Source organism: Variovorax sp. YR750 (genome assembly GCF_900109805.1).
Taxonomy (GTDB): domain Bacteria; phylum Pseudomonadota; class Gammaproteobacteria; order Burkholderiales; family Burkholderiaceae_C; genus Variovorax; species Variovorax gossypii.
In genome coordinates, this window is the sequence record NZ_FOBJ01000001.1 from 1 (window position 1) to 55,204 (window position 55,204).

Here is a 55,204-nt window from a genome sequence, read left to right on the forward strand (position 1 = left end):
TACATCGACTACCGCAACCTGCGCCCGAAGTTCGTCGAGACCTTCCTGGCCAAGCTGGTCAACTGGGACTTCGTTGCCAAGAACTTCGGCTGATCCCGAACTCGCCCAACAAAAAAGCCGACCATGGGTCGGCTTTTTTGTTGGCTATGGACAGCAAATGATCAGCGCTTGCCGGCTGCGAACAGCTCGCCGCCGAGCTTGGCACCCTTCTTGATGTTCTTCTTGGCGAACCAGCCCTGGTTCATTTCGAGCACGTAGCGCACAGGCTCCTGCGAGCAATGCGTGCTCTCGGTCATGGGCTGCATGTCGGCCAGGTTGACGATACGGCCGTCGTCGGCAACGAAGGCGGCGGTCAGCGGCAGAATCGTGTTGCGCATCCAGAAGCACTGTGTTGCCGGTTGCTCGAACACGAAGATCATGCCTTCGGCCTGGGGCATTTCCTTGCGGAACATCAGGCCGATTTCACGTTGAAGAGGGGTTTGCGCGACCTGCGCGTCGATCTTGTACAGGCCGACCGACAGTTGCGTGCGCGGCAGGTCGGTCTGGGGTTGCTGCTGGGCATGTGCCGGCATCATGAACGATGCGGATGCGAGAAGCAGGGAGAGCAGGGCGGCTAGACGCTTGATGAGCATCGGACGACTCTTTCAGGGCGGGGCCAGGGCCCGGCCTGGATTAAAAATGCCAATAAAAATGCCCGCTGATGCGGGCATTGCCGGTGAGCGGGGAAGCTTACACCTTCTTGGCAGCGGCCGTGTGGGCCTTGGCAACGTGGCGAACCTTGTGCTTCTTGGCCGCGGCGTGCTTCTTGGCGGGAGCGTGCTTGGCGGCAGCCTTGGCTGCGGGTGCCGGAGCAGCCGTGGTGGGTTCGGCTTGTTGAGCGAAAGCGCCGACGGCGAAGAGACCGGCGACCAGGGCTGCGAGCAGCTTGTTCATGAACATATCCTTTGAAATTCGTTGATCTGGATTGGCCTTCTTGCGGAAGGTAGACATTCAACGAAGGCCGTTTTCCGCGGTTGACAGGACAAAGCTGCTTTCAGGCGAAAAAAAAGCGCTCCGAAGAGCGCTTCTTTTTTGCAGGCAGGCCGAATTACTTCGGGGTGCCGCCTTGGGTCGACTTGCGCTTGACGCTGCCGTCCTTGTTGCGACGACGCTGGTCGCGGGTTTCAGCACGCTTCTCGCCAGAGGCAGCAGCCTTGTCGGCACCGATGGCGCCGCCTTCGGGGGTCTTGGCTTCGTCGCCAGCCGGGCCCTTGACCTGGCCAGCGGGCTTGGCGGCCTTCTTGGTTTCGGCGCGCTGCTGCGACTTGCTGTTGGTGGCGTTGCCTTGCTCGGGCGTCGTACCTGCCGGGTTTTGGGCGTAGGCGCCAGCGGCGAACAGGCCAGCGATCATGACTGCGAGAATTTTGCTCATTGATGATTCCTCTATCGAGAATTGGTTGGAAACGCCTCCCGGCGAGCAGAAGGTCAGCCACTAACGAGGCCATTGGCCCGTCGGTTGACAAACGCTTGCTGATGGGTTGCGTCTAAAATGTACAGCGATTTGTTCGCCGGCTGTACAGCGGAATACGCGCCGTGTCTGAATTCGCTGACAGTTGTCAAAAGTACGTCAATCCCGGAGCCGTCCTCTCTCATGACCAGTTATCAGCACATCAAAGTCCCGACCGAAGGCCAGAAGATCACGGTCAACGCCGACAACTCCCTCAATGTGCCTGACCAACCGATCATTCCTTTCATCGAGGGCGATGGAACCGGCCTGGACATCACGCCGGTGATGCTGAAGGTGGTGGACGCCGCCGTGGCGAAGGCCTACGGTGGCAAGAAGAAGATCCATTGGATGGAGGTCTATGCCGGCGAGAAGTCGACCAAGGTCTATGGCCCCGACGTCTGGCTTCCCGAGGAAACGCTGCACGCCGTGCGCGACTACGTGATTTCCATCAAGGGTCCGCTGACCACGCCCGTCGGCGGCGGCATCCGTTCGCTGAACGTCGCGCTGCGCCAGGAACTCGACCTCTACGTCTGCCTGCGCCCCATCCAGTATTTCGAGGGCGTTCCGAGCCCGGTGCGCGAACCGCACAAGACGAACATGGTGATCTTCCGCGAGAACTCGGAAGACATCTACGCCGGCATCGAGTTCGAAGCCGAGAGCGAAAAGGCCAGGAAGCTCATCAAGTTCCTGCAGGACGAAATGGGCGTCAAGAAGATCCGCTTCCCCAACACTTCGGGCATCGGCGTCAAGCCCGTGTCGAGGGAAGGCACCGAGCGCCTCGTTCGCAAGGCGCTGCAATACGCGATCGACAACGACAAGCCCAGCGTCACCCTGGTGCACAAGGGCAACATCATGAAGTTCACCGAAGGTGGCTTCCGTGACTGGGGCTACGGCCTCGCTGCCAAGGAGTTCGGCGCCGAGCTGATCGACGGCGGCCCGTGGATGAAGTTCAAGAATCCGAAGACGGGCAAGGAAATCACCGTCAAGGACAGCATCGCCGATGCATTCCTGCAGCAGATCCTGCTGCGCCCCGCCGAATACAGCGTGATCGCCACGCTCAACCTCAACGGCGACTACGTGTCCGACGCGCTCGCCGCGCAGGTGGGCGGCATCGGCATCGCCCCGGGCGCGAACCTGAGCGATACCGTCGCCATGTTCGAGGCCACCCACGGCACGGCCCCCAAGTACGCCGGCAAGGACTACGTGAATCCTGGTTCCGAGATCCTCTCGGCCGAAATGATGCTGCGCCACATGGGCTGGAAGGAAGCCGCCGACCTGATCATCAGCTCGATGGAAAAGTCGATCGCCAGCAAAAAGGTCACCTACGACTTCGCGCGCCTCATGGACGGCGCGACGCAGGTGAGCTGCTCGGGCTTCGGCCAGGTGATGATCGACAACATGTAATTGCCGTGCATTCCGACGTCCCCGGGGCGTCGCGGCAATCGAAGGAGCCCTTGAACTTCCGGAAGGAATTCAAGGGTTTTTTATTGGTTTTTCATCCGGCGGCCAGCTGAAGTTTTTGCCTAAAACTCCTTGCCGCGGCCCTTCATCGAAATGCTGTCGCAAGCGCCGCAATCCCCTTGAATTGTCGGATATGCGCCACCAAGTTTTTCCGGGTCGGCACAGCGCTTGCACGCTCTATAGAATCATTTTCATGGCAACGAGAATTCCCAAAACTCCCACCACCCCGCCGGCGCAGAAACCGGCCGGGGACGACGGAGATTCGGTCGTCCTGGAGCGCCGGCCGCAGAAAACTGCGCCGCCCCAGATGTACCAGGTGGTGATGCTGAACGACGACTACACGCCCATGGAGTTCGTGATCGTCGTGCTGCAGGAATATTTCAACAAGGATCGCGAGACCGCCACCCAGATCATGCTCAAGATCCACCTCGATGGCCGGGGCGTCTGTGGGGTTTATTCCCGCGACATGGCCGCCACCAAGGTCAACCAGGTCATGGAAGCCGCGCAGCAGGCCGGGCATCCGCTCCAATGCGTGAGCGAACCTGTTGCATGAACCAGTTGAATTGCGCAAGCTCCAACCCATCTGAGAACTTATTTACAGCAAGGCAAAAGGAAATCACATGATTGCCCAGGAACTGGAAGTCAGCTTGCACATGGCCTTCGTCGAGGCCCGGCAGCAACGCCACGAGTTCATCACCGTGGAACATCTGCTGCTCGCTTTGCTGGACAACCCGAGCGCCGCGGAAGTTCTGCGCGCCTGCTCGGCCAACGTCGACGACCTGCGGGCGTCGCTCACCAACTTCATCAAGGACAACACGCCCCAGGTGGCGGGTACCGACGATGTAGACACCCAGCCCACCCTGGGTTTCCAGCGCGTGATCCAGCGCGCCATCATGCATGTGCAGTCCACCGGCAACGGCAAGAAGGAAGTCACCGGCGCCAACGTGCTGGTCGCGATCTTCGGCGAGAAGGACTCGCACGCCGTGTACTACCTGCACCAGCAGGGTGTCACGCGCCTCGACGTGGTGAACTTCATCGCCCACGGCATCAAGAAGAGCGATCCGCCTGAAGCCGTCAAGGGCAGTGGCGAAGCTCCCTCGGGCGAAGGCGAAGAGGGTGGCGGCGAACGCAACGAGAAGGCTTCGCCGCTCGAGCAGTTCACGCAGAACCTCAACCAGATGGCCAAGGACGGCAAGATCGATCCGCTGATCGGCCGCGAGTACGAGGTCGAGCGCGTCATCCAGATCCTGTGCCGCCGGCGCAAGAACAACCCGCTGCTGGTCGGCGAGGCCGGCGTGGGCAAGACCGCCATCGCCGAGGGCCTCGCATGGCGCATCACGCAGGGTGACGTGCCGGAGATCCTGGCCGAGTCGAACGTGTTCTCGCTCGACATGGGCGCGCTGCTGGCCGGCACCAAGTACCGCGGCGATTTCGAACAGCGCCTGAAGGGCGTGCTGAAGTCGCTGAAGGACAAGCCGAACGCCATCCTCTTCATCGACGAGATCCACACCCTGATCGGTGCGGGTGCTGCCTCGGGCGGCACGCTCGATGCGTCGAACCTGCTCAAGCCGGCGCTCTCGAGCGGCCAGCTCAAGTGCATCGGCGCGACCACCTTCACCGAGTACCGCGGCATCTTCGAGAAAGACGCGGCCCTGTCGCGCCGTTTCCAGAAGGTCGACGTGGTCGAGCCGTCGGTGCAGGAAACCGTCGACATCCTGAAGGGCCTGAAGTCGCGCTTCGAGGAACACCATGGCGTGAAGTACGCCGTGGCGGCCCTGCAGGCCGCGGCCGAGCTCAGCGCCAAGTACATCAATGACCGTCACCTGCCCGACAAGGCGATCGACGTCATCGACGAAGCCGGCGCCGCCCAGCGCATCCTGCCGCCGAGCAAGCGCAAGAAGACCATCAGCAAGACCGAAGTCGAGGAAATCGTCGCGAAGATCGCGCGCATTCCCCCGGCCAACGTCAGCAACGACGACCGCAGCAAGCTGCAGACCATCGAGCGCGACCTCAAGAGCGTTGTGTTCGGCCAGGACAAGGCACTCGAAGTGCTCGCCTCGGCGGTCAAGATGGCTCGCTCGGGTCTCGGCAAGGGCGACAAGCCGATCGGCTCGTTCCTGTTCTCCGGCCCCACCGGCGTGGGCAAGACCGAAGCGGCGAAGCAGCTCGCCTACATCATGGGCATCGAGCTGATCCGCTTCGACATGTCGGAATACATGGAGCGCCATGCGGTGAGCCGCCTGATCGGCGCGCCTCCGGGCTACGTCGGTTTCGACCAGGGCGGCCTGCTGACCGAAGCCGTCACGAAGAAGCCGCACGCGGTGCTGCTGCTCGACGAAATCGAGAAGGCGCACCCGGACATCTTCAACGTGCTGCTGCAGGTCATGGACCATGGCACGCTGACGGACAACAACGGACGCAAGGCCGACTTCCGCAACGTCATCATCATCATGACGACGAACGCGGGCGCCGAGACCATGAACAAGGCGACCATCGGCTTCACCAACCCGCGTCAGGCGGGCGACGAAATGGGCGACATCAAGCGTCTGTTCTCGCCTGAATTCCGCAACCGGCTGGACGCCATCGTCAACTTCAAGGCGCTCGACGAACAGGTCATCCTGCGCGTTGTCGACAAGTTCCTGCTGCAGCTGGAAACCCAGCTCAGCGAGAAGAAGGTGGAAGTCACCTTCAGCGACAAGCTGCGCAAGCACCTGGCGAAGAAGGGCTTCGATCCGCTGATGGGCGCACGCCCGATGCAGCGCCTGATCCAGGACACGATCCGTCGTGCACTGGCCGACGAACTGCTGTTCGGACGCCTTACCGACGGTGGCCGCCTCGAAGTCGACCTCGACGACAAGGACGAAGTGCTGCTCGACATCCAGCCGCTTCCGAAGAAGGAGGGCAAGTCCAAGCCCGAAGCAGAGGAAGCAGCAGCAGGGTGATACCTTGCGGTTCCTGAAATGAAGCCAAAGGCCGGTAGCATCGCTACCGGCCTTTTTCTTTGGGCCCGCCCATATCGAATCACCGTCACAGCCGCCCCAGCCGCCTCCCGCCTTGATCCTCCCCGAACTCAGCCACGAATGGAAAACCGGCCTCTCCCTCGCATGGAGCGGCTACATCGCGGTGTTGTCGGTGTGGATAGTGATGCAGAAGCGCGCGCCAGTGTCGACGATGAGCTGGATCCTATCGCTGGCGCTGCTGCCGTTCGCGGGCTTCGTCGTCTATTACTTCCTCGGGCCGCAGCGCCTGAAGAAACAGCGCCTCAAGCGGCTTCGCAGCCGTGCCGGCGCTTCGGCCCAGGCCGACGTGGCACGGCTGCGCGACGCAGCGCAGAACGCGCCACCGGCGCTGCAGCAGATGGCCAAGCTGGGCACCGCGACCTGCGGGCTGCCGGTGTCGAGCGCCGTCGACGTCGAGCTGCTCTCGGGCGGCGCACGCACCTTCGATGCGATCTTCGAAGCGGTGCGCGCCGCACGAAACCACATCCACCTCGAGTACTACATCTTCGAGCCCGACAGGATCGGCACCGCGCTGCGCGACCTGCTGATCGAACGCGCCAAGGAGGGCGTGAAGGTACGCCTGCTGATCGACGCACTCGGCTCCAAGCGCATCGGCCGCAAGTTCATGGCGCCCATGCTGGAGGCGGGCGTCGAGGTGGCGCTGTTCCACGACACCAAGATCGGCCGCCGCCTGCGCCCCGTGACCAACTACCGCACCCACCGCAAGATCGTGGTGTGCGACGGCCGCGTCGGCTTCACGGGCGGCGTGAACATCACCGATGAGGAAGACAAGCGCACCAACCCCGACGCCTACCACGACGTGCACCTGCGCATCGAAGGCAGCGCGGTGCGCTGGCTGCAGACCACCTTTCTCGAAGACTGGGCCTATGCCACCGGCGAGAACCTGCGCGGCCTGGACGATGCCCTGAACGCCATGCTGCCCCAGCTGGAGGCGGGAGACATCCCCGTGCAGATCGTCACCAGCGGCCCCGACAGCCCCATGGAAGCCATCCACCGCATGCACGTCGAGGCGATCCATTCGGCCACGCATCGCGCATGGCTCACCACGCCGTACTTCGTGCCCGGCGAGCCGGCGCTCATGGCATTGACGAGCGCCGCGCTGCGCGGCGTCGACGTGCGCCTGCTGGTGCCACGCCGCAGCGACTCGGCCATCGTGAGCGCCGCCGCGCGTTCGTACTTCGACGAGCTGATCGCCGCCGGCGTGAAGGTGTGGGAGTACAAGGCCCGCATGCTCCATTCCAAGACCTTGGTGGTGGACGACCATTGCGCGATGATCGGCACGGCCAATTTCGACAACCGCAGCTTCCGCCTCAACTTCGAGGTCTGCGCGGTGGTCTATGGTCCGGAACTGTCCCGGCCGCTCGCGACGCAGTTCGAGACCGACCTGCACAGCTCCGGCGCGGTGCGCGCCAACCGGCGCCAGGGCTTCTGGCGCCGCCTCGGCGACGCCATCGCCCGCCTGTTTTCACCCTTGCTCTGAATGAACCACACCTTTCTCTGGCACGACTACGAAACCTTCGGCGCGGTGCCGCGCCGCGATCGTCCCTCGCAGTTCGCGGCCATCCGCACCGACGCCGAGCTCAACGAGGTCGGCGAGCCGCTGATGATCTACTGCAAGCCCGCGCCGGACTACCTGCCCAGCCCCGAGGCCTGCCTCATCACCGGCATCACGCCGCAGGTGTGCCTGGAGCGCGGCATTCCCGAGCACGAATTCGCCGCGCAGATCGAGCGCGCCTTCTCGCAGCCCGGCACCATCGGCGTGGGCTACAACACCATTCGCTTCGACGACGAGGTCACGCGCTTCCTGTTCTGGCGCAACCTGATCGATCCGTACGCGCGCGAATGGCAGAACGACTGCGGCCGCTGGGACCTGCTCGACGTGGTCCGCCTCACGTATGCGCTGCGCCCGGACGGCATCGAGTGGCCGAAGAAGGAAGACGGCAAGCCCAGCTTCAAGCTCGAAGACCTGGCGCGCGCCAACGGCCTGCTGCACGAGTCGGCGCACGATGCGCTGTCTGACGTGCGCGCCACCATCGCGCTGGCTCGCCTCATCCGCAGCAAGCAGCCCAAGCTGTTCGACTTCGCCTTCGGCCTGCACAAGAAGGACCGCGTCGCCACCGAACTGGGCCTGCCCGCGACGCGCGAGACCGCGAAGCCCTTCCTGCATGTCTCGGGCATGTTCCCGGTCGAGCGCGGCTGCCTGGCCGTGATGTGGCCGCTGGCGAGCCACCCCACCAACAAGAACGAGCTGCTGGCCTGGGACCTGGCCCATGACCCCAGCGAGCTGCGCGACATCGACGTCGAGACGCTGCGCCTGCGCCTCTTCACCCGCACGGCCGACCTGCCCGAGGGCGTGGTGCGCCTGCCGATCAAGGGTGTGCATCTCAACAAGTCGCCGATGGTCGTCGGCAACCTGCGCACGCTCGCAGCGCCCATGGCCGAGCGCTGGGGCGTCGACCTCGACACGGCGATGCGCCACGCGGCCATCGCGCGCGACCTGCCCGACATGAGTGCCATCTGGTCGCAGGTCTATGCCCGGCCCAAGGAGGCCACGCCTGACGTCGACGAAGACCTGTACGGCGGCTTCGTCGGCAATGCCGACCGGCGCCGGCTGAACCAGCTGCGCGGCCTGTCGCCCGAGGAGCTGGCAAAGGACCGCACCGGTTTCGACGATGGCCGGCTCGACGAAATCCTCTTCCGCTACCGCGCCCGCAACTGGCCTGAACTGCTCAGCGAGGACGAGGTCGAGCGCTGGGAGGCACTGCGCGTGGCAAAGCTCTTCAAGGGCGAGGGCGGGGCGCGCACCATCGAGATGCTGTTCAGCGAAGTCGATGCGCTCTCGGAGAACGCCGACGAGCGCGGGGAAGAGATCCTCGGCGCGCTCTACGAATACGCCGAGGCCATCGCGCCCGAGGCCTGATCGACAGACCGGACCGTGCAGCCATGAGCCTGAGCATCAACGCCGAACTCTCGAAGGGGCTCGAAAGCTACGGGCTCTACCTGTCTGACGGCTGCCTGCTGCCGACGCCGCTGCGCTTCGAGACGCCGGCGCGCGTCTGGCATGCGGCGCAGTTGCACGGCCGCTGTTCCATTGGCGCGTACTCGAGCATCTCGCCCGGCGCGCTGCTGGTCGACGTGAGCATGGGCCGCTATTGCTCCATCGGCGATGGCGTGCAGACCCTGTCGGACCATCCCGCCGACTGGTTCACGACGCACATGCTGGCCTACGCGCCCAACTTTCCCGAGCCGTACCGGCACCAGTCGGTAGGGCAGTTCCCGTCGCATTCGCCGGTGACCATCGGCAACGACGTGTGGATCGGCTCGCGGGTCAGTCTCAAGAGCGGCATCACCATCGGAGACGGCGCGGTGATCGGCGCCGGCGCGATCGTGACGCGCGACGTGGCGCCTTTCACCGTGGTGGGCGGCGTGCCGGCGCGCGTCATCCGCCAGCGCTTTCCCGACGCGCTCGTCGAACGCATCCGCGCCTGCCCCTGGTGGGACTGGGACCTGCGCACGCTGGCGCTCGACTGGCAGCGTCCGGAGGCGGCCCAGTCGATGCTCGAAGAAGCCGTTGCCGCGGGCAGCCTGTCGCGCTGGAACCCCGGCTGGCGCCTGCTCGACCGCGGCGAGCCGCCCGCCGAAGGCCAGCCGGCACCGCTCGTTTTTCTGCCGGGTTGAAGACGGCGCATGGAGGTAGCTCGCATGAAGACAGCAGGCATTCCATCTCTTGCTCGCGCTGCATTGGTGGCGGCCCTGGCGTCCGTCGCGCTGGCCGGATGCGGCTCCTTGCCGTCGTCGCCCGGCGGTGCGAAGGCCTGCGGCAGCGGCTTCGAAACCTTCGAGCGCGACACGCTGTATTTCGGCCGTGCCATTCCCTCGGGCGGCCAGGTGTCGGACGCCGAGTGGACGGCTTTCCTGGACGCCACCGTGACGCCGGCCTTTCCGCAGGGCCTGACGGTGATCGATGCCGCCGGCCAGTGGCGCGGCGTATCGGGCGACGTGGTGCGCGAGCGCTCCAAGCTGGTCGTGCTGCTGCACCCGCGCAGCGAGAAGGACGATGCCGCCATCGCGACCATCGTCGGTGTCTACCGCCAGCGCTTCGCGCAGGAGGCCGTGCTGCAGGAGAGGCAGGCCGTCTGTGTCCGCTTCTGACCAACCGCCTCCGAAAGCGCCGCGGCCGCGAGGCTACAGCTTGATTCCCGCCCCCTTGACCGTCGGCCCGAGCACATCGACCTGCTCCTTCACGAAGCCGTTGAACACGGCCACCGTCTCCGGCTTGGCCACGATGCCCAGCTCGGTCAGCTTCTTCTGGATCTCGGGCATGGCCAGCACTTCGTTGCAGGCCGCGTTGAGCCGCGTCACCACGTCCGGCGGCAGCCTGGCCGGCCCCGATAGGCCGAAGAAATTCTCGAGCACCAGCTTCGGCTGACGCAGCTCGACCATCGTGGGCACGTCCGGCATCAGCGGCGAACGCTGCGTGCCCGTCACGGCCAGCGGCACCAGCTGGCCGCTCTTGAAGAAGGGAACGTACGAGGTGATGACGTCGATGCCCACCGGAATGGTGTTGGCGATCAGGTCGGTGGTCATCGGCGCACCGCCGCGATAGGGCACGTGCACCATGTTGATCCCGGTGACCTTCTTCAGCAGCTCGCCGTGGATGTGCCCGACGGACCCGGGGCCGCCCGAGCCGAAGTCGATGCGGCCTTCCTTGCGCGCCAGCGCTTCGAAGTCGGCGAAGGTCTTGAGGCCGGAGGCCTTGCTCGCCATGACCACCAGCGGTGCCGCGCCCAGGTAGGCGACGTGCGTGAAGCCCGTTACCGGGTCGTAAGGCAGCTTGTCGAGCGTGAACGGCCCGAGCGCGATCGGCGTGGTGTTCGACAGCATCAGCGTGTAGCCGTCGGCCGGCGACGACGCCACAAGCGCGCCGCCGATGGTGCCGCCCGCGCCGGGCTTGTTGTCGACCACCACGGGCTGCCCCAGCTTCTTCGCGAGCTGCTCCGCCATCACGCGCGCCAGCACGTCACTGGAGCCGCCGGGCGGGAAGGTCACGATGATCTTGATGGCCCGGTCGGGCCATTGGGCGAAGGCGGGCAGGGCGGTGGAGGCTATGCCTGCGGCAAGAATCTGCAGCGCATCGCGCCGCGTGGGGCGAGAGGGGCGGGTGTGGATCATGGCGTTCTCCGGCGACGGACAAGAGCCAGGGCTTTAGCAGGAATCGGGCCGCCGACTTATGCTCGCCGCATGTCCGCCAACCCCGCCGCATACGCCGAGCTCGCCGACTTCGCCACACGCCACCGCAAGCTCTTCGTGCTCACGGGCGCGGGGTGCAGCACCGATTCGGGCATCCCCGATTACCGCGACGTCGACGGCGAATGGAAGCGCCCGTCGCCCGTCACCTACCAGGCTTTCATGGGCGAGGAATCCACGCGACAGCGTTACTGGGCGCGCAGCCTGATCGGCTGGCCGACCATGGCAGGTGCCCGTCCGGGCGCCGCGCACCGCGCGCTGGCGCAGCTCGGCGAGGCGGGCAGGGTGGGCCTTCTGCTCACGCAGAACGTCGATGGCCTGCACGAAGCGGCCGGCAGCCGGGGCGCCATCGATCTGCATGGCCGCATCGACACCGTGCGCTGCATGGGCTGCGAGCGGCGCACGCCGCGCGCGGAACTCCAGGTCGAACTGCGGCGACGCAACCCGCGATGGGCCGAGCTGGAGGCCCGCGCCGCGCCCGACGGCGATGCCGACCTCGAAGGCCGCGATTTCTCGAGTTTCGACGTGCCGGCCTGCCCGCATTGCGGCGGGCTGCTCAAGCCCGACGTGGTGTTCTTCGGCGAGAGCGTGCCGAAGGAGCGCGTCACCGCTGCCTTCGCCGCTCTGGAAGACGCCGACGCCGTGCTCGTGGCCGGTTCATCGCTGATGGTGTATTCGGGCTTTCGCTTCGTGCAGGCCGCCGTCGCCGCGGGCAAGCCAGTGGCTGCGGTGAACCTGGGGCGCACGCGGGCCGATCCGCTTCTCTCGCTGAAGGTGGAACGCCCCGTCGGCGAGGCGCTGACGGCGCTTGCGCAGGAGCTTTCCTAGCTCCGGCCCGATGCCTTGGGCAAGGAGCGGATGAAGGCGTCGACCGCCGTGGTGTAGGCGCCGGGCAGCCCCAGCTCGGCATTGATCTGTGCGTGCGAGAGATCTTCCGGCGCCACCTCCGCGCGGCCGCCCGTTGCCGTGATGCGCGTCGCGAACTGCCGGGCCTGCGTGCATGAACCGTCGCGGCGCTGCGTGGAGCACACCAGCAGCATCGGCGGCGCGCCGGGCGCCAGCGTGTCGGTGGGCGACACGCTGCGCCAGAAGGCGGGATCGCTGCCGAACACGCGGTCGTAGAAGGGCATGTGGCGGCGCTGCATCAGCGCGGCCGTATCGAGCGCTGCGCTGTCCAGCGCCACGGTGCCGAGCCACGGACGGGCACCTTGCTGCCGGGCGATGGAAGGCGATGCGCTGAGCAGCGCCACGAGGTGCGCGCCGGCCGAATGTCCCATGAGCACGAAGCGGCCGGCGTCGCCGCCCCACGAGGGTGCGCTCGCCTGCGCGGTGGCGACGGCACGCGCGACGTCCTGCGCCTGCTGCATCACGTCGACCTGCGGCACGAAGCGGTAGCTCACCGAGACGAGGATGAAGCCCTGTCCGCGCACCCAGTGCTCGACCTTCTGGCTCACCACCGAGGCCGCCGCCTTGTCGCCGAACATCCAGGCCCCGCCATGGACCATCACGAGCACCGGCGCGCCTTGCTGCGGATTCGGCGGCAGGTAGACGTCCATGCGCTGGCGCGGATCGGGGCCGTAGGGCTGGTCGGCCAGCACGCGCACGCCGGCGGGCGGCGCGGCCGTTTCGGCGGTCGGCTGCGCAATGGCCTGCGAGAACGCCGGTGCCAGCAGCAGCGCCGCCGCGAAGATCCGTGCAAGACTCCGTGCAAGACGCTTCATGAGAGGACTCCCCGTGAACCGATGAGGGCCGGATTTTCGCGCGGCAGCAGCCCTGTCGCCGGCCTGACCGCTCCGCTCAACCGGCGTGCTTCGGCGCCATCCAGCTCGTCGAGGCGCCCCGGCCCGCGATGTGGAGGTTGGCGGTGGCGGCCGGCGTCTCGGCCAGCAACTGCCCCTTGCGGAACACCTTGAGCCGAGCGGCGCGCAGCCGGATCGCCTCGACCGGGTCGCGCGCTTGCAGCAGCACGAAGCTGGCGTCGCAGCCGGCGTCGAGGCCGTAGTTTTCCAGGTGCATCACGCGCGCGGCATTCGTCGTCACCGCCTCGAAGCACTGGCGGATGCCGGCCTGGCTCGTCATCTGCGCCACGTGCAGGCCCATGTGCGCCACTTCGAGCATGTCGCCCGAGCCCATGCCGTACCAGGGGTCCATCACGCAGTCGTGGCCGAAGGCGACGCTCACGCCGGCTGCCATGAGTTCGGGCACGCGCGTCATGCCGCGGCGCTTGGGGTAGGTGTCGTGGCGGCCCTGCAGCGTGATGTTGATGAGCGGGTTGGAAACCACGGAGACGCCGCTCTGCGCGATCAGCGGAAGCAGCTTGCTCACGTAGTAGTTGTCCATCGAGTGCATCGACGTGCAGTGCGAGCCGGTCACGCGGCCCTGCAGCCCGAGGCGATGGGCCTCGAAAGCCAGTGTCTCGATATGGCGCGAGAGCGGGTCGTCCGATTCGTCGCAGTGCATGTCGACCAGCTTGCCGCGCGCCGCCGCGATCTCGCACAGCAGCTTCACGCTCGCGGCGCCGTCGGCCATGGTGCGCTCGAAGTGCGGGATGCCGCCGACCACGTCCACGCCCTTGTCGAGGGCGCGCTCCAGGTTCTCGACGCCGCCCGGCGAGCGCAGCACGCCGTCCTGCGGAAAGGCGACCAGCTGCAGGTCGAGGTACGGCGCCACCTTGCGCTTGACCTCCAGCAGCGCATCGACCGCGAGCAGGCTCGGGTCGCTGGTGTCGACGTGGGAGCGCACGGCCAGCAGCCCCTTGGCCACTGCCCAGTCGCAGTACGCCAGCGCGCGCTCGATGAGCGCATCGGCCGTCAGCAACGGCTTCAGCTCGCCCCACAGCGCGATGCCTTCGAGCAGCGTGCCGCTCTGGTTGACGCGCGGCAGGCCATAACTCAGCGTGGCGTCCATGTGGAAGTGCGGATCGACGAAGTGCGGCGAGAGCAGCAGGCCCTGCGCATCCAGCTTCTCCTGGGCAGGCACGTCGAGGCCGGGCGTGACTTCGGCGATCCGCCCGCCCTGCACGGCGACCGACATGTCGGTGCGGCCGTCGGGGAGGGTGGCGTTGGTGATGAGGAGGTCGAGCATCGTGGAGGCCCTTTCTTGTTCCTCGCGAGGCTATCGGAGAGCCCAGCGGTTGTTCCGGTTGTGGATGTAGATGTACACGTTGTCGCTGCGGTCGCGGGCGACGCCGGCGCTGCCCCATGGGAATGCGGTCGAGGTGCCGGAAACGCCCATGGAGGCCAGCCAGCGTTCGTGAAAACGGTACCGCTGGTCGACGCTGCCGTAGAAGTCGGCGTCCTCGAGCTTGCACAGGGCAGGTGTCGTGAGCGTGAGGAAGCAGCTGACCAGCAGAAACTCCTCGAAGCGCAGTTCGAGCTGCGCGGTCATGTCGCCGGATGTGGTGGTCGTGCGTGCGAATACGCAATCGACGAGCCGGCCTTCGACATTCACGGCCTGGGTTGTCTGCACGAAGGAGTCCGGCAGGCTGGCGGCGCGGGTGTCGATGCCGGCAACGATCCCGGCCGCCGAGAGACGACCGTTCGTGATGTCCAGATGGAGCGCCGTGTTCACCTCACCGCCCGGATGCCGGCGTCTCAGCGCGTGTTCTGCGCCCGGTAGCGGTATTGCCCCGGTGCGGGCCCGACCTCGATGGTCACGCGGCGCAGCTTCTGGTCGTGTCCCGAATCGGCCTTCGCGGTGACGACGATGCCGCGCGGCGTGGCGCGGCAGGTGAGGTCGGAAAGAGAGATTTCCGCGTGGTCGTTGTCGAGCTCGGCAATGGCCACCGTGTGCTCGGCGCGCAGGCTGCCGTTGGCGTCGCGCGTCATCCATTGCACGTAGAGGAACGACTGCGCGTACTGCTCGGCGTGCACCACGCGGTAGGTGCCCTGGTGGTCCTTGCCCCAGGTCCCGCACATCTGCACCCAGGTCACCGCGTCGGCCGTGCTGAAGGCTTCGTAGCCGTAGTTCATGCCCAGTGCGTGGGCGCCGTTGCCGCCCGATCCCAGCAATGCCAGCAATGCTGCGAGCAGTGCGCCTCGCGCGGCGGTGGCGGTCCTCGTGGTCATCAGCGTTCCCCCTTGCGGTACGGTTTCATCAGTGCCTGCGGGTAGCTCGCCTTGCGCGCCACCAGCACCAGCGCCAGGATCGACAGCAGGTAGGGCAGCATCAGGTAGATCTGGTAGGGCAGCACGGCGTCGCCGGATTGTTGCAGCCGAAGCTGCAGCGCGTCGAAGAAGGCGAACAGCAGCGCGCCCAGCAGGGCCTTGCCCGGCCGCCAGGAGGCGAACACCACCAGCGCCACGCAGATCCAGCCCCGGCCGTTCACCATGTTGAAGAAGAAGGCATTGAAGGCCGACAGCGTGAGGAAGGAGCCCGCCATGCCCATCAGCGCGGAGCCAGCGACGATCGCGCCGGTGCGCGTGGCCGCGACCGACACGCCCTGGCTCTCGGCAGCCTGCGGGTTCTCGCCGGCCATGCGAAGCGCGAGGCCCAGCGGCGTGCGATACAGCAGCCAGCCGACGGCAGGCACCAGCAGCAGCGCGAACAGCGTCAGCGAAGTCTGTGCATTCAGCACGGGCACCGGCAGCCAGTCCATCGGCGCGAATGGCGTGATGGTGGGCGGCGTGTTCACCTTCGGAAAGCTCACGCGGTAGCCGAAGTAGCTCAGCGCGGTCGCCAGCAGCGTGATGCCCAGCCCCGAGACGTGCTGCGAAAGCGCCAGCCCGACGGTCAGGAAGGCATGCAGCAGCCCGAAAACCATGCCCGCGAGCGCGGCCACGGCCACGCCCACCCACAGCGGCGCGCCGGCATACACCGCGAGCCAGCCGGTGAAGGCGCCCGCGACCATGATCCCCTCGATGCCGAGGTTGAGCACGCCCGCGCGCTCGCACAGCAGCACGCCGAGCGTGCCCAGGATGAGCGGCGTGGCGATGCGCAGCACCGCGACCCAGAAGGATGCGTTGGCAAGGATGTCGAGGAGGTCGCTCATCTACTTCTTCAGCTTGATCTGGTACTGCGTGAGCAGCGTCGCGACCAGCACCGCGATCAGCGAGGCCGCGACGATCACGTCGGCGATGTACGTCGGCACGCCGACCGCGCGGCTCATGGTGTCGGCGCCCACCAGCACGCCCGCCACGAATACCGCCGCGGCGATCACGCCCAGCGGATGCAGCCCCGCCAGCATCGCGATCACGATGCCGGTGTAGCCATAGCCCGGCGACATGTCGAGCGTGACGTAGCTGGTGCGGCCCGCCACCTCGATGGCGCCGGCAAGGCCTGCCAGCGCACCCGAGAGCAGGGCGACCATCACCACGGTCCGCGTCACCGGCACGCCGGCAAAGGCGGCGGCGCGCGCGTTCGCGCCCACGGCGCGGATGTCGAAGCCCAGCACGGTGTACTTGAAGATCGCCCAGACCATCACCGAGAGCGACACCGCCCACAAGAGGCCGGTGTGCACCCGTGTCTGCGCGACGAGCTTGCCCAGCTCCAGGTCGGACTGCAGCGAAACGCTCTGCGGCCAGCCCATGGCGGTCGGGTCCTTCATCGGCCCGTCGAGCAGGGCCGACACGCCCAGCAGCACGATGAAGTTGATCAGCAGCGTGGTGACGACCTCGTCCACGCCCAGCCTGTTCTTCATGAGCGCCGGGCCCAGCAGCATCAGCGCGCCGGCGATGGCGGCGGCGAGCATCATCAGCGGAAACAGCAGCCAAGGCGACAGCTCGAAACCGGTGCCCCCATGCATGCCGCCCACCGCCACCGCAGCCAGCGCGCCGGCATACAGCTGGCCTTCCGCGCCGATGTTGAAGAGCCGCGCTTTGAACGCGACCGTGGCCGCCAGCCCGGTGAGGATCAGCGGGATCGCGCGCGTCAGCGTCTCGCTCCAGGCGAACACCGAGCCGAAACCGCCCTGCAGCAGCAGCGCGTAGGTGCGGCCGATCGGCGCGCCGGCCCACAGCACCAGCAGCGCGCTGATCGCCATCGTGAAGAGCACCGCGCCGATGGGGGCGAGCACCAGCGCCGTGCGCGAGGTCTCGTGGCGTCGTTCGAGCCGCATCATGACGAGGCTCCCTTGCTGGCCTGGGATGCCGACGTCGCGCCGGCCATCGCCAGCCCGATGGCCTCGCGTGTCCACGCCGCCGCCGGGCGCGCTTCGCCCAAATGGCCGCCGTGCATCACCGCCACGCGGTCGCCGAGCGCGAGCACTTCGTCGAGGTCGTCGGAAATCACCAGCACGGCCGCGCCGGCGTCGCGCGCGGCGATCAGCTGCTGCTGCACGTAGGCGACGGCGCCGATGTCCAGGCCCCAGGTCGGCTGGTGCGCGACGATCAGGCGCGGCGCGCGGTTCGGGTGCTTGCGGTCGCCCTTGTCCATGCCGGGGGCCGGCTCTGGTTGTTCGGGCGCCAGCAGGGCACGGCCAAGAATAAGTTTCTGCATGTTCCCGCCCGAGAGCGAACGGGCCGGCGCCATCAGGCCGGCACCGCGCACGTCGAACGCCTTCTCGATGCGCCGTGCATGGAGCCGTGCGGCGGCGCGCTTCACTATCCACGACCAGCGCGAGAACACCGGGCTGCGCAGGCGCTCCGACACCGCGTTCTCCCACACCGGCAGGTCGCCGACCACGCCGACCGCATGCCGGTCTTCCGGGATGCGCGCGACGCCGCGCTGCACCAGCCGTGCAGGCGAGGGCGGCAGCGCGCGGCCCATCAGCTGCGCCGTGCCCGAGGCCGCGCGGCGCGTGCCGCACAGCAGTTCGGCCAGCGCGACCTGCCCGTTGCCGGAGACACCCGCGATGGCGGTGATCTCGCCCGCGCGAAGCGTCAGCGACACCTCGCGCAGCCGGTCGCGCCCGTCGCCCTTGTCGGAGGCCGCGGTGCTCACACGGTCGAGCACGCAGACGGCATCTCCCACCGACTTCGCGGGCCGCCGCTGCGGCGCTTCGACCGCATGCCCGACCATCCACAGCGCGAGCTGCGCCTGCGTGGTGCCCGCCGTACGTGCCTCGGCCACCAGCTTTCCACCGCGCAGCACGGCGATGCGGTGCGACACGCGCAGCACCTCGTCGAGCTTGTGGCTGATGAAGATCACCGACAGCCCCTGCGCCACCATCTGCGCGAGCGTGGCGAAGAGCGCCTCGCTTTCCTGCGGCGTGAGCACGGCGGTCGGTTCGTCGAGGATCAGGATTCGCGCGCCGCGATACAGCGCCTTGAGGATTTCCACGCGCTGGCGCTCGCCGACGGACAGGCTTCCCACGAGCGCGTCAGGCTGCACCGGCAGCCCGAAGCGCCTGGCCACGTCGAGCAGCCGCTCGCGCGCGGCCGCGCGGCGCGACACCGGGCTCCACAGCGGCTCGGTGCCCATCATCACGTTGTCGAGCACGCTCAGGTTGTCGGCCAGCGTGAAGTGCTGGTGCACCATGCCCACGCCCGCCGCCAGCGCCGCCTTGGGGTTGCCCGGCGGCAGCGGCGAGCCGAAGACCTCGATGCCGCCCTCGTCGGCGACGTAGTGGCCGAAAAGAATGGACATCAGCGTGGACTTGCCCGCGCCGTTCTCGCCGAGCAGCGCCAGCACCTCGCCCGACTTCAGGTCGAGCGAGACCGCGTCGTTGGCGACGAGGGTGCCGAAGCGCTTGGTGATGCCCTGCAGGCGCAGGACGGTGGCCCTTGCTCCCTCCTCGGGAGGCAGCGGCGAAGAAGGCGCCGTCACTTCCATGCGGCCAGGAAGGCCAGCATGACCTTGGCGGAGTTGTCCGCCGCGATGCCCATGAAGGTGCCCATCTCGTTCTCGCCGTCGCCGCCGCCCGCGAGGTCGCTGAGCGAGCGGAAGGCGATGAAGGGCACGCCGTTGCTGTAGGCGACCATGCCCACGGCGGCGGTCTCCATGTCGAGCACGTTGGCCTGGAAGGTCTTGTAGGTGTATTCGCGGTAGGCCTTGTTGTCCATGAAGGCCTGGCCCGAGACGCCGTTTCCGCCCACCACCAGCTGGGGCTTGCGCGGCAGGCACTTGCCGGCGCTGCAGTTGGCCAGGTCGACGTTGCGGATACTGCGCGCCACCTCGATCATCTTCGGGTCGGCCTCGAACCAGAACTTGCGCTGGATCTCGGGCCGCGCCGCAGAGCGCACCTCGACCGGGCGCGGGAACATCATGCCGAAGTTGGGCAGCGTTGCGTCGGTGATGAAGGGCGGGGCGGCGTATTTGCCGGGCGAGGTCTCGCGCGCCATCAGCACTTCGAGGTACTGGCCCCATTGCGCCGGCACGGTGACGTCACCCACGTGCAGCGACGGGTTCACGCCGCCCGCGATGCCGCTGAACACGATGTTCGTCACGCGGAAGCGGTTGAGCACCAACTGCGTGTTCATCGTCGCGTTCGTCATGCTGATGCCCGACAGGAAGAGCACGACCGGCTTGCCTTCGAGCGTGCCGGTGGTGAACTCCACGCCGTTCACGCTGTGCTTCGCCGGGCCTTGCAGGCGCGTCAGCAGCAGCTTCAGCTCGGGCTCGAAGGCCGAGAGCACCGCGATGCGCGGCGTGTCGTCGAGCCGGGTGCTGCTGTTGATGGCGACGGCGCCGCCCTTGTAGACACCCACGCAGCCGCTCAGGCCGATGGCCAGCGCGCCGGCTGCGAGGAGGGAACGCCAGCGGATCGTCGTCGTCATCGGCATCCTCACTTCGCGGTGGACTTGGGTTGCGAGTCGTCGACCTTCACGCTGAACTTGCCCGAGAGGATGTCTGCCTGCTTCGCCTTCACCTTGGCGACGATGTCGGCCGGAACCTTCTTCTCGAAGGTGCCCAGCGGCGCGAGCTCGGAGCCCTTGTGCTTCATCTGCGCGTACTGGCCGTAGTCCTCGGCGGCGAACTTGCCTTCCTTCACGAGCTTGATCGCGCGGTCGGCCGCGGGCTCGAAGTTCCACAGGGCCGAGGCCACCACTGTGTCGGGGTACTGGCTCTGCGTGTCGATCACGTTGCCGATGGCGAGCTTGCCCTTTTCCTTGGCCGCGTCGGAAACGCCGAAGCGCTCCGCGTACATCACGTCGGCGCCCTTGTCGATCATGGCGAAGGCCGCTTCCTTGGCCTTCGGCGGATCGAACCAGCTGTTGATGAAGCTCACGCTGAACTCCACCTTCGGGTTCGTTTCCTTCGCGCCGGCCATGAAGGCGTTCATCAGGCGATTGACCTCCGGAATCGGGAAGCCGCCGACCATGCCGATGCGGTTGCTCTTCGTCATGCCGCCGGCCACCATGCCGCTGAGGTAGGCGGGCTCCTGGATGTAGTTGTCGAACACGCTGAAGTTGGGCGCCTGGGGCTTGAGCGACGAGCCCATCAGGAAGGCCACCTTCGGAAAGTCTTTCGCCACCTTGCGCGCCGCCGCCTCCACGCCGAACACCTCGCCCAGGATCAGCTGGTTGCCGGCCGTGGCGTACTCGCGCATCACGCGCTCGTAGTCGGCATTGCTCACGTTCTCGGTGGCCTTGTACTCGATCTCCCCGCGCGCCTCGGCCGCCTTCAGCGCCTTGTGGATGCGGCCCACCCATTGCTGCTCGAACGGCACGGTGTACACAGCCGCCACCTTCAGCTTGGCCTGCGCGAGCGCAAGGCCCGGAGTGCCCACCGCAGCGAGCGCTGCGGCAACGGCGACGGAACGGATGATCAATTGACGACGTGCGGTCACGGTGCTTCTCCTCGATTCGATTGGTAATGAAAGAACTAGCGCTGCAATCCCCGTGCCCGCCAGGGCGCGGCCCCAAAAACCGCCTGTGCCCCATTCCAGAAACACCGAGGAACCGGCTTTGCCGGGCCTCAGGTGTTGCCCCCGGTAGGGGGTTGGCGAAGCGACACGAAGTGCGCGCAGCCTGGGGGCGAGCCTTACTTCGTGCCGAAGATCCGGTCGCCCGCGTCGCCCAGGCCCGGCAGGATGTAGCCGTGGCTGTTGAGCTCGCGGTCGATCGCGGCGGTGTAGATCGCCACGTCCGGGTGCGCCTTCTGCATCGTCGCGACGCCCTCGGGGCAGGTCAGCAGGCAGACGAACTTGATCGACTTCGGGTTGAGTTCCTTCAGCCGCTCGACCGCCGCGACGGCCGAGTTGCCCGTGGCCAGCATCGGGTCGACCACGATCACGTCGCGGTTCTCCATCTCGCCGGGCATCTTGAAGTAGTACTCGACGGCCGTCAGCGTCTTGGGGTCGCGGTACAGGCCGATGTGGCCGACGCGCGCGCCCGGCACCACGGTGAGCATGCCGTCCAGGATGCCCGTGCCGGCGCGCAGGATGGACACCAGCACCAGCTTCTTGCCGTCGATGACCTTGGCCTGCATGGTCTCGAGCGGGGTCTCGACCTCGATGTCCTGCATCGGCATGTCGCGCGTGACCTCATAGGCCATCAGCATGCTGATTTCGTTGAGGAGCCGGCGGAAGCTGTTGGTGGACGCGTCCTTGCGGCGCATCAGCGTGAGCTTGTGCTGGATGAGGGGGTGGTCGAGGAGGTGGACGTTGCTGCTCATTGGAATTCTTTGTGGCGTTGCTGGAAGACGGGGAACACCCGAGTCTAAAAGACAGTGCCGTCGCTCTCGATCAGCAGAGGCGGCGCACCGTCACGCAATCGTTGTGCCAGAGCGCGGCCGGCGGCCCAGGTGCCGCCTTCGAGCACGCAGGCCAGCGGCAGCTCTTCCTCGGTGCGGTCGAGCACCTTGCGCACGCGCGGCGCGACCTCGTCGAGCAGCGCCACCGTGAGCGCGCGCCATTCGACGATGAATTCGTCGCCCACCTTCCAGGTGCGGGCAAGGAAGGCCGGGTCTTTCGGCACGATCACGCCGCTGTCGATCAGCAGGCCGCCGTTGCGGTACTCGGGCAGGGCGGTGAGCGCGTCGAGGTGGCGCACCTTCACGCCGGCCCACTCGAAGGGCTCGAGCAGCGAATACGTGAGCCACTGCGAGAGCTTGTGGAAGGGCATCCAGCCGTTGGTGAGGCCCGGGCCGCGCACGGCGCTGTGGCGCCAGCAGTCGCCGAGCGCCAGCGCGGGGTCGCCCGAGCTGATGCCGCCCGCGCTGTCGCTGCCGTCGGCCGCGATGCTGTCGACCGCGTTGGCCGCCGGCCAGATGCGCGAGAGCGTCTCCAGCAGCAGCGAAAGGATCTGGTGCGCCGTGATCTCGGCGGTGGGCGGTGCGGCCGGGCCGTAGGGGCCGACCAGTGCGTCGAACAGCCGGCCGGGCCGACCGTCGTCTCCGAAGGTCTCGGGTTGCTCGCTCATAGCTTCGCCGAGCCGGCGCAGCAGCGTGGCGCGGCCCGCGAGGCCGACCAGCGGATTGATTTCGCTGACCTGGAAGGCGTCGCCGAGCCGGTCGGTGACCAGCCCGCGCAGGCCGGCCGCATCGACCTGATACGGATGGTCGGGGTCGGACGAGAAGAGCCCGCTCGTGAACGCATGGAAGCTCGCCACGCCCAGTCCTTCAGAGCGAGTGAAGCGCTGGCCGGTGGCCGATTCGGTGTAGTGCCAGCCCGGTCCGGCGCCGGCGTCGAGCAGCACGCTCACCAGCACGAGGTCGATGTGGGCGCGGGCGCGCTGGCGTGCGTCGGCATTGCCGAGCAGCTTGTCGAGCTCTTCGACGCGGTTCACGCCGCCAGCCTCGAAATGGCGCCAGCGGCTGTGATACGGGATGGTGTCCCACGGATAGCGCTCGCGCGTGACCTCGGCGACGGTGCGCGCCGCGTCTTCGAGCGAGTCGTCGCCGCCGATGCGGAACCACTGCGATTCGCCGCGCCGGGCGCGTGCCAGCAGGGCGTTCGCGCGCTGGCGGATGGCGGCGGTGGTGCGCAGCAGCGTGGCCGCTCCCGCCGGATGGGCGGTGTCGGCGGTGAATTCGATGGACGGATCGACATCGCCCGCGCCGCCCGGCGGCAGGCTGCCGGAGCCGTCGACCGGCATGTACTTCTCGTCGTTGCTGCTGCTCATTCGCTCAATCCCCGGCCCTTGGCCTTCTTCAGTTCCTCGGCGTCCGGGACCGGACCGGGCGTGAAGTAGCCCGCCGCCATCTTGGCGTCCATCTCTACTCGGGCGTCCGCCGGGATCAGCTCGTCGGGAATGTTCACGCGCTCGCCGATCTCGATGCCTGAGCCGGTGATCGCGTCGAACTTCATGTTGCTCATCGACACGAGCCGATGGATCTTCCTGATGCCGAGCCAGTGGAAGACGTCGGGCATCAGTTCCTGGAAGCGCATGTCCTGCACGCCGGCCACGCACTCGGTGCGCGCGAAATACTGGTCGGCCGTATCGCCGCCCACCTGGCGCTTGCGTGCGTTGTAGACCAGGAACTTGGTCACTTCGCCCAGCGCGCGGCCTTCCTTGCGAGAGTAGGCGATGAGCCCGACGCCGCCGCGCTGCGCGCCCTGGATGCACTCCTCGATGGCGTGCGTGAGGTAGGGCCGGCAGGTGCAGATGTCGGAGCCGAAGACGTCGGAGCCGTTGCACTCGTCGTGGATGCGCGCGGTGAGCTCGACCTCGGGGTTGGCCAGGTCGCGCGGGTTGCCGAAGATGTAGAGCGTCTGCCCGCCGATGGGCGGCAGGAACACCTCGAGGTCGGAGCGTGTCACCAGCTCGGGGTACATGCCGCCGGTTTCCTCGAAGAGCGTGCGGCGCAGGTCGGTCTCGGAGCAGCCGAACCGGCGCGCCACCTCGGGCAGGTACCACACGGGCTCGATGGCGGCCTTGGTCACCATCGCGGCGCCGCCGGCAGTGAGGAACTTGCCGTCGGCCTTGAGGCGGCCCTTCTGCAGCGCCTCGATCACCTCGGGCAGGATCACGTGCGCCTTGGTGATCGCGATGGTCGGGCGGATGTCGTAGCCCGCCGCCAGTTCGGTGGCGAACACGTCCGCCACCTGCGCGCCCCACGGGTCCAGCGACACGATGCGCCCCGGCTCGCTCCATTGCGGATAGGGGCCGATCACGTCGGTGGGCGCGGTGTTCGTCAGGTCGGCCTTGTGCTCGCGCTTGAGCGCACCGGCCGCCACCGCGAGCGCGCGGTAGACGCTGTAGGAGCCGCTGTGCGTGCCGATCACGTTGCGGTGCGCCCGCTTGGTGGTGGTGCCGACCACCGGCCCCCGCTCGGCCGGCGTGGCCGCGCCCCAGCGGATGGGCAGCGCGCCGAAGCCGCCGGCGTGCGAGGTCAGCCGGATGTGGCCGGTCGACGTGGAGGGGTGGGGTGGGGGGAGGGGCGTCGCGCCGCCGGGGACGGAAGGGATCGTTGTGCTGTCAGCAGACATTGGAGGCCCTCAAAAAATGCAATGTACCGACCGTCTGCACGGCTTGCAAGCAGGGGCGCCCCCACGTCAGGCCGGCGAGGAACGCAGGCCGTAGGTCTTGCCGCCGACGAAGAGGTATTCGGCCCGCAGCACCGCGTCGCCCTTTTCGCCGGCGTGGGTGAAGCCCAGCACGGCCACCTGCGTGCCGGGCTTGATCTCTTCCACGCTCCAGGCCTGCAGGCGCGTGAGCGGCGCGAGTTCGACCAGCCACTTGCGGTCGGTGCGGGTGGGCAGCTGCGCCTTGGCGAGCAGGCCGGGGCCGTCCACGTCGGCGCTCTGCTTCGGCAGCGGGCGCTGCTTCAGGTCGGGCGGCAGCGCGAGCTTCTCGGGCAGCTCGAGCTCCAGCTCTCCGTGCGGATTGCGCCACATGACCTTGGTGGCGCGCCCCTCGAGGTAGAGGGGGCGGTCCTGGTCGAAGCTGCTCCAACCGTGATGGGCCCAGGCCGGGGAGGCCAGGGCGAGGGAACTGGCAACGAAGGCGCGTCTTTGCATCGTCATCTCAGGCTCCTTGCTTGTTCAGGCGTAGGCGATCCAGCGACCGCAGATGATGACAGCGAGCCAAAACCCCAAGGACATGAGGCATTGCAGCCTGCCGCGCCGGCTCTCCAGCGTGGCGGTGCCACCGAGCAGATGGAAGAGCAGCGCATTGACGCCCGCCAGCGCGATCAGCAGCAGCTTCAGCCTGAAGGCCGGGTTCGCCAGCAGCTCGCCCGGCTGGCCGGCGAACATCGTGAGGCCGGTGGCGGCGCACAGCCCGAAGCCGGCCAGGGCGGGTGTCAGCGTGAGGCGGGCGAGCAGGGCGGCCGGCAGGTCGCGGCCCAGTCCGAACGCGCGTAGCTCGAACACCAGCAGGCCGCCGAACAGCATCGCGATGCCGACGATGTGCACGACCTCCAGCGCCGGATAGGCCCAGGGGTGCGAGACGAGTCCGCTGAACATGGATGCTCCTTCCATCGTTTCCACGGCTTTCGCGGGGTGCGGGCGAGCTTAGCCCAGGCGTAGCGCCGGCACACGGCACAATTCACCAGGACTTTTTTCGCCGGAGCTGTAACCGGCCGGCCGGATGACACGAACCACAGTAGGCAGCAGGACGAACCCGGGCGACGCGGAAGCGGCGCTGCGCGGCCTGTTCCTTCGCGGCCTCGACGGCGACGCGAAGGCCTACCGCGACTTCCTGCAGCAGCTCAGCGCGCACCTGCGCGCCTTTCTGGGCAAGCGCCTCTTTGGCTGGCCCGATGAAGTGGAAGACCTTGTCCAGGAATGCCTGCTCGCCATGCACAACCAGCGCCACACCTACCAGAGCGACCAGCCGCTGACGGCCTGGGTGCATGCCATCGCGCGCTACAAGATGATCGACCTGCTGCGTGCCAAGTCGGCCCGCGAAGACCTGCATGACCCGCTGGACGACGAGCTGGCCGTGTTCGCAGAATCCGCCGAAGAAGCCAGCGACGCGAAGCGCGACCTCGGCGGCCTGCTCGAGACCCTGCCAGAGCGCCAGCGCCTGCCCATCGTGCACGTGAAGATCGAGGGCCGCTCGGTGGCCGAGACGGCGAGCCTGACGGGCATGTCGGAGTCGGCGGTGAAGGTGGGCATCCACCGCGGGCTCAAGGCGCTGGCCGCCCGTTTCGGCAACAACTGGGGAGCCGCGGCATGAAGACCGACGACCTGGTCGCGATGCTCGCCAACGGCGAAGTGGCCGTGCCGCGCCGCCGCGCCAGCTACCGCATCTGGCTGGCCGTGCTGCTGGGGTTGCCGTTCTCGTTCGCGATCCTGTTCGCCGCGTACGGCGTGCGGCACGACATCGTGCAGGCCATGTTCTGGCCGATGTTCTGGGTCAAGGTGCTGTTTCCGCTGTGCATCGCGGCCGCCGGCTTCGTGGCTGCCGAACGGCTGGGGCGGCCGGGCGTGAAGCCCCGGCATGCCTGGATGGGCGCCGCGCTGCCCGTGCTCGGGGTGTGGCTGCTGGCTGTGATCGCCTGGTTCACCTTGCCGGCCGAGGAGCGCATGCCTTCGCTGATGGGGCAGTCGTGGCGCATCTGCGCGGCGAGCATCGGGCTGATGGCGCTGCCGGTGTTCGCCGCCGCGCTGGTGGCGCTCAGGAGCATGGCACCCACGCGGCCCGCGCTGGCGGGCGCCGCGGCGGGGGCGCTGGCCGGAGGCGTCGGAGCCTCGATCTACGCGCTTCACTGCATGGAGCTGACCGCGCCCTTCCTTGCCGTCTGGTATGTGAGCGGGATCGCGGTGCCCATCCTGGTGGGCGCCTTGCTGGGGCCGCGCCTGCTGCGCTGGTAGGCGGGCGGGCCCCTTGGCCCCTTTGGGGCTTATTAGCGCTTCTTGCTGCCGAAGATCCCGCCCAGCACGCCGCGCAGGATCTCCTTGCCCACCGAGGTGCCCATGGTGCGCACCGCCGACTTGGCCATGGTCTGCACCAGTCCGTCGTGCTTGGCGCCGCGCGGGCCGGTGGTGCCGAAGAGCATGTCGTTGAGCATGCTGCCCATGCCGGAGCCCGAGGATTCGGCCGTGCCCTTGGCGCCCGGAGCCGCTGCGGCAGGAGCGTCGGGCGCGCTTTCGGCACGGCCCTTGAGCTTCTCGTAGGCCGATTCGCGATCCACCGATTTCTCGTAGACGCCGGCGACGAGCGAGCCCGAGATCAGCGCCTTGCGCTGGTCGGGCGTGATCGGGCCGAGCTGGCTGCCCGGCGGCAGCACGAACACGCGCTCGGTCACGCTGGGGCGGCCTTTCTCGTCGAGAAAGCTCACCAGCGCCTCGCCGACCGCGAGTTCGGTGATGGCGGTCTCGATGTCGAGGCCCGGCTTCTGGCGCATGGTGCTCGCGGCGGCCTTCACGGCCTTCTGGTCGCGCGGGGTGAAGGCGCGCAGCGCGTGCTGCACGCGGTTGCCCAGTTGGGCCAGCACGGTGTCGGGAATGTCCAGCGGGTTCTGGGTGACGAAGTACACGCCGACGCCCTTGGAGCGCACCAGCCGCACCACGAGCTCGATGCGCTCCACCAGCGCCTTGGGCGCCTCGTTGAACAGCAGGTGGGCCTCGTCGAAGAAGAAGGCCAGCTTGGGCTGCTCGGGGTCGCCTACTTCGGGCAGCTGCTCGAACAGCTCCGACAGCATCCACAGCAGGAAGGTGGCGTACAGGCGAGGCGAATTCATGAGCTTGTCGGCCGCGAGGATGTTGATCACCCCCTTGCCGCCCTCGGTCTGCATGAAGTCGGAGATGTTGAGCATCGGCTCGCCGAAGAACTTCTCGCCGCCCTGGGTCTCGATCTGCAGCAGCCCGCGCTGGATGGCGCCCACGCTGGCGGCGCTGATGTTGCCGTACTGCGTGGTGAACTGACTCGAGTTGTCGCCCACGTACTGCAGCATGGCGCGCAGGTCTTTCAGGTCGAGCAGCAGCAGGCCGTTGTCGTCGGCGATCTTGAACACCAGGTTCAGCACGCCGGCCTGGGTTTCGTTCACGTCGAGCATGCGACCCAGCAGCAGGGGGCCCATGTCGGAAACGGTGGCACGAACCGGATGGCCCTGTTCGCCGAACACGTCCCACAGCGTGACGGGGCAGGCGGAGGGCTCGGGCACCTCGATGCCGCGTTCCTTGAGCGTGGCGGCCAGCTTTGCTCCGATGGCGCCTTTCTGGCTGATGCCCGTCAGGTCGCCCTTGACGTCGGCCATGAACACCGGAACGCCGATGGATGAAAGTTTTTCGGCGATGGTCTGCAGGGTGACTGTCTTGCCGGTGCCGGTGGCGCCCGTGATGAGGCCATGGCGGTTGGCAAGGCCGGGTAGGAGGTTGCACTCGATGGTGTCGTGCCGTGCGATCAGAAGAGGGTCGGCCATGGGGCGCTCCGGGTCGTATCGAAGGGGGTAGTCTAGGGCCTGCAAGAGAGTGAAACAGGCCGAAAGAGTGCGCAATTCCGGCGTAATTCCGCTCCGTGCGGCTTCGCAACGGTCCCCTGGACTGCACTCCTATAATCCACGGCCCGCACGGTGGTTCAGGAATAAGTTTTAGGAGGTTTTTTTGTCATCGACTGCCCAGCCCCCCATTCCCGCCAACGGCGATGCCTCCGAACAATCGCCGATCGAAAAAGAGCTGGCCGTGCTGCTCGTGAACGCGCTCAATCTCGAAGTGGCTCCCGAGGACATCGTGCCGACCGAGCCGCTCTACGGCGAAGGACTCGGCCTCGACTCGATCGACATCCTCGAAGTCGCGCTCGAAGTCTCGCGCCGCTACGGTTTCCAGCTGCGTTCGGACGACGAACGCAACCAGCAGATCTTCCAGTCGCTGCGCACGCTCGCGGCCCACGTCGCGCAGCATCGCGTCGCTACCTGATCCCATGTCCCGATGGCGAATAGCGCTCCTGCTGGTGGTGGGTGTCGCATATGCCGGCCTCTCCCACTGGATGACGCTGTTCCATGCGACGCAGCCATGGGCGGTGGTCGTGCTGCTCGGTCCGCTCTGGCTCGCCGCCATGGGCCTGGCCGGCAGCTGGTTCGGCCGCTGGGGCGTTGCCATTGCCGCGGCTGCGGGCATCGGCGGCTTCTCGCTCGTCTTCCTGGGTGAGGCGGGCGATCCCAACCGGCTGTACGTGATGCAGCACGTGGCCATCAACGCCGCGCTGTGCGGCTGGTTCGGCTCCACGCTGCGCGGCAAGGGCCTGCCGCTGATCACGCAGTTCGCGCAGCGCGTGCATCCGCTGCGCGGCCACATGCTGTCCTACACCACGCAGCTCACGCGCATCTGGACAGGTTTCTTCGCGGTGATGGTGGTGGCCTCGATCATCATCTACCTGACTCGGCCGTTCTCCGACTGGTCGCTGTTCGCCAATGTGCTGTCGCCCGTGATGGTGACGCTGCTTTTCGTGGGCGAGCACCTGGTGCGCTACCGGCTGCATCCCGAATTCGAACGTACGCGCCTCGTGGACGCGGTGCGCGCGTTCTATGGCACGTCGTCGGTTGACACCAGCCCCGGCGGCCAATGACACAGGCGCCGCCCGCGTGACGACAGACGACATCCGCTTCCTCCCGCTGCTCGCGAACCGCGACCTCGACGCCCCTCTCGCATGGCGCGCCGGCGAGCCGGTGAGCACGCGCCAGTTCCTGGCCGACGTGGCCCGCTTCGCTCCCACGCTGCCGGCCGAGGGCGCCGCCGTCAATCTCTGCGTCGACCGCTATGCCTTCGCGGTGAGCCTCGGCGCGGCGCTGGTGCGCGGCCACGCCAGCATGCTGCCGCCCGATGCGCGACCCGATACGCTCGCGCGCCTGCTCGAATCCAGCGGTTCGCCTCTCTTCGCGCTGACCGACGATCCGAAGCTGCAGACCCCCGGCATGCAGCGCATCGCGGTCGACGGCCTCGCAGGCCCGGCGGGCCCGACGGAAGATCCGGCTGCGGCCGTGCCCGCCGTCGATGGCGCCATGCACGCGGCCAGCCTGCTGACCTCCGGCTCCACCGGCGTGCCGCAGCCACACGCCAAGACCTGGCGCACGCTGGTGGGCGACGTGGAAGTGGCCGTCAAGCGCCTGTGCCGTGTGCTGGAGCGCCCCACGCTCGAAGGCCTGACGCTGGTTGCCACGGTACCGGTGCAGCACAGCTACGGGCTCGAATCGTCGGTGCTGCTCGCAATGCTGGGCGGTGCGGCCTTCGAGAGCGGCCGGCCGTTCTTCCCGGCGGATGTCGCGAAGACGCTGGCTTCGGTGCCGCGCCCGCGAGCGCTGGTGACCACGCCGTTCCACCTCAAGACGCTGCTGCTCTCGGGCATCGAGCTGCCGCCGGTCGACCTGATTCTTTCGGCCACCGCGCCGCTGTCGCCACAGCTCGCGCAGCAGGCCGAGCAGGCTATGGGCGGCGTGCTGCTCGAGATCTACGGCAGCACCGAGTCGGGCCAGGTCGCCACGCGCCGCACCACCGACAACGAGATCTGGGAGACCTTCGGCGAAATCCGCGTGCATGCCGAGCCCTCGGCCGACGGCGGCCCCGAGCGCTTCATCTTCAGCGGCGATTTCATTCCCGAGCCCACGCCGATGGCCGACGTGCTCGAGCTGCTGGACGAGCGGCGTTTCCGCCTTTTCGGCCGCGCCAACGACCTGATCCACGTGGCGGGCCGGCGCAGTTCGCTGGCGCACCTGAACTTTCATCTCAACAGCATTCCCGGCGTGGACGACGGCGCCTTCTGGCTGCCCGACGAGGTGGCCGACGGCGTCGTGCGGCCGGTGGCCTTCGTGGTTGCGCCGACGCTCTCGGCCGGCGAGATCATCGCGGCCCTGCGGCAGCGGCTCGAGGCCGTGTTCGTGCCGCGTCGCGTGGTGCAGGTGAAGGCCTTTCCGCGCGAAGGCACGGGCAAGCTCACCGTGCGGGCGCTGCGCGAATTTGCGCTGGCGCAGCTGGCGGAAGACGACACGCCGGTGCAGATGGCGCACGAGGTGCCTGCCGACCACCCGGTGTTTGCCGGCCACTTCCCGGGCCAGCCCCTGCTGCCGGGCGCGCTGGTGCTGGCCGAGGTGATGGAGGCCATTCGCCGCGTGCCGGCGCTGGCGGCGCGGCTGGGCGACCACCCCACGCTCGCTGCCGCCAAGTTCCTGGCGCCCGTGCGGCCCGGCGCGGTGCTTTCCATCGAGCTGAATCCGGAAGCCGGAGCAGCCCGCGGCGTGCGGTTCGACGTTCGCTGCGACGGCGTCGTGGCTGTCACCGGCCGCTGGACGGGCATGCAAGAGTCGGCGTGATGAAGCACACCGAAGTGGAGACGCGCGCCGTGAACGAAGCGGACCGCACAGCACAGGCCGCGCCGAAGGGCGAGAGCGGCGCCTGGGCGCATGCGCCCGAGCGCAGCAACATGCTCGCGCTGCGCTTCATCGTGATGATGGCGCTGGTGTGCGGGCGCCACGTCACGCGCCTGCTGCTGCCGCCGATCGCGCTGTATTTCCTGCTGTTCGCGCCGGCGCAGCGCCGGCACATCAAGCGCTATCTGTTCCGCGCCATCGGACCGCGCGCCGGCTGGGTCGACGGTTTCCGGCTGCTGCATGCCTTCGCGTCGACCGTGCTCGACCGCGTGTATTTCCTGCGCGGACGCATGGATCTCTTCAAGGTGAAGATCGAGGGCAACGAGCCGCTCGACGTCGAGCTGGCGAACGGGCGGGGCGCCTTCCTGCTCGGCGCCCACGTCGGCAGCTTCGAGGCGCTGGGTGCCTGCAAGCAGCAGACGCACCAGCGCCACATGCGGCTCGCGATGCTGATGTATCCGGACAACGCACGGCGCATCACGGGCATCCTCAACGCCATCGCGGTGCCCGGGCTGCGGCCCCATGTCATCGCGTTGGGTCGGCCGCACTCGATGCTCGAGCTGCGCGACTGGCTCGACGGCGGCGGCATGGGCGGCATGCTGGCCGACCGCACGCTGCCGGGCAGCGAGGACCAGCCCGCGCATCAGCGCGGCAACAACATCGTGCTGCCGTTCCTCGGGCAGCCCGCCGTCTTCAACGATGGCCCCTTCCGCCTGGCCGCGCTACTGCGCCGCAAGGTGTTCTTCATGGCGGGTCTCTACGGCGGAGGCGCGCGCTACGATGTCCGGTTCGATCCGCTGGCCGACTTCGGCGAGCGGGCCGCCAGCCCCGAGGAGCGCGAGCAGCGCATCCGGGCGGCTGTCGAAGCCTACGTGGCGCGCCTGGAGGCGATGTGCCGCGCGTACCCCTACAACTGGTTCAATTTCCATGATTTCTGGCTCGAAGATGCGGCTTGACCGGCTTTGCAGGGCATTCGTGCTCGCGCTGGCCTTCTGCGCCGTGCCGGCCTGGGCGGCGTTCGACCTGCCCGAGCTGATGACGCTGCTGGCCAAGCAGAAGAGCGGCGAGGCCCGCTTCACCGAACAGCGCTTCGTGCACGGCCTCGAAGGCCCGCTCGACGCCAGCGGCACGCTGAGCTTCGACGCGCCCGACAAGCTGGTGCGCCGCACGCTTTCGCCGCGCATCGAGACCATGGCGGTCGAGGGCAACACGCTGACGCTGTCGCGCGGCGGCCGCAACCGCACGCTGGCGCTCGACAGCATGCCCGAGCTGCTCGGCCTGGTCGAAGCCATGCGCGGCACGCTGACGGGCGACGGCGCCACGCTGCAGCGCTATTTCCGCAGCACCGTGTCGGGCTCCGCCGCCAGGTGGACGCTCGACCTCACGCCGCTGGACAGCCGCCTCGCCGCGCAGGTGCGCAGCATGCGCATCAGCGGCCGGGCGGGCGACGTGCTGGGGCTCGAGATGGAGTTCGTCGGCGGCGACCGCTCGGTCATGAACATCACGCCGGGTGCAGCCGCACCCGCACCCGCGCCGGCCGGCACGCCCGGACGCACCACGCCGTGACGCAACTGCAGCAGGCGGGCGGCCCGCCGGGCTGGCGGCGCAGGGCGGTCGTGCTGCTGGCATGGCTGCTGGTGCTGCTGTGCGGCGTGGTGGTCATCGCGCGCACGCAGATCGGCGCCGATCTCTCGGCATTCCTGCCCAAGAGCCCCGACGTGCGCCAGCGCGTGCTGATCGAGCAGCTGCAAAGCGGCGTCGCCTCGCGCACGCTGATGCTGGGCATCGAAGGCGGCAGCACGGAGCAACGGGCCGCCGTGTCGCGCGCGGTGGCAAAGGAAATGCGCCAGAGCAAGCTCTTCGAGCTGGTGCAGAACGGCGACGTCAGCGACTGGAGCGACAGCGGAACCTGGGTGTTCGAGCACCGCTACCAGCTCTCGCCCGGGGTGAATCCGGGGCATTTCACCGTCGAGGGCCTGCGCGACGCCATCAACGAAACACTGTCGATGCTGGGCACGCCGGCCGGCAACGTGATCAAGCCTTTCCTCGACCGCGACCCCACCGGCGAAACCCAGCGCATCGCCATGGAGCTGGTGCCTGCCAGCTCGCCGCGCAGCGAGGACGGCGTGTGGATGTCGCGCACCGCGCCTCGCGCGCTGATGATCGCCACCACGCGCGCCGCCGGCAGCGACCTCGACGCGCAGGCCGTTGCCATCGCGCGCGTGCATGCCGCCTACGAGGCCGCTGTGCGCGACATGGGGGCGGAAGCGCCCAAGCTTCTGCTGAGCGGCCCGCCGGTGTTCTCGGTGATGAGCCGCGACAAGATCAAGACCGAGGCGATCCACCTCGCGGTGGTGGGCGGCATCGTCATGGGCGGTTTGCTGCTGCTGGCTTTCGCCTCGCCGCGCGCGCTGGTCATCGCCTTCCTGCCGGTGGCTACGGGCGTGGTGATCGGCACCGCGAGCGTGAGCCTGGTGTTCGGCTCGGTGCACGGGCTCACGCTGGGCTTCGGCAGCACGCTGATCGGGGAGACGGTGGACTACGCCATCTACTACCTCATTCAAGCGCGGCAGGTGGGGGCGGGCGCGGTGGCCGGCACCGGCTGGCAGCGCTGGCGCGACCTGAACTGGCCCACGGTGCGGCTCGGGCTGCTGACCTCGGTATGCGGCTTCGCGGCGCTGGTGTTCTCGGGCTTCCCGGGACTGGCGCAGCTGGGCGTTTTCTCCATCGCCGGCCTGGTCTCGGCCGCGCTGGCCACGCGCTACGTGCTGCCGGTGCTGGCTCCCGATGGCGCCACTGGCATGGGCATGCGCCGGTACATGGCGCAACTGGCGGGCGCGCTGGTGCGCGGCCTGCCGCGTCTGCGCTGGCCGCTGGCGGCGCTGGGCGTGGCCGCACTGGCGCTGGTGCTGTGGCAGGGCGGCCACCTGTGGCGTGCCGACCTCGGCGCGATGAGCCCGGTGCCCAAGGCTTCCCAGCAGCTCGACGAAATGCTGCGCAACGACATCGGCGCGAGCGATGGCGGCGTGCTGGTGGTCGCCTATGGCGACGACGAACAGGCCGCGCTGCGCCACACCGAGGCGGCGGCCGCCCGGCTGGACGCGCTGGTCGACAGCGGCGAACTGGTCGGCTACGAGACCGTCACGCGCGTGCTGCCGAGCCTGGAAGTGCAGGCGGCGCGCATCGCAGGCCTGCCCGATGCAGAAACCCTGCGCGCCAACCTGGCCGAGGCGACCAAGGGTCTGCCGCTGCCGGCTTCGCGACTCGGCCCGTTCCTGGCCGACGTCGAGGCTGCGCGCAAGCTGCCGCCGGTGCAGCGCGCCGAACTGGCCGACGGGCCGCTCGGCCCCATCCTGAACACGCTGATGTACGAGCGTCCCGGCGGCGGCTGGGGCACGCTGGTGGTGCTGCACCCCGGCGCGAAGTTCGACCAGGGCCGCCTCGAAGCGGCGCTGGCGGGGTTGCCCGAGGTGCAGGTGGTCGACGTCGGGCGAGAGCTTGCGAGCCTCTACCAGCGCTATCTGCACGAAGCCTTCGTGCAGGTGCTGCTCGGGGCGCTGGCCGTCGTGGTGCTGCTCGGCATCTACCTGCGCTCGTGGCGCCGGCTGCTGGCCGTGTGCCAGCCGCTGCTGTTCGCGGTGGTGCTCACGCTGGGCGGTATGGCTGTGCTGCAGGCGGCGCTCGGCATCCTGCACCTGGTGGGGCTGCTGCTGATCGTGGCGGTTGGGTCGAACTACGCGCTCTTCTTCGACCAGCTGCGCACCACCGGCAGGGCCGACGAGGACACGCTGGCGTCGCTGATGCTGGCCAACCTGACGACCGTGGTGTCCTTCGGGCTGATCGCGATTTCGGACATTCCGGCGCTGTCTTCCATCGGCCGGGTGGTCGCGCCCGGGGCGCTGCTGGCGCTGCTGCTGTCGGCGGCATTCGCGCGCAGCGTGGGGCCTTCGCGGCCCGCGCGCGGCTGATCGGGGGAAAATCCGGCCTCATGTCTTCCGCTCCCGCGCCCACCGAATCCTGGCCCTGGCCGCCGGCCATCCGCGCCAGCGCCGCATGGCACGTTGCCGCCATCGGCGCGGGCGTGCTGGTGCCGGGCGCGTTGCCGTGGGCCGTTGGCGCGATCGTGCTGAACCATGCGCTGATCACCGGCGCCGGTCTCACGCCGCGCAGCAGCCTGCTGGGGCCCAACGTCACACGGCTGCCCGAGGCCGCTGCCGCGCGTCGCGAAGTGGCGATCACCATCGACGACGGCCCCGAGCCCGAAGTCACGCCGCGCGTGCTCGACCTGCTCGACGCGCACGGCCAGCGCGCCACCTTCTTCTGCATCGCCGAGCGCGTCTTGGCCCAGCCCGCGCTGGCGCGCGAGATCGTCGCGCGTGGCCACAGCATCCAGAACCACACGGCGCGGCACCGGCACAACTTCTCCTTTCTCGGGCCGCGCGGCTTCGCCGCCGAGATCGCGCGGGCGCAGGACATCCTGAGCGACGTCACCGGCCAGCGCCCGACCTGTTTTCGTGCTCCGGCGGGGCTGCGCAACCCGTTCCTCGAACCCGTGCTGCACCGCCTGGGCCTCTCGCTCGTGAGCTGGACGCGGCGCGGATTCGACACCCGCGAAGGCGACGCCGCCAAGGTGATGGCGCGCCTGAGCCGCAACCTGCAGGCGCGCGACATCCTGTTGCTGCACGACGGCAACGCCGCGCGCACCGCCGCGGGACAACCTGTTTTGCTGGAGGTATTGCCCTTGTTGCTCGAACGTCTGCGCGCCGATGGATTGCGCTCCGTGACCTTGCCGGAAGGAATGAAGCCATGAGCGCGGTGATGTCGCCCTCGTCGTCGACCGAGACCGCATGGCGCGAGCTGCACGAGGCAGCCACCATCCCCTACAAGAAGGGCGGCAGCTTCGCCTGGCACTTCGCACGCGGCAAGCTGGGGCGCGATCCGGTGTTCCGGGGGCTGCTCGAACGCGGGCTCTTCGGCGCACAGCATCGCCGCGTGGTCGACATCGGCTGCGGCCAGGGCCTCTTCGCCAGCCTGCTGGCCTCGATGAGCGCGATGCAGAAGCAGGGGCGCTGGCCGTCGTCGTGGCTCGCCACGCCCGAAGGCGCCGACTACACCGGCATCGAGCTCATGCCCAAGGACGTGGCGCGCGCGGAGGCTTCCATCGGCCACCTGCAGCCGACTCCCAGGCTGGTCTGCGCCGACATGTGCACGGCCGCGTTGCCGGACTGCGACCTCGTCGTGATCCTCGACGTGCTGCACTACGTCGACCTCGAGGCGCAGGAAGGCGTGCTGCGGCGTGTGCGCGACGCACTGCGCAACGGCGGCAACCCGCAGGCGCGGCTGCTGCTGCGCGTGGGCGATGCCTCGAGCCGGCGCGGCTTCGCGATCAGCCAGTGGGTCGACCGCACGGTCACGCGCATCCGTGGCCACAAGGTCTCGCCGACCTGGGGCCGGCCACTGGCCGAGTGGACGGCGCTGTTGCAGCGACTCGGCTTCCGGGTGCAGAGCATCCCGATGAGCGAGGGCACCCCCTTCGCCAACGTGCTGCTGGTGGCCGACCTGGAGCCGGCCGCTTGACCGCGCCGCAGACGCTCGACCGCGCGGGCATCGCCCGGCGCATTCCGCACAGCGGCAGCATGTGCCTGCTGGAGCGGCTCGAAGGCTGGGACGCCGACACCATCCGCTGCAGCACCACAACCCACGCGCAGGCCGACAACCCGCTGCGCACCGAAAGCGGCCTGCTGGCCCCGAACGCCATCGAGTACGCCGCACAGGCCATGGCGCTGCACGGCGGCCTGCTGGCGGAAGAGGGCAGCGCTCCTTCGGCCGGCTTCCTCGCGAGCGCGCGCAACGTGAAGCTGGCGGTGGCGCGCCTGGACGACGTGCCCGGCGCCATGCAGGTCGCGGCCCGGCGCCTGTCGGGCGACGACCGGCAGATCCTCTATGAATTCACGGTGAAGGCCGACGACGGCCGCATGCTGGCCGAAGGCCGTGCCGTGGTGGTCCTGAACACCCCGCTGGCAATAGCAGCAGAAAGCACGGCAACGCCATGAGTCTCGAAGGAAAACGCGCACTGATCACCGGCGCCAGCGGCGCGCTCGGCGCCGCCATGGCCGAACGCCTGGCGCGCGACGGCGCGACGGTGCTGCTGCATGCCAATTCGCGTCCCGAAGCGGTCGAGCAACTGGCGGCATCGATCACGGCCGCGGGCGGCAAGGCCGAATGCCATGTGTTCGACCTGTGCAGCGACGAGGCCGCCGCGACGGCATGCGCGCGCATCCTCGAAGGCGGGCCGGTGCAGATCCTCGTCAACAACGCGGGCGTGCACGACGACGCCGTGCTGCCCGGCATGCGCGCCGACCAGTGGCACAAGGTGATCGACGTGTCGCTCAACGGCTTCTTCCGCGTCACGCAGCCTCTGCTGCTGCCGATGATGCGTACGCGGTGGGGACGCGTCCTGAACATCTCGTCGGTGGCCGCGATCGCAGGCAACCGGGGGCAGGTCAACTACGCCGCGGCCAAGGGTGCGCTGAACAGCGCGACCAAGGCGCTGTCGCTCGAAGTCGCTTCGCGAGGCGTGACGGTGAATGCGATCGCGCCGGGGATCATCTCGTCGCCGATGGCGGACGCGGTGTTCGACCCCGCGGTCATCAACCAGATAGTGCCGGTGAAGCGGGCCGGTACGCCGCAGGAGGTGGCCGCGCTGGCTTCGTTCCTCGCGAGCGAGGAGGCCGGCTACATCACGGGGCAGGTGATCTCGATCAACGGCGGGATGATCTGAGCAGTTTTCGCGCGCGGTGCCTGATGGCACCCGAAGCTGGCTACTGCGGCTTGATCTCTCCGGTCTGCTTCCACTTGGCGATCCGCGTCATGTGGTATTGGAGGTAGAGCATGCTGAAGAAGAAAGTCATGACCCCGGAGAGCGTCAGCCCGATCGATTCGACATTGTTGTAGTGGTCGATCATCGAGCGCCTCATCGAGTAGTACCCGCAAAAGAAGAGCACGTACGACAGGACCTGAAGCAGGAGATCAAGCCCCGGAGCGTTCGAAAGGACCGAGGCGGCTTCCAGCACGCTCCCGACGATAGCCAGAGCCACGGAGCCGATCAGGTACAGGGTGGCATTGGATTGAGGGTCGATGCTGCGGCGCACCCACATGGACTGGAAGAACTGCCAGACAACGGCAAAGATGCCGAAGGTCAATACCGTGAACAACAGGACCAGCGCCCAATGCAGTTTGGGTGGCAGATCCTGCTGCGGCACCACGGTCTGCTGTCCGTAGGAGGACGGCGGCGCGGCGTAGCCCGGCACGGGGGATACCTGTTGCGGCGGCAAGGGAGGCGGCGAGACCATCGGGGGCGCACCAGGCTGCGCCGCCCGCTCGCCGAACATCTGCAGGGCCGTCTGCCATTCGGCCATTCCGTTGCGCCAGACCAGGTCCGTCACGGCGATGTTGCCCCGGGCGTAGAGCGCCCTGGCCTCGCTCTCCTCGTAGGGGCCGAAGGCCTGGCCGTTTCGGTTGACGTGGATGTCCAAGGCGAATCTCCCTCTTTCTGTTTCTTGGGGACGTCGGGCCAGGTCGAGTGCACCCAGCCTCGACCGACCGGATGAAGGCTCAAAGGGGCAGCGTATCGAAGGCCGCGTAGGCAGTAGCCAGCCACGACTTCACGCGTTGGCGCTCCAGCAGGCCCAGCGCATGCGGCCCGTCGCGGTCGTTCACGGCCTTCCAGAAGCTGGTGTTCTGCGCGTCGATCTTGCGCATGCTCGCGTCGTGCAGGCGGGGCAGGGCGATCACGCGGGCGCCGTTGGACGTGGCCTTCGCGAGCGACTGCGAACCCAGCAGCATGCCGAAGTCGCTTCCGCGTCCGTAGTTCTGCACCACGATGTAGTTGGGCCGGTTGCCGAAGGTGTCGATCAGCGTGCCGAGCAGGTCGGTCGAGTCCTTGCCGTCGTCCAGCACGTGCCAGAAGTTGACGGTGACGCCGATCTCGGCGAACACGTCGAACAGGTCGGATTCCTTGATCCAGCGCGCCAGCGGCGCCAGCGTCTGCGCCGCGAGGTCGACGATCACGCTCTGCTGCGGATTGGTCTCGAAGCCATTGACGACCGTGTCCAGCCCTTCGAAGCTGTCGACCACCACCGGCGAGGCGAAGCCTTCGTAGAAGCGGGTGAACGAACTGTGCGAGCGGTCGGTGTCGAAGCCCGTGAAGGGCCGGCTGTGGTCGATGAAGTACTGCGCCAGAACGCGCGCGGTGACCGACTTGCCTACACCGCCTTTTTCGCCGCCGATGAAATTGATGGAGCTCATGAGTTGCTGCAGCCTCGAATGGGTTGAGGAGAGGGGGAGGGCGGGATCATTCTAGGGGGCCGTCTTGTGCAGGCTCACTTGGGAACCAGCGTGAAAAGCGGCATGACCACGCCCATCACCCAGTTCTGCCCGAAGTCGAGCGCCGCCCGGCGGTATTTCTCGTCGGCCTGGGCGGCCAGCAGGTCGAGCCGCGCCACCACCTTCGACAGCTCCCGGTCGGCCACGAGGTTGCGGCCGCGGTCGCTGATCTCGGTGGCCAGCAGCAGCGGCTGGCCGTCGGGGCCGGTCTTGGAGGTGATGAGCCACAGCGAGATCTCGAAGTTGCGCGCGGCACGGTAGCTGTTCTCGGCGTTGACGCCGTCGAGCATGGTCTGGTCCCAGGTATCGCCGTTGGCCTGCTTGAGCATGGTGGCCCAGCCGTACACCAGCGCCGCCACCCGGTCGCCCTGGTAGCCCTGCGGGGTGCTGTCGAAGGCCATGCGGATGGCGTCGATGCCGCTCGCGCCTTTCAGCTCGGGCAGGGGCGGACCCTTGAGCACCGCGTCCCAGGAACGCTGGATGGCTTCGTCCATGCTGGCCGCAGACTTTCGCCACTCGCGCGGGTTGCGCTTGTAGAGCGTGCTCTGCACGCGGCGCACCGACTGCAGGTTGTCCCGCAGCGACAGGTTGGCGATGCGGTTGGCGCCGGACTGCAGCCATTCCTGGTTGGTGTAGGGCTCGGCGCGCTGGGTGTCGCGCATCGACGAACAGCCTGCGGTGACCAGCAGGACGGCCATGCCCGCCAGGAGGCAGGCCCATCGTGCGGCGAGGGGTGAAACCAGGGAATCGTGCATGCCCTGACGTTATCATCCACGGCTGGGGCGGCGGCCTGCTGCAAGCTGCGGGCCCGTGCAATTTTCCTTACAAATCAATACCTTGGCGGTACAGCCAAGGCAGGCCGACAAGTCGTGCGTCTTAATTCCATCAAGCTATCGGGCTTCAAGTCGTTCGCCGAACCCACCAACTTCATGCTGCCGGGCCAACTGGTGGGCGTTGTCGGGCCCAACGGTTGCGGCAAGTCGAACATCATGGACGCCGTGCGCTGGGTGCTCGGCGAGTCGCGCGCCTCGGAGCTTCGCGGCGAATCGATGCAGGACGTGATCTTCAACGGCACGACCACCCGCAAGCAGGCCAGCCGTTCGAGCGTTGAACTGGTGTTCGACAACGCCGACCACCGGGCCGGCGGCCAATGGAACCAGTTCGGCGAAATCGCGGTGCGCCGCGTGCTCACCCGCGACGGCACCAGCAGCTACTACATCAACAACCAGCCTGTGCGTCGCCGCGACGTGCAGGACGTGTTCCTGGGCACCGGCCTCGGCCCTCGCGCTTACGCCATCATCGGCCAGGGCACGATCAGCCGGATCATCGAATCCAAGCCCGAGGAGCTGCGCCTCTTCCTCGAGGAGGCCGCGGGTGTCTCCAAGTACAAGGAGCGCCGCCGCGAGACCGAGAACCGCCTGGGCGACACGCGCGAGAACCTCACGCGGGTCGAGGACATCCTTCGCGAACTCAACGCCAACCTCGAGAAGCTCGAGAAGCAGGCCGAGGTGGCCGCGCGCTACAACGCCCTGCAGGGCGACGCCACGAAGAAGCAGCACCAGCTGTGGTTCCTGAAGCGCGGCGAGAGCAACGCCGACCAGGCGAAGATCAAGGCCGATTCGGAGCGCGCCATCAACGACCTCGAATCGCGTACGGCCGACCTGCGCCACATCGAGGCCGAGCTCGAAACCGTGCGCCAGGCGCACTACGGAGCGGGCGACCAGGTCAACCAGGCACAGGGCAAGCTCTACGAGGCCAGCGCCGAAGTCGGCCGGCTCGAGGGCGAGATCCGCTTCGTGGTCGAAGGCCGCCAGCGTGTCGAGCAGCGCCTCATCCAGCTGCGTGAGCAGATGGGCCAGTGGGGCCGCCGCCGCGAAGAGGCCGAAGCCGAGATCGAGACACTGGCCGGCGCGGGCGTGGACGCAGAGGAACAGGCCATCATGCTGGCCGCCCAGCTCGAGGAGCACGACGCGCGCATGCCCGATCTCGAAGAGGCGGTGCAGCGTGCGCAGGACGAGGCCAATGCCCAGCGCACGACCGTGTCGCAGGTGCAGCAGCAGATCCAGGTGCTGGCCGCCGACCAGCGCAACATCGAGGAACAGAGCCGCCAGCTCACCATGCGCAGCGAACGCCTGCGCGCCGACCAGAACGCCCTGGCCGCGCCCGACGAAGCCCGCCTGCTTGAAATGCAGGAGCAGCACGCGATGGCGCAGGAGGCCGCGAGCGAATCCGACGCACGCTTGCAGGAGCTGCAGGAGGCCGTGCCGCAACTCGACGACGACCGCCGCGCGAAGCAGCTGGCCGTCAACACCGAGGGTGCGCGTCACGCCGAGTTCTCGGCCCGCCTCGAAGCGCTGCGCGCGCTGCAGGAAAAGGTCAAGACCGACGGCAAGCTGGCTCCCTGGCTCGCCAAGCACGGCCTCGACGGCCTGCAGGGCCTGTGGAGCCGCATCCACATCGAGCAGGGCTGGGAAAACGCCCTCGAGGCCGCGCTGCGCGAGCGCCTGGGCGCGCTCGAAGTCAGCCGGCTGGAAATGGTGCGCGCCTTCGGCAACGATGCGCCGCCCGCCAAGCTGGCCTTCTACAGCCCGCCGGCCGCCGGCGCGCCCGAAGGCTCGGCCGCGCTGCCGCGCCTGTCGAGCCTGCTGCGGCTGAACGACGCGGGGCAGCAGGCTCTGCTGAACGACTGGCTGCACGGCTGCTACACCGCCGCGAGCTTCGAGGAGGCGCTGGCCCAGCGCGGCTCGCTGCAGCCCGGCGAGGTCATCTACGTGCAGAGCGGCCATGCCGTGTCCGCGCACAGCGTCAACTTCTACGCGCCCGATTCCGAGCAGGCCGGCCTGCTGGCCCGCCAGCAGGAAATGGAAAACCTGGAGCGCCAACTGCGCGCCCAGACGCTCATCACCGAAGAAGCGCGCACCGCGCTGGTTCGTGCCGAAGCTGCCTATGCGGATGCGGCTTCGCGCCTCGTGACCGCACGGCGCGAAGCCGCCGAAACCCAGTCGCGCGCGCACGAACTGCAGGTCGAGACCCTGCGCATGACGCAGCTCGCCGAGCAGACCCGTGCCCGCAGCCAGCAGCTGGCCGCCGACCTCGGCGAAGTCGACGCGCAACTCGAGGAACTGCAGGAGAGGCGCATCGCCGCCGAAGGCCGCTTCGAGGAACTCGACATGCAGCTGGCCGACAGCCAGGAGCGCCACGCCGAACTCGACGAGCGCGTGATCGAGGCCGGCCGCGCGCTGGCCGCGAGCCGCGAGCAGCACCGCAGCCTCGAACGGCAGGCGCAGGAGGCCACCTTCTCGCAGCGTACGCTCGAAGCGCGCCGCGCCGAACTCAACCGCTCCATCGAAACCTCGGCCCAGCAGACCGTGGCGCTGACCGACGAAGACGAGCGCGCGCGCGCCGAACTGAGCCGCCTGTCCGACGCTGCCGCGCAGGCCGGCCTGCAGGACGCGCTGTCGCTCAAGCTCGAGCGCGAGGCCGCGCTGGGCTCGGCCCGCAGCCAGTACGACGACCTCACGCTCAAGCTGCGCGCCAGCGACGAGCGCCGTCTGCAGCTCGAGCGCGAGCTCGACCCGCTGCGTCAGCGCATCACCGAGTTCCAGCTCAAGGAGCAGGCCGCGCGCCTGGGTGTCGAGCAATACCAGCAGCTGCTGGACGATGCCGGCGCCGACCTCGAGGCCGTCGAGCAGTCGATCGAGAACGACAAGGTGAAGCTCACCGGGCTGCAGAGCGAAATCGACCGCCTCAACCGCGAGGTGGTCGCGCTGGGCGCGGTGAACCTGGCGGCGCTGGACGAACTCGCCATTGCGAGCGAGCGCAAGACCTTCCTCGACGCCCAGTCGGCCGACCTGAACGAAGCCATCGGCACGCTGGAAGACGCCATCCGCAAGATCGACGCCGAGACGCGCGACCTGCTCGGCGGCACCTTCAAGATCGTCAACGAGCACTTCAGCCGGATGTTCCCGGAGCTGTTCGGCGGCGGCAATGCCAAGCTCATGATGACCGGCGACGAGATCCTCGACTCCGGCGTGCAGGTGATGGCGCAGCCCCCGGGCAAGAAGAACCAGACCATCCACCTGCTGTCGGGCGGCGAGAAGGCGCTCACGGCCATCGCGCTCGTGTTCGCCATCTTCCAGCTGAACCCGGCGCCTTTCTGTTTGCTCGACGAAGTTGACGCGCCGCTGGACGACGCCAACACCGAGCGCTATGCCAAACTCGTCTCCGCCATGAGCCGCGAAACCCAGTTCCTCTTCATCAGCCACAACAAGATCGCCATGGAAATGGCCGAACAGCTGATCGGCGTGACGATGCAGGAGCAGGGCGTGTCGCGCATCGTGGCGGTCGACATGGAGTCGGCGGTCTCGATGGTCGAAGCCGCATAAGCCGGGCGGCAACGATCCATGAGCAATCTCACACTCGCCCTGGCAATCTTCGGCGGTCTCGTTCTTGCGGCCGTCGTCGGCTACGAGGCCATGATGTCGCGCCGCAATGCACCGCGGCAACCCGACGCGGTCGACGTCGCGCTCGACGAAGCCGAACGCGCATTGGCAGCGGGCGGCGATGACGTGGAGCCGGTGCTCCATGCCGATCCGAACAAGGTGCAGGGCTCCGACCGGCACGAGCCGCTCTTCGACCCCGACCTCCCGGCGCCCAGCGGCGTGCCCGTGCCCACGGCCGAGCGCCGCGGCGGGCTCGATCCGCTGATCGACGTGATCGCACCGATCTCGCTCGACGGCCTGGCCTCGGGCGATGCCGCCATCGCCGCCATGCCGTCGACGCGCCGTGCCGGCAGCAAGCCGGTGGCCATCGAGGGCCTGAACGAACACACGGGCCAGTGGGAGTCTCCTGTGCCGGGGCAGCGCTACAGCGCCTTCCAGGTCGGCGTGCAGCTGGCCAACCGCACGGGTGCGCTTAACGAGATCGAGTACTCCGAGTTCGTGGTCAAGGCCCAGGCCTTTGCCGACGCGGTCAACGGTGCTCCCGAATTCCCCGAGATGCTCGACGAAGTGGCACGCGCCCGCGAGCTCGACCAGTTCGCCAGCGCGCACGATGCGCAGCTGAGCTTCGTGCTGCGCGCGCTGCATGCGGCCTGGAGCCCGGGCTACGTGCAGCAGAACGCCGCGCGGCTCGGCTTCGTGGCCGGCATCATCCCGGGGCGCATGGTCCTGCCGACCAGCGAAGCGGGCCTGCCGCCGGTGCTCGGGCTGGCCTTCGACACGCAGGCCGCGCTGGCCGACGATCCGGCCCAGTCGGCCATCCGCGAACTAAGCCTGAGCCTGGATGTGCCGCAGGTCGATCGCGCGGAGGAGCCCTTCCGCCGCATGCGCGAAGCCGCGGCCACGCTGGCGCGCGAGATGGACGGCGTGGTCACCGACAGCGACGGCCAGCTGCTGCGCGACGGGACGATGGACGCCATCGGCGCCGACCTCGAACAGCTCTACGACACGCTCGACGGGCGCGACCTTGCCGCGGGCTCCCCGCTGGCTCGGCGGCTCTTCAGCTGACAACTCCGATTCTTCTTCGGGAGACACCCATGACGACGCGCGACGAAGCCGCACGCGAAGCCGCCGCACTGAGCGAACAGCTCCACAGGCACGCCCATCTCTACTACGTGCTCGACACGCCCGAGCTGCCGGACGCCGAGTACGACAAGCTGTTCCAGCGCCTGCAGGCCATCGAGAACGAGTTTCCCGAGCTGCGCACTGCCGACTCGCCCACGCAGCGCGTGGGCGGCAAGGTGCTCGACGGCTTCGTCAAGGTGCGCCACAAGGTGCCGATGCTGTCGATCCGCACCGAGACCGACATCACGCCCGGCGGTGCGAGCGCCTTCGATGCGCGCGTGCGCCGGGAGCTCGGCCTGGCTGAGGACGGACCGCAGGTCAGCTACGTCTGCGAGCTGAAGTTCGACGGCCTGGCCATGAACCTGCGCTACGAGAACGGCGTGCTCGTGCAGGCTGCCACGCGCGGCGACGGCGAAGTGGGCGAGGAAGTCACACAGAACATCCGCACGGTGCGCGAGATTCCGTTGAGGCTCAACGGCAAGGCGCCGCCCGTGGTCGAGGTGCGCGGCGAGGTCTACATGAAGCGCGCCGATTTCGACGCGCTCAACGAGCGCCAGCGCCAGAAGATCGCGGACGGGCAGAAGAACGAGAAGGTGTTCGTCAATCCGCGCAACGCGGCGGCCGGCGCGGTGCGCCAGCTAGATCCGGCGATTGCAGCGGCGCGGCCGCTGAGCTTCTTTGCCTACGGGCTGGGCGAGGTCACGCCGATGGTCGAGGGCGGGCCCGACTGGCCCACGCAGTTCGACTGGCTGCAGCAGTTCCACGAATGGGGATTTCCGGTGGCCACGCAGACGGCCCGGGCGACCGGCGCTATCGAACTCATAGCATTTCACGAGAACATCGGCCGTCAGCGCGATGCCTTGCCCTACGACATCGACGGCGTGGTCTACAAGGTCGACAGCATCGAGCTGCAGCGGCAGCTGGGCTTCGTCTCGCGCGAGCCGCGCTGGGCCGTGGCGCACAAGTACCCGGCGCAGGAGCAGCTGACCGAGGTGGTCGGCATCGAGATCCAGGTCGGCCGTACCGGCAAGCTCACGCCCGTGGCCAAGCTGGCGCCGGTGTTCGTCGGCGGCGTGACGGTGACCAACGCCACGCTGCACAACGAGGATGAGGCGCGTCGCAAGGACGTTCGCGTGGGCGACACGGTGATCGTGCGCCGCGCGGGGGACGTGATTCCAGAGGTGGTGGGTGTGGCGCCGGATAGCCTGGCCAAGCCCGAGGATCAGCGTGGCGAGGTCTTCACGATGCCTCACAAGTGCCCCGTGTGCGGCTCGGAGGCCGTGCGCGAGGAGGGCGAGGTCGACTACCGCTGCACCGGCGGCCTGTTCTGCGCGGCGCAGCGCAAGGAGGCCATCCTGCACTTCGCGGCGCGACGTGCCGTGGATGTCGACGGCCTCGGGGACAAGCTGGTCGAGCAGCTCGTCGACTCGAACCTGATCCGCACCTTGCCCGATCTGTACAAGCTGGGCTTCACCACGCTGGCGGGGCTGGATCGCATGGCGGAGAAGTCGGCGAAGAACCTCGTCGACGCGCTGGAAGCCTCGAAGAAGACCACGCTGCCGCGCTTCCTGTTCGGCCTGGGTATCCGTCACGTGGGCGAGAGCACCGCGAAAGACCTGGCCAAGCACTTCGGCAAGCTGGACTCGATCATGGACGCGACCGAGGAACAGCTGCTCGAGGTGAACGACGTCGGCCCGGTGGTGGCGCAGAGCCTGCGCACCTTCTTCGACCAGCCGCACAACCGCGAGGTGGTCGAGCAACTGCGCGCCTGCGGCCTGACCTGGGAAGAGGGCGAGCCGGCGGCCAGGGCACCGAAGCCGCTGGCGGGCCTGACCTTCGTCATCACCGGTACCCTTCCTACGCTGAGCCGCGATGAAGCGAAGGATAAATTGGAGGCGGCCGGCGCGAAGGTATCCGGCTCGGTCAGCAAGAAGACCCATTACCTCGTGGCCGGCGAAGAGGCCGGGAGCAAGCTCGACAAGGCGCGGGAAAACGGCGTCGAGATCATCGACGAGGCGCGTATGCTGGAGATCCTCGCCAACGGCGTTCCGGCGGCCTGAACGGGGCGCGGGCGGCAAAGGTGGCGGCCGGGCCTCTTTACCGGCCGTTACGCGGCTTCATCGGAGCGCAGTCAACAGGGTCTACAACCTAGCGTTGAAAGCTAATTGAAGGCCACAAGGAGAGTCCCTCATGACAAAAATTCGTGTTCTCGGTGCCTGTGCGGCAGTAGGCGGCGTCGTGCTGCTGAGCGGCTGCGTGGGCGTACCTGCCGATCCCTACTATGGCGGGGGCTATTCGTCGGGGCCTTACTACAGCGAGCCGGCACCGGTGGTCGTGCCCGCGCCGGTCTACATCAACGGTGGCGGTTACTACGAGCGGCGTCCGCGCTACTACGACAGGCCCTACTACGACCGTCCGGCTTATCCGACCCGCCCGCCGGTCTGGGGTGGCGGTGGCCGGCCGGTAGCTCCGCCGGTGGTGGTGCCGTCCCGTCCGCCCATCGCGGGTGGTGGCCCTGGCTCCATCCCGGCACCGCCGCGGGGCAATGCCCGACTGTGGACTTCGCCCGACTCCAAGACGCAGACCCCTCCCTGATTCCCTTCGGGAGTGGAGCCTTGAGGCCGTCGCGATAATCCCGCCATGGCCATCCGCGAAATCCTGAAAATGGGCGACCCACGGCTGCTGCGAATCGCGCAGCCGGTCGCCGCCTTCGACACCGACGAACTGCACCTGCTGGTGCGCGACATGTTCGAGACCATGCATGCGGTCAACGGCGCCGGCCTTGCCGCGCCGCAGATCGGCGTCGACCAGCAACTGGTGATCTTCGGCACCGATGTCGTGAACCCCCGCTATCCAGACGCGCCGCCGGTGCCGCGCACCGTGCTGCTGAACCCCGTCATCACGCCGCTGAACGACGAGGAAGAGGAGGGGTGGGAAGGCTGCCTGTCGGTGCCGGGCCTGCGTGGCGTGGTGCCGCGCTTCGCCAACATCCGCTATACCGGCTTCGATCCGTATGGCGACCCGATCGACCGGGTCGCCACCGGCTTCCATGCACGCGTGGTGCAGCATGAGGTCGACCATCTCCTGGGCAAGCTCTACCCGATGAGAGTGCGCGATTTCTCGCGCTTCGGCTACACCGAGGTCCTGTTCCCGGGCCTCGATGCGGCCGACGACGACTGAGCCCGGTCAGTTGTACTTGCTGCTGAGCGAGAAGCGGCCGCCGCCCATGAAGGCGAGGCCCAGCGCCGCGAACAGGAACATGCCCTGCAGTTCCAGCGCCCAGCCGCCTTGCTTGCCGAGAGCGCCCAGTTCCTTCGTGTGGACCAGGGCGATGGCCACCAGCATGTTGATGGCCACGATCCACGCGGCAGGGCGCGTGTACAGCCCGATGATCAGCAGCACGGGCGCCACCACTTCCCCGATGTAGACCAGGTAGGCCAGCGCTCCCGGCAGCCCATGCTGGGCCAGCATGCCCGAGATGAAGCCGACGCCGCCTTGCAGCTTGGCGATGCCATGCAGCAGGATCAGCACGCCAAGCGAAACGCGCAGGATGAACTTGCCGGTGTCGTCGGATTTGACCATTGTGTGGATTCCCATTGAGTGGTTATTGAGGGCCGTATGGTAGTGAACCCGGGGCGCATCGATCCAGCCCGTACGCGCATATCGCGGCGCATATGCATCCAACCCGGAGTTCTTTGGCAGAGTCCGGCGTCGGCCCGTACACTGCCTTTTGCTTACCGTTGTTGAGGAGAACACCAATGATGAACAAAACCTTCCGGCCGGCGTTGCTCGCGGGCGCCTGCCTCGCCGCCCTGGCCTTTGCCGCCCCGGCCTTCGCCGGCAAGACGCTCGACGCGGTCAAGCAGCGCGGCACCGTCAAGTGCGGCGTGACCAACGGCGTGGCCGGCTTTTCGGCGCCGGACACGCAGGGCAACTGGTCCGGCCTCGACGTCGATACCTGTCGCGCCATTGCGGCGGCCGTGCTCGGCGACGGCAAGAAGGTCGACTTCGTGCCGCTCAACTCGCAGCAACGCTTCTCGGCCCTGCAGGCCGGCGAGATCGACATCCTGGCGCGCAACACCACCTGGACGCTCACGCGCGACGCTTCGCTGGGCTTCAACTTCACCACCATCACCTACTACGACGGCCAGGGCTTCCTGGTGCCCAAGAAGCTCAAGGTGACGAGCGCCAAGCAGCTCAAGAACGCCACCATCTGCACGCAGTCGGGCACCACCAACGAGAAGAACGTGTCGGACTACTTCCGCGCCCAGGGCATCCCCGTGAAGACGGTGGTGTTCGAGAGCTTCGAGGCCTCGTTCAAGGCCTTCTTCTCGGGTCGCTGCCAGGCCTTCACGACCGACGCCTCGGCGCTGGCCGGCCTGCGCAACAAGGAAGCCTCGAATCCCGACGACTACATCATCCTGCCCGAGCTGATCTCCAAGGAGCCGCTGGCGCCCCTGGTGCGCCGCGGCGACGACGAGTGGTTCGCCATTGCCAAGTGGGTGCCCAACGCGCTCATCGAGGCCGAGGAGTTCGGTGTCACGCAGGCCAACGCCGACGAGCTCAAGGCCGGCAGCAAGGACCCGGCGCAGCAGCGTCTGCTCGGTACCGGTGAAGACCTCGGCAAGCTGCTGGGCCTCGACAAGGACTGGTCGTTCCGCGCGATCAAGGCCGTGGGCAACTACGGCGAGATCTTCGAGCGCAACGTCGGACCGAAGTCGGTGCTCAAGCTGCCGCGCGGCTCCAACAACCTCTGGAGCAAGGGCGGCCTGATCTACGCACCCCCGGTTCGATGAACGGCAGGACCTCGCGCCGCGGGGTCTGGCTGGCATGGGCCGTCCAGGCCCTGCTGGTGCTGGCTGTATTGGCCGGCGCGGTCTGGGTGGTGCACCACGCGCTCGAGGTGCTGCGCGCGCGCGGCGTCCGCTCGGGTTTCGACTTTCTCACCGAGCCCGCCGGCTTCTCGATCAGCGAAGGCTGGCTCGATTTCGACGCCAGCCAGCCGTTCTGGCGAGCCTTTCTCGCGGGGCTGATCAACACGGTGCGCGCGGCGGTGCCGGCTGCCATCTTCTCGGTGGTGCTGGGCACGCTGATCGGCATCGGCCGGCTCGCGCCGCACGTGCTGCTGCGCGGCATCTGCACCGCGTACGTCGAGCTGGTGCGCAACGTGCCGCTGCTGGTGCAACTGCTGATGCTGGCCTTCGCGATGGCCAACCTGCTGCCCGACCCGACCGAGCCGGTGCGGCTGCTTCCGGGCGTGTGGCTCAGCAAGGGCGGGCTCAGCGTGCCGTGGCCCATGATGGGCGAGGGCGGCCTGCACTTCGAGCTTCCCGAGCGCGGTGACTTCGGTGTGAGCGGCGGCGCTTCGCTGAGCCCGGAGTACGTGACCATCGTGGCGGGCCTGAGCCTCTACTCGGCCGCCTTCGTGGCGGAGATCGTGCGCGCGGGCATCCTGTCGGTGCCGCAGGGACAGGTGCTGGCGGGGCAGGCACTGGGCCTGTCGCCGGTGCAGCAGTTGCGCATCGTCGTGCTGCCGCAGGCGCTGCGGGTGATCGTGCCGTCGCTCACCAACCAGCTGCTGAGCCTTACCAAGAATTCGTCGCTGGCGGTGGCCGTGGGCTATCCGGAGCTGGTGTCGGTGGCCAACACCACCATCGGGACGAACGGACGCGCCTTCGAGTGCATCGCGATCATCATGGCGGTCTACCTGCTGCTGTCGCTGGTGATCTCCTTCGGCATGAACCGCTACAACGCGCGCGTCGCATTGCGGGGCTGGCGATGAGGGGCGCGGTGCGAGGGCAGCCTGTTGAATGGCGCCGCGAACTTTGGGGCTCCCCGCTGCGTTCGCTGGCCACGGTGCTGTTGCTGGTGCTGTTCGTGTGGATCGGGTTCCACGTCGTCGAGTGGGGCATCGTGCACGCGGTGTTCCGACCCGATGCCGAGGCCTGCAGGGCCGTCCAGCATGGCGCGTGCTGGGGCGTGGTGGCGGAGAAATGGCGGCCGATGCTCTTCGGACGCTTCCCGTACGAGGAACAGTGGCGTCCGGCCGTCGCGGTCGTGGTGCTGTCCGCCGTCACGATGCTCAGCGCCTGGCCGCGCAGCTGGCGCTGGTGGCTGGTGCCGCTGTGGATCGTCGCTCTGCTGCTTTTCGTGCTGCTGATGCGTGGAGGCGTCCTGGGCCTGAGCCATGTGCCCACGGGGCGCTGGGGCGGCCTGCCGTTGACCATCGGGCTCGCTGTGGTGGGGCTGGCCCTGGCCTTTCCGCTGGCCCTGCTGCTGGCGCTGGGGCGCCGGTCGGACTGGCCCGTGGTGCGCACGCTGAGCGCGAGCTACATCGAGCTGGTGCGCGGCGTGCCGCTGATCTCGGTGCTGTTCATGGCCTCGTTCCTGCTGCCGCTGCTGTGGCCTGCCGGCTGGCAGCCCGACGTGCTGGTGCGGGTGCTCGCGGGCCTGGCGCTGTTCGTGGCGGCCTACCTTGCGGAAATCATCCGCGGTGGCCTGCAGGCCGTGCCGCGCGGCCAGACCGAAGTGGCCATGGCGCTGGGCTTCGGGCGCTGGCCGGTGCAGCGCGACATCGTGCTGCCGCAGGCGCTGCGCCTCGTCGTGCCCGCGCTCACGAACAACGTGGTGGGCACGCTGAAGGACACCTCGCTCGTCACCGTGGTCGGCCTGTTCGAGCTGACCGGCGCGCTGGGACTGGCTCTGGGCGGCGACCCGACGTGGCGGCCGTTCTACCTCGAGGGCTATCTCTTCGTGGCCGCGGTGTACTGGGTGCTGTGCTTCGGGCTCTCGCGCTACAGCGTGTGGCTCGAAAAACGGCTTTCGGCGGCACCCTGAGCCGGTCGCCGCCCGGCTCCTGTACACTCCGGGCCTTCATGTCGCGCCACAACCTCCACCCCGCATCCAACGCAGCCCTGATGGCTCGCATGATGCCGCCTGCCTCCGCGCAGGCGATGGTTGTTGCTCGAATGATTACCACCATTACCACCGCGGCCACCTGAGCACGCGCAGGTGGCCGTTCCGGCAGCCACCTGGTGTATCGCTCTCTCCCCGAACGAATGAACCCAGCTCTGGCAGCTGGGTTTTGTTTTTTCGTCAGGAGATGTCCATGTACCGCGATCCCGTTGAATCCCTAGAGCCCTTGCACCACCGCCCGGCGGCCATTCGTACCTTGCGCGTGGGGATGATCGGCATCGGCACCGTGGGCTCGGGCACCTTCCGTGTGCTGGCGCGCAACCGGGCCGACATCGCGGCGCGGGCCGGCCGGTCGATCGAGCTCGTGATCGTCGCCGCGCGCAACCTGCAGCGGGCCGCCGGCATCCTGGGAGAGGGCGTCGCGCTCACGGCCGACGCGATGCAGGTCGCCACCCATCCCGACGTCGACGTGGTGGTCGAGGTGGCCGGCGGCACCGGCCCTGCACGCGAATGGGTGCTGGCCGCCATCGCGCACGGCAAGCACGTGGTTACGGCCAACAAGGCCCTGCTGGCGGTGCACGGCGCCGAGATCTTCGCGGCCGCGCGCGAAAAGGGCGTGATCGTGGCCTACGAGGGCGCGGTGGCCGTGAGCATCCCCATCATCAAGGCGCTGCGCGAAGGCCTCGCGGCCAACCGCATCGAATGGGTGGCCGGCATCATCAACGGCACTACCAACTTCATCCTGAGCAAGATGCGCGACGAGGGCCTGGACTTCGCCGCCGCACTCGCGCAGGCGCAGGCGCTGGGCTATGCCGAGGCCGACCCGACCTTCGACATCGAGGGCATCGATGCCGCCCACAAGCTGACATTGCTCGCGGCCAACGCCTTCGGCATGCCGCTGCGTTTCGCCGATGCGCAGGTGGAAGGCATCACCGCGCTGCAGGGCGTGGACGTGGCCTGCGCCGAGCAGCTGGGCTACCGCATCAAGCTGCTTGGCGTGGCGCGCCGGCAGGCGGCGGGGGTCGAGCTGCGCGTGCAGCCCGTGCTAGTGCCCGCCACGCACCTGATGGCCCAGGTTAACGGCTCGATGAACGCCGTCATGGTCAAGAGCGACGCGGCCGGACTCACGATGTACTACGGCGCGGGCGCCGGCTCGGAGCAGACGGCCTCCGCCGTGATCGCCGACCTGGTCGATGTGGCGCGGCTCGATGGCGTGCATGCCGCGCGGCACGTACCGCATCTCGGCGTCCATGCCCATGCGACGAATGCGCTTGCCGTGGTGCCGCGCGCCGCCGTCCACACATCGCACTACTTGCGCGTGCCGGTGCATGCGGTGGGGCAGATCCAGGCAGTTGCGGCCTGTCTTGCGGAGCGAAAAGTCCCTGTGCGCCAGGTCGCGCTGGCGGCCGAACGGCCCGGCGCGGGCCCGCAGGTGCTGGTGCTGACGGGGCCGGTGGAGCAGGGCGCGCTCGACCTCGCCGTGCACGCGCTGCAGGCGCGCGCCGAAGTGGCGGGCGCGGTCGCGACGCTGCGCGTGGAGTCGCTGGAAGGCTGAGCCGGGCGTCAGGACTTCCGGCGCGGGCTCAGTTCGGCATAGCCGGTGAGCGGGTCGTGCTCGCGCGCGAAGCGCCAGCCGGGAAGCTCTGCGACGAGGATCTCGGCTGTGGTGCGCACGATGCATCCCGGCGCCGCATGCCCGCCGAAGACCCGGCCCTCGGCGTCCGACACGCTGATGTGCAGGTGCGAGCCGTCCGGAGACAGGCTGCCCGCGAGCGTGAGGATTTCCAGCTCGCCCTCGATGCGTGCCGGTGTCTCGGCGCCCGCGAACCGGATGCTCGCCCCGCGCAGGCTGCCGATGCCGGAAACCACGAAGGCCGCCTCCGCGCCGCCTTGCCTCAGCGCCGCATCGAGCGACGCGCGCAGGTCGTCGCCCGGATTCAGCCGCAGCACCAGCGTCCGCATTCGGCCTCAGTTCCCCGAAAGCGCCCCGTCGACCACGTGCTGCGCCTCCTCGAGGATGTGCGCGAGGTGGTCCTTGCCCTTGAAGCTCTCGCCGTAGATCTTGTAGATGTTCTCCGTGCCCGAGGGCCGCGCGGCGAACCAGCCGTTCGCGGTCACCACCTTCACGCCGCCGATTGCCGCGCCGTTGCCCGGCGCATGGCTCAGCACCTCGACGATCCTGTCGCCCGCCAGCTCGGTCGAGCGGATCTGCTGCGGCGAGAGGCTCGACAGCCGCTTCTTCTGCTCGACCGTGGCCGGCGCGTCCACCCGGTCGGACACCGGCTTGCCCAGCGCCTGCGTCAGCTCGGCGTAGCGCTCGCCCGGGTCTCGTCCGGTGCGCGCGGCGATCTCGGCCGAGAGCAGGGCGGGCACCATGCCGTCCTTGTCGGTGGTCCAGACCGAGCCGTCCTTGCGCAGGAAGGTCGCGCCCGCGCTTTCCTCGCCGCCGAAGGCCAGCGAGGCATCGACCAGCCCGTCGACGAACCACTTGAAGCCCACCGGCACCTCGTGCAGCCTGCGCCCGAGCCGGTTGGCGACGCGGTCGATCATCTGGCTGCTGACCACCGTCTTGCCGATGGCCGCCTGGGCGGGCCACTGCGGGCGGTGCGTGTAGAGGTAGTCGATCATCACCGCGAGGTAGCTGTTGGGCTGCATCAGCCCGGTGCTGCCGGAGACGATGCCGTGGCGGTCGTGGTCGGTGTCGCAGGCGAAGGCGATGCCGAAGCGGTTCTTCAGTTCGATCAGCTTGTGCATGGCGTCGGGCGACGACGGGTCCATGCGGATGCGGCCGTCCCAGTCGAGCGACATGAAGCGGAAGGTCGGGTCGACCTCGCGGCTCAGCACGTTCAGGCGCTTGAGCTTGTAGCGCTCGGCGATCGCGGGCCAGTAGCGCACGCCGGCGCCGCCCAGCGGATCGACGCCGAGGTCGAGGTTCACGTCGCGGATCGCGTCCATGTCGAGGACCTGGGCCAGGTCTTCTACATAGGTGTTCAGGTAGTCGTGCCGGTGCGTGGTCGATGCGCGCAGCGCCTGTGCGAGCGGCATGCGCTTCACGCCTT

55 protein-coding genes (1 of these 55 cut by a window edge) are annotated in these 55,204 nt (G+C 68.1%); 30 read left to right on the top strand and 25 right to left on the bottom strand.

What is annotated here, in order from left to right; translation table 11 throughout:
* Positions 1-93 (top strand): Fe-Mn family superoxide dismutase (locus BMY35_RS37520; protein WP_218152971.1); only part of this gene is annotated, 93 nt, incomplete at its 5' end.
* Positions 94-161: 68 nt separating this feature from the next.
* On the opposite strand, the gene BMY35_RS00005 is transcribed toward BMY35_RS37520, so the two are convergent.
* The 3 genes from BMY35_RS00005 to BMY35_RS00015 form a co-directional block, all read right to left on the bottom strand.
* A complete protein-coding gene (locus tag BMY35_RS00005) occupies positions 162-632 on the bottom strand; it encodes a DUF192 domain-containing protein (protein WP_093194955.1) in 471 nt (156 codons plus the stop codon).
* Positions 633-729: 97 nt separating this feature from the next.
* Positions 730-933: a hypothetical protein gene (locus BMY35_RS00010; protein WP_093195565.1), complete on the bottom strand. Its 204-nt coding sequence runs from the start codon at positions 931-933 to the stop codon at positions 730-732.
* Positions 934-1,087: 154 nt separating this feature from the next.
* Positions 1,088-1,411: a nuclear transport factor 2 family protein gene (locus tag BMY35_RS00015; protein ID WP_093194956.1), complete on the bottom strand. Its 324-nt coding sequence runs from the start codon at positions 1,409-1,411 to the stop codon at positions 1,088-1,090.
* Between the two features lie 219 nt (positions 1,412-1,630).
* On the opposite strand from BMY35_RS00015, the gene icd reads away from it, so the two are divergent.
* From icd to BMY35_RS00050, 7 genes are all read left to right on the top strand, one after another.
* Positions 1,631-2,890: an NADP-dependent isocitrate dehydrogenase gene (icd, locus tag BMY35_RS00020; protein WP_093194957.1), complete on the top strand. Its 1,260-nt coding sequence runs from the start codon at positions 1,631-1,633 to the stop codon at positions 2,888-2,890.
* A gap of 250 nt (positions 2,891-3,140) precedes the next feature.
* Positions 3,141-3,500 (top strand): ATP-dependent Clp protease adapter ClpS, encoded by a 360-nt coding sequence (gene clpS / locus BMY35_RS00025; protein WP_093195566.1) that lies wholly within the window; start codon positions 3,141-3,143, stop codon positions 3,498-3,500.
* A gap of 67 nt (positions 3,501-3,567) precedes the next feature.
* Positions 3,568-5,889: an ATP-dependent Clp protease ATP-binding subunit ClpA gene (clpA, locus tag BMY35_RS00030; RefSeq protein ID WP_093194958.1), complete on the top strand. Its 2,322-nt coding sequence runs from the start codon at positions 3,568-3,570 to the stop codon at positions 5,887-5,889.
* A 112-nt stretch (positions 5,890-6,001) separates the two neighbouring features.
* Complete coding sequence (gene cls, locus BMY35_RS00035) at positions 6,002-7,447, top strand: cardiolipin synthase (protein WP_093194959.1); 1,446 nt, start codon at positions 6,002-6,004, stop codon at positions 7,445-7,447.
* Positions 7,448-8,887: an exodeoxyribonuclease I gene (gene sbcB / locus BMY35_RS00040; protein ID WP_093194960.1), complete on the top strand. Its 1,440-nt coding sequence runs from the start codon at positions 7,448-7,450 to the stop codon at positions 8,885-8,887.
* 23 nt (positions 8,888-8,910) lie between these two features.
* Positions 8,911-9,645 carry a CatB-related O-acetyltransferase gene (locus tag BMY35_RS00045; RefSeq protein ID WP_093194961.1) on the top strand — a complete coding sequence of 245 codons (735 nt, stop codon included), beginning with the start codon at positions 8,911-8,913 and terminating at the stop codon, positions 9,643-9,645.
* Between the two features lie 24 nt (positions 9,646-9,669).
* Positions 9,670-10,119: a DUF3574 domain-containing protein gene (locus BMY35_RS00050; protein ID WP_093194962.1), complete on the top strand. Its 450-nt coding sequence runs from the start codon at positions 9,670-9,672 to the stop codon at positions 10,117-10,119.
* 33 nt (positions 10,120-10,152) lie between these two features.
* Here BMY35_RS00050 and BMY35_RS00055 read toward each other — a convergent pair whose 3' ends face one another.
* Entirely contained in the window at positions 10,153-11,139 is a 987-nt protein-coding gene (locus BMY35_RS00055; protein WP_093194963.1) for a Bug family tripartite tricarboxylate transporter substrate binding protein, read from the bottom strand.
* Positions 11,140-11,208: 69 nt separating this feature from the next.
* Here BMY35_RS00055 and BMY35_RS00060 point away from each other — a divergent pair, with 69 nt between their 5' ends.
* Positions 11,209-12,042, top strand: coding sequence for an NAD-dependent protein deacetylase (locus BMY35_RS00060; protein WP_093194964.1), 834 nt, complete (start codon positions 11,209-11,211; stop codon positions 12,040-12,042).
* On the opposite strand, the gene BMY35_RS00065 is transcribed toward BMY35_RS00060, so the two are convergent.
* The 14 genes from BMY35_RS00065 to BMY35_RS00130 form a co-directional block, all read right to left on the bottom strand.
* On the bottom strand, positions 12,039-12,935 hold the full coding sequence (locus BMY35_RS00065) for an alpha/beta hydrolase (protein ID WP_093194965.1): 897 nt from the start codon (positions 12,933-12,935) through the stop codon (positions 12,039-12,041). The genes BMY35_RS00060 and BMY35_RS00065 overlap by 4 nt on opposite strands.
* A 76-nt stretch (positions 12,936-13,011) precedes the next feature.
* On the bottom strand, positions 13,012-14,298 hold the full coding sequence (locus tag BMY35_RS00070) for an amidohydrolase family protein (RefSeq protein ID WP_093194966.1): 1,287 nt from the start codon (positions 14,296-14,298) through the stop codon (positions 13,012-13,014).
* A 30-nt stretch (positions 14,299-14,328) separates the two neighbouring features.
* Positions 14,329-14,784 (bottom strand): hypothetical protein, encoded by a 456-nt coding sequence (locus tag BMY35_RS00075; protein ID WP_093194967.1) that lies wholly within the window; start codon positions 14,782-14,784, stop codon positions 14,329-14,331.
* 23 nt (positions 14,785-14,807) lie between these two features.
* Entirely contained in the window at positions 14,808-15,281 is a 474-nt protein-coding gene (locus tag BMY35_RS00080; protein WP_093194968.1) for a hypothetical protein, read from the bottom strand.
* Entirely contained in the window at positions 15,281-16,204 is a 924-nt protein-coding gene (locus BMY35_RS00085; protein ID WP_093194969.1) for an ABC transporter permease, read from the bottom strand. The genes BMY35_RS00080 and BMY35_RS00085 overlap by 1 nt, the downstream gene beginning before the upstream one ends.
* On the bottom strand, positions 16,205-17,269 hold the full coding sequence (locus BMY35_RS00090; RefSeq protein WP_176947614.1) for an ABC transporter permease: 1,065 nt from the start codon (positions 17,267-17,269) through the stop codon (positions 16,205-16,207).
* Complete coding sequence (locus BMY35_RS00095; protein WP_093194971.1) at positions 17,269-18,924, bottom strand: ABC transporter ATP-binding protein; 1,656 nt, start codon at positions 18,922-18,924, stop codon at positions 17,269-17,271. Before BMY35_RS00095 ends, BMY35_RS00090 begins: the two co-directional genes overlap by 1 nt.
* Positions 18,915-19,868, bottom strand: coding sequence for a 5'-methylthioadenosine/S-adenosylhomocysteine nucleosidase (locus BMY35_RS00100; RefSeq protein WP_093195567.1), 954 nt, complete (start codon positions 19,866-19,868; stop codon positions 18,915-18,917). The genes BMY35_RS00095 and BMY35_RS00100 overlap by 10 nt, the downstream gene beginning before the upstream one ends.
* Before the next feature lie 8 nt (positions 19,869-19,876).
* Positions 19,877-20,881: a BMP family protein gene (locus BMY35_RS00105; protein ID WP_093194972.1), complete on the bottom strand. Its 1,005-nt coding sequence runs from the start codon at positions 20,879-20,881 to the stop codon at positions 19,877-19,879.
* 194 nt (positions 20,882-21,075) lie between these two features.
* Entirely contained in the window at positions 21,076-21,708 is a 633-nt protein-coding gene (gene upp / locus BMY35_RS00110) for a uracil phosphoribosyltransferase (protein ID WP_093194973.1), read from the bottom strand.
* Positions 21,709-21,752: 44 nt separating this feature from the next.
* Positions 21,753-23,156 carry a URC4/urg3 family protein gene (locus BMY35_RS00115; protein ID WP_093194974.1) on the bottom strand — a complete coding sequence of 468 codons (1,404 nt, stop codon included), beginning with the start codon at positions 23,154-23,156 and terminating at the stop codon, positions 21,753-21,755.
* Positions 23,153-24,463 carry a GTP cyclohydrolase II gene (locus BMY35_RS00120; RefSeq protein ID WP_218152964.1) on the bottom strand — a complete coding sequence of 437 codons (1,311 nt, stop codon included), beginning with the start codon at positions 24,461-24,463 and terminating at the stop codon, positions 23,153-23,155. Before BMY35_RS00120 ends, BMY35_RS00115 begins: the two co-directional genes overlap by 4 nt.
* A 66-nt stretch (positions 24,464-24,529) precedes the next feature.
* Complete coding sequence (locus BMY35_RS00125) at positions 24,530-25,000, bottom strand: DUF6152 family protein (protein ID WP_093194975.1); 471 nt, start codon at positions 24,998-25,000, stop codon at positions 24,530-24,532.
* 18 nt (positions 25,001-25,018) lie between these two features.
* Positions 25,019-25,441 carry a hypothetical protein gene (locus tag BMY35_RS00130; RefSeq protein WP_093194976.1) on the bottom strand — a complete coding sequence of 141 codons (423 nt, stop codon included), beginning with the start codon at positions 25,439-25,441 and terminating at the stop codon, positions 25,019-25,021.
* A gap of 124 nt (positions 25,442-25,565) precedes the next feature.
* Between BMY35_RS00130 and BMY35_RS00135 the strand changes: the two genes are divergently transcribed.
* Positions 25,566-26,156: a sigma-70 family RNA polymerase sigma factor gene (locus BMY35_RS00135; RefSeq protein WP_093194977.1), complete on the top strand. Its 591-nt coding sequence runs from the start codon at positions 25,566-25,568 to the stop codon at positions 26,154-26,156.
* Positions 26,153-26,794, top strand: a complete 642-nt coding sequence (locus BMY35_RS00140) for an NrsF family protein (protein WP_093194978.1) — start codon at positions 26,153-26,155, stop codon at positions 26,792-26,794. The genes BMY35_RS00135 and BMY35_RS00140 overlap by 4 nt, the downstream gene beginning before the upstream one ends.
* A gap of 32 nt (positions 26,795-26,826) precedes the next feature.
* On the opposite strand, the gene BMY35_RS00145 is transcribed toward BMY35_RS00140, so the two are convergent.
* A complete protein-coding gene (locus BMY35_RS00145; RefSeq protein ID WP_093194979.1) occupies positions 26,827-28,344 on the bottom strand; it encodes a helicase HerA-like domain-containing protein in 1,518 nt (505 codons plus the stop codon).
* A gap of 181 nt (positions 28,345-28,525) precedes the next feature.
* Here BMY35_RS00145 and BMY35_RS00150 point away from each other — a divergent pair, with 181 nt between their 5' ends.
* Genes BMY35_RS00150 through fabG form a run of 10 tightly spaced genes read left to right on the top strand, consistent with a single transcriptional unit; the run spans position 28,526 to position 38,062 of the window.
* Positions 28,526-28,837: a phosphopantetheine-binding protein gene (locus tag BMY35_RS00150; RefSeq protein WP_093194980.1), complete on the top strand. Its 312-nt coding sequence runs from the start codon at positions 28,526-28,528 to the stop codon at positions 28,835-28,837.
* Positions 28,838-28,841: 4 nt separating this feature from the next.
* A complete protein-coding gene (locus BMY35_RS00155) occupies positions 28,842-29,486 on the top strand; it encodes a COG4648 family protein (RefSeq protein ID WP_093194981.1) in 645 nt (214 codons plus the stop codon).
* A 16-nt stretch (positions 29,487-29,502) separates the two neighbouring features.
* Positions 29,503-31,224 (top strand): AMP-binding protein, encoded by a 1,722-nt coding sequence (locus tag BMY35_RS00160; RefSeq protein WP_093194982.1) that lies wholly within the window; start codon positions 29,503-29,505, stop codon positions 31,222-31,224.
* On the top strand, positions 31,224-32,237 hold the full coding sequence (locus BMY35_RS00165; protein WP_093194983.1) for an acyl-CoA synthetase: 1,014 nt from the start codon (positions 31,224-31,226) through the stop codon (positions 32,235-32,237). Before BMY35_RS00160 ends, BMY35_RS00165 begins: the two co-directional genes overlap by 1 nt.
* Complete coding sequence (locus BMY35_RS00170; protein ID WP_093194984.1) at positions 32,209-32,847, top strand: LolA-related protein; 639 nt, start codon at positions 32,209-32,211, stop codon at positions 32,845-32,847. Before BMY35_RS00165 ends, BMY35_RS00170 begins: the two co-directional genes overlap by 29 nt.
* Positions 32,844-35,249, top strand: a complete 2,406-nt coding sequence (locus BMY35_RS00175; RefSeq protein WP_093194985.1) for an MMPL family transporter — start codon at positions 32,844-32,846, stop codon at positions 35,247-35,249. Before BMY35_RS00170 ends, BMY35_RS00175 begins: the two co-directional genes overlap by 4 nt.
* Before the next feature lie 20 nt (positions 35,250-35,269).
* Positions 35,270-36,091 (top strand): polysaccharide deacetylase family protein, encoded by an 822-nt coding sequence (locus tag BMY35_RS00180; RefSeq protein WP_093194986.1) that lies wholly within the window; start codon positions 35,270-35,272, stop codon positions 36,089-36,091.
* A complete protein-coding gene (locus BMY35_RS00185) occupies positions 36,088-36,858 on the top strand; it encodes a class I SAM-dependent methyltransferase (protein ID WP_093194987.1) in 771 nt (256 codons plus the stop codon). The genes BMY35_RS00180 and BMY35_RS00185 overlap by 4 nt, the downstream gene beginning before the upstream one ends.
* Positions 36,855-37,334, top strand: a complete 480-nt coding sequence (locus tag BMY35_RS00190; protein ID WP_093194988.1) for a hotdog family protein — start codon at positions 36,855-36,857, stop codon at positions 37,332-37,334. The genes BMY35_RS00185 and BMY35_RS00190 overlap by 4 nt, the downstream gene beginning before the upstream one ends.
* Positions 37,331-38,062 (top strand): 3-oxoacyl-ACP reductase FabG, encoded by a 732-nt coding sequence (fabG, locus tag BMY35_RS00195; protein ID WP_093194989.1) that lies wholly within the window; start codon positions 37,331-37,333, stop codon positions 38,060-38,062. Before BMY35_RS00190 ends, fabG begins: the two co-directional genes overlap by 4 nt.
* Before the next feature lie 40 nt (positions 38,063-38,102).
* Here the strand turns inward: fabG and BMY35_RS00200 are convergent, their stop codons facing one another.
* The 3 genes from BMY35_RS00200 to BMY35_RS00210 form a co-directional block, all read right to left on the bottom strand.
* On the bottom strand, positions 38,103-38,816 hold the full coding sequence (locus BMY35_RS00200) for a DUF4339 domain-containing protein (RefSeq protein ID WP_177213544.1): 714 nt from the start codon (positions 38,814-38,816) through the stop codon (positions 38,103-38,105).
* 79 nt (positions 38,817-38,895) lie between these two features.
* Positions 38,896-39,588 (bottom strand): P-loop NTPase family protein, encoded by a 693-nt coding sequence (locus tag BMY35_RS00205; protein WP_093194991.1) that lies wholly within the window; start codon positions 39,586-39,588, stop codon positions 38,896-38,898.
* Between the two features lie 74 nt (positions 39,589-39,662).
* Positions 39,663-40,421: a hypothetical protein gene (locus BMY35_RS00210; RefSeq protein ID WP_093194992.1), complete on the bottom strand. Its 759-nt coding sequence runs from the start codon at positions 40,419-40,421 to the stop codon at positions 39,663-39,665.
* A gap of 114 nt (positions 40,422-40,535) precedes the next feature.
* Here BMY35_RS00210 and smc point away from each other — a divergent pair, with 114 nt between their 5' ends.
* From smc to def, 5 genes are all read left to right on the top strand, one after another.
* On the top strand, positions 40,536-44,051 hold the full coding sequence (gene smc, locus BMY35_RS00215) for a chromosome segregation protein SMC (RefSeq protein ID WP_093194993.1): 3,516 nt from the start codon (positions 40,536-40,538) through the stop codon (positions 44,049-44,051).
* 18 nt (positions 44,052-44,069) lie between these two features.
* The gene (locus BMY35_RS00220; RefSeq protein ID WP_093194994.1) at positions 44,070-45,173 is read left to right on the top strand and encodes a cell division protein ZipA C-terminal FtsZ-binding domain-containing protein; all 1,104 of its coding nucleotides are present in this window, start codon (positions 44,070-44,072) and stop codon (positions 45,171-45,173) included.
* Positions 45,174-45,202: 29 nt separating this feature from the next.
* Positions 45,203-47,290: an NAD-dependent DNA ligase LigA gene (ligA, locus tag BMY35_RS00225; protein ID WP_093194995.1), complete on the top strand. Its 2,088-nt coding sequence runs from the start codon at positions 45,203-45,205 to the stop codon at positions 47,288-47,290.
* Between the two features lie 130 nt (positions 47,291-47,420).
* Complete coding sequence (locus tag BMY35_RS00230) at positions 47,421-47,825, top strand: hypothetical protein (protein ID WP_093194996.1); 405 nt, start codon at positions 47,421-47,423, stop codon at positions 47,823-47,825.
* A gap of 45 nt (positions 47,826-47,870) precedes the next feature.
* Positions 47,871-48,410, top strand: coding sequence for a peptide deformylase (def, locus tag BMY35_RS00235; protein ID WP_093056931.1), 540 nt, complete (start codon positions 47,871-47,873; stop codon positions 48,408-48,410).
* A 6-nt stretch (positions 48,411-48,416) separates the two neighbouring features.
* Here def and BMY35_RS00240 read toward each other — a convergent pair whose 3' ends face one another.
* Entirely contained in the window at positions 48,417-48,812 is a 396-nt protein-coding gene (locus BMY35_RS00240; protein ID WP_093194997.1) for a DoxX family protein, read from the bottom strand.
* Between the two features lie 179 nt (positions 48,813-48,991).
* On the opposite strand from BMY35_RS00240, the gene BMY35_RS00245 reads away from it, so the two are divergent.
* From BMY35_RS00245 to BMY35_RS00260, 4 genes are all read left to right on the top strand, one after another.
* Positions 48,992-50,026, top strand: coding sequence for an amino acid ABC transporter substrate-binding protein (locus BMY35_RS00245; RefSeq protein WP_093195569.1), 1,035 nt, complete (start codon positions 48,992-48,994; stop codon positions 50,024-50,026).
* Complete coding sequence (locus BMY35_RS00250; protein ID WP_093194998.1) at positions 50,023-51,012, top strand: amino acid ABC transporter permease; 990 nt, start codon at positions 50,023-50,025, stop codon at positions 51,010-51,012. Before BMY35_RS00245 ends, BMY35_RS00250 begins: the two co-directional genes overlap by 4 nt.
* Positions 51,009-52,067 carry an amino acid ABC transporter permease gene (locus tag BMY35_RS00255; RefSeq protein ID WP_093194999.1) on the top strand — a complete coding sequence of 353 codons (1,059 nt, stop codon included), beginning with the start codon at positions 51,009-51,011 and terminating at the stop codon, positions 52,065-52,067. Before BMY35_RS00250 ends, BMY35_RS00255 begins: the two co-directional genes overlap by 4 nt.
* A gap of 271 nt (positions 52,068-52,338) precedes the next feature.
* Positions 52,339-53,700 carry a homoserine dehydrogenase gene (locus BMY35_RS00260; protein ID WP_093195000.1) on the top strand — a complete coding sequence of 454 codons (1,362 nt, stop codon included), beginning with the start codon at positions 52,339-52,341 and terminating at the stop codon, positions 53,698-53,700.
* An 8-nt stretch (positions 53,701-53,708) separates the two neighbouring features.
* On the opposite strand, the gene BMY35_RS00265 is transcribed toward BMY35_RS00260, so the two are convergent.
* Together BMY35_RS00265 and pgm are read right to left on the bottom strand one after the other, a co-directional pair.
* Complete coding sequence (locus BMY35_RS00265; RefSeq protein ID WP_093195001.1) at positions 53,709-54,107, bottom strand: PPC domain-containing DNA-binding protein; 399 nt, start codon at positions 54,105-54,107, stop codon at positions 53,709-53,711.
* 6 nt (positions 54,108-54,113) lie between these two features.
* Positions 54,114-55,204, bottom strand: the 3' portion of a protein-coding gene (pgm, locus tag BMY35_RS00270) for a phosphoglucomutase (alpha-D-glucose-1,6-bisphosphate-dependent) (RefSeq protein ID WP_093195002.1). 565 nt of this gene lie beyond the right edge of the window; 1,091 of the gene's 1,656 nt are visible here — the last part of the coding sequence; its start codon lies beyond the right edge, outside the window; the stop codon is at positions 54,114-54,116.

What these genes read in the sequence shown, in the direction of transcription:
- BMY35_RS00005 (WP_093194955.1), bottom strand. Translation starts at nt 632, where the DNA reads ATGCTCATCAAGCGTCTAGCCGCCCTGCTCTCCCTGCTTCTCGCATCC.
- BMY35_RS00010 (WP_093195565.1), bottom strand. Translation starts at nt 933, where the DNA reads ATGAACAAGCTGCTCGCAGCCCTGGTCGCCGGTCTCTTCGCCGTCGGC.
- BMY35_RS00015 (WP_093194956.1), bottom strand. Translation starts at nt 1,411, where the DNA reads ATGAGCAAAATTCTCGCAGTCATGATCGCTGGCCTGTTCGCCGCTGGC.
- icd (WP_093194957.1), top strand. Translation starts at nt 1,631, where the DNA reads ATGACCAGTTATCAGCACATCAAAGTCCCGACCGAAGGCCAGAAGATC.
- clpS (WP_093195566.1), top strand. Translation starts at nt 3,141, where the DNA reads ATGGCAACGAGAATTCCCAAAACTCCCACCACCCCGCCGGCGCAGAAA.
- clpA (WP_093194958.1), top strand. Translation starts at nt 3,568, where the DNA reads ATGATTGCCCAGGAACTGGAAGTCAGCTTGCACATGGCCTTCGTCGAG.
- sbcB (WP_093194960.1), top strand. Translation starts at nt 7,448, where the DNA reads ATGAACCACACCTTTCTCTGGCACGACTACGAAACCTTCGGCGCGGTG.
- BMY35_RS00045 (WP_093194961.1), top strand. Translation starts at nt 8,911, where the DNA reads ATGAGCCTGAGCATCAACGCCGAACTCTCGAAGGGGCTCGAAAGCTAC.
- BMY35_RS00050 (WP_093194962.1), top strand. Translation starts at nt 9,670, where the DNA reads ATGAAGACAGCAGGCATTCCATCTCTTGCTCGCGCTGCATTGGTGGCG.
- BMY35_RS00055 (WP_093194963.1), bottom strand. Translation starts at nt 11,139, where the DNA reads ATGATCCACACCCGCCCCTCTCGCCCCACGCGGCGCGATGCGCTGCAG.
- BMY35_RS00060 (WP_093194964.1), top strand. Translation starts at nt 11,209, where the DNA reads ATGTCCGCCAACCCCGCCGCATACGCCGAGCTCGCCGACTTCGCCACA.
- BMY35_RS00065 (WP_093194965.1), bottom strand. Translation starts at nt 12,935, where the DNA reads ATGAAGCGTCTTGCACGGAGTCTTGCACGGATCTTCGCGGCGGCGCTG.
- BMY35_RS00070 (WP_093194966.1), bottom strand. Translation starts at nt 14,298, where the DNA reads ATGCTCGACCTCCTCATCACCAACGCCACCCTCCCCGACGGCCGCACC.
- BMY35_RS00080 (WP_093194968.1), bottom strand. Translation starts at nt 15,281, where the DNA reads ATGACCACGAGGACCGCCACCGCCGCGCGAGGCGCACTGCTCGCAGCA.
- BMY35_RS00085 (WP_093194969.1), bottom strand. Translation starts at nt 16,204, where the DNA reads ATGAGCGACCTCCTCGACATCCTTGCCAACGCATCCTTCTGGGTCGCG.
- BMY35_RS00090 (WP_176947614.1), bottom strand. Translation starts at nt 17,269, where the DNA reads ATGCGGCTCGAACGACGCCACGAGACCTCGCGCACGGCGCTGGTGCTC.
- BMY35_RS00095 (WP_093194971.1), bottom strand. Translation starts at nt 18,924, where the DNA reads ATGGAAGTGACGGCGCCTTCTTCGCCGCTGCCTCCCGAGGAGGGAGCA.
- BMY35_RS00100 (WP_093195567.1), bottom strand. Translation starts at nt 19,868, where the DNA reads ATGACGACGACGATCCGCTGGCGTTCCCTCCTCGCAGCCGGCGCGCTG.
- upp (WP_093194973.1), bottom strand. Translation starts at nt 21,708, where the DNA reads ATGAGCAGCAACGTCCACCTCCTCGACCACCCCCTCATCCAGCACAAG.
- BMY35_RS00115 (WP_093194974.1), bottom strand. Translation starts at nt 23,156, where the DNA reads ATGAGCAGCAGCAACGACGAGAAGTACATGCCGGTCGACGGCTCCGGC.
- BMY35_RS00120 (WP_218152964.1), bottom strand. Translation starts at nt 24,463, where the DNA reads ATGTCTGCTGACAGCACAACGATCCCTTCCGTCCCCGGCGGCGCGACG.
- BMY35_RS00125 (WP_093194975.1), bottom strand. Translation starts at nt 25,000, where the DNA reads ATGACGATGCAAAGACGCGCCTTCGTTGCCAGTTCCCTCGCCCTGGCC.
- BMY35_RS00130 (WP_093194976.1), bottom strand. Translation starts at nt 25,441, where the DNA reads ATGTTCAGCGGACTCGTCTCGCACCCCTGGGCCTATCCGGCGCTGGAG.
- BMY35_RS00135 (WP_093194977.1), top strand. Translation starts at nt 25,566, where the DNA reads ATGACACGAACCACAGTAGGCAGCAGGACGAACCCGGGCGACGCGGAA.
- BMY35_RS00140 (WP_093194978.1), top strand. Translation starts at nt 26,153, where the DNA reads ATGAAGACCGACGACCTGGTCGCGATGCTCGCCAACGGCGAAGTGGCC.
- BMY35_RS00145 (WP_093194979.1), bottom strand. Translation starts at nt 28,344, where the DNA reads ATGGCCGACCCTCTTCTGATCGCACGGCACGACACCATCGAGTGCAAC.
- BMY35_RS00155 (WP_093194981.1), top strand. Translation starts at nt 28,842, where the DNA reads ATGTCCCGATGGCGAATAGCGCTCCTGCTGGTGGTGGGTGTCGCATAT.
- BMY35_RS00165 (WP_093194983.1), top strand. Translation starts at nt 31,224, where the DNA reads ATGAAGCACACCGAAGTGGAGACGCGCGCCGTGAACGAAGCGGACCGC.
- BMY35_RS00170 (WP_093194984.1), top strand. Translation starts at nt 32,209, where the DNA reads ATGATTTCTGGCTCGAAGATGCGGCTTGACCGGCTTTGCAGGGCATTC.
- BMY35_RS00180 (WP_093194986.1), top strand. Translation starts at nt 35,270, where the DNA reads ATGTCTTCCGCTCCCGCGCCCACCGAATCCTGGCCCTGGCCGCCGGCC.
- BMY35_RS00185 (WP_093194987.1), top strand. Translation starts at nt 36,088, where the DNA reads ATGAGCGCGGTGATGTCGCCCTCGTCGTCGACCGAGACCGCATGGCGC.
- fabG (WP_093194989.1), top strand. Translation starts at nt 37,331, where the DNA reads ATGAGTCTCGAAGGAAAACGCGCACTGATCACCGGCGCCAGCGGCGCG.
- BMY35_RS00205 (WP_093194991.1), bottom strand. Translation starts at nt 39,588, where the DNA reads ATGAGCTCCATCAATTTCATCGGCGGCGAAAAAGGCGGTGTAGGCAAG.
- BMY35_RS00210 (WP_093194992.1), bottom strand. Translation starts at nt 40,421, where the DNA reads ATGCACGATTCCCTGGTTTCACCCCTCGCCGCACGATGGGCCTGCCTC.
- BMY35_RS00220 (WP_093194994.1), top strand. Translation starts at nt 44,070, where the DNA reads ATGAGCAATCTCACACTCGCCCTGGCAATCTTCGGCGGTCTCGTTCTT.
- ligA (WP_093194995.1), top strand. Translation starts at nt 45,203, where the DNA reads ATGACGACGCGCGACGAAGCCGCACGCGAAGCCGCCGCACTGAGCGAA.
- BMY35_RS00230 (WP_093194996.1), top strand. Translation starts at nt 47,421, where the DNA reads ATGACAAAAATTCGTGTTCTCGGTGCCTGTGCGGCAGTAGGCGGCGTC.
- def (WP_093056931.1), top strand. Translation starts at nt 47,871, where the DNA reads ATGGCCATCCGCGAAATCCTGAAAATGGGCGACCCACGGCTGCTGCGA.
- BMY35_RS00240 (WP_093194997.1), bottom strand. Translation starts at nt 48,812, where the DNA reads ATGGTCAAATCCGACGACACCGGCAAGTTCATCCTGCGCGTTTCGCTT.
- BMY35_RS00245 (WP_093195569.1), top strand. Translation starts at nt 48,992, where the DNA reads ATGAACAAAACCTTCCGGCCGGCGTTGCTCGCGGGCGCCTGCCTCGCC.
- BMY35_RS00250 (WP_093194998.1), top strand. Translation starts at nt 50,023, where the DNA reads ATGAACGGCAGGACCTCGCGCCGCGGGGTCTGGCTGGCATGGGCCGTC.
- BMY35_RS00255 (WP_093194999.1), top strand. Translation starts at nt 51,009, where the DNA reads ATGAGGGGCGCGGTGCGAGGGCAGCCTGTTGAATGGCGCCGCGAACTT.
- BMY35_RS00260 (WP_093195000.1), top strand. Translation starts at nt 52,339, where the DNA reads ATGTACCGCGATCCCGTTGAATCCCTAGAGCCCTTGCACCACCGCCCG.
- BMY35_RS00265 (WP_093195001.1), bottom strand. Translation starts at nt 54,107, where the DNA reads ATGCGGACGCTGGTGCTGCGGCTGAATCCGGGCGACGACCTGCGCGCG.